Here is a 57,671-nt window from a genome sequence, read left to right as displayed (position 1 = left end):
TACTGACTGCTGACTGCTGACTAATGACTAATGACTAATGACTATTGACTAAGGCAATTGCCGTTTAAGTGCTTCCAGAGAGGCCCAGCGACTGTCTGATACTGTTTCGGTGCTTTCTGTATTTGCATCATCAGTTAAAGAAATTCCCGGACATTCAGTATCGCAGATCTGTTTGTGCGGCAGTTCCAAACACATTTGCTCGTACACCCAATCCCCCGGAGAGAAATAGCCACCGGGGGACAAATTTTCCACCAAGTCTTCTAAAGCAACTTCTATTTCTGCTGAACTTGAATCTGTTTGATTTGCTGTTTCTTCGAGCCAGATTAGTTCAGATGAGTTGAGTGCCAAACGATGATTGTATTGTTTCAAGCATCTGTGGCAGGTGAGAGTAACTATTGTTTCTGCTTTCGCCTTCACCTCAAGATAATTCCCTTGGTGAGTGACTTGCAGTCGTCCTCGCACCGGAGTAAGAGTTTCTAAATCGGGGATAAATTCTTCAAAATCAATGACCTCTTTCCGCTCAGTTTTTGTGAGGAGATGAGGGATATAAATGGTCTCCATAATCTTTTGCCTTCCTACTTCTTGAATTCAAAGGTCAAAAGGAATAGTTATTTTTTAACTTCTTCCTTCTTCCTTCTTCCTTCTTCCTTCTTTAGCGTCAGCGCACTCGCACTACCAAACGCCGATCGGGTTCTTGTCCTTGACTGTAAGTTTCTATATCCTCACATTCGCTCAAAAAGCTGTGGACTTGACGGCGTTCTGCCGAAGACAGCGATTTTATTTCACATTCAACTCCCGTTGATCGGGCTTGATCTGCTGCGTACTCTGCCATCGATCGCAATTCCTCTTGGCGGCGGATGCGATAGCCATTTAGTTCAACTGTATAAGGAATTGACTCCTCTACTTCCTGACCTATATTCTGAACCGTGTTACAAAGGTACTGAATGGCATCTATTACATTACCGTTTGGCCCGACTAAGATTGCAACTTGTTCTGGAGTCAGATTGCTTTCATCTATTGTCATCCAATAGCAATCTTTTTGTTGTTCGCATACCACTTTTGAAGGAATTGCGGACAGTTGTAGCAATTCTTCTAACCATGCCTGTCCGCGCTGCATTTGAGAGTCTTTCATTGTTGTTAAAATCAAGCCTTTTTCTTAGAACGCTTGGGCTCAAAGGGAAGTGCATCTAATCCTTGTTCTTTTTGGGTTTTCGCCTCTGCTTCGTCCACTATTTTTTGGAGGTTTTCGGGCAGCGGTTCTCGCGACAAAATAAACGATTGAACTGTTTGGAAGATGTTAGCAATCAGCATATACATCAACACGCCGGCGGGCAGCGGGAAGAACAAAAACATCCCTGAAAATATGACTGGCGTCAGTTTGTTAACTGTAGCCTGTTGGGGGTTGTCGTTTGGCCCTTGTGCTTGTCCTGAAAGGGTTTGGTTGATGTACAAACTGATGCCGAAGCCCAGAATCATCACCAAAATATCCCAGTGGATTGTACCGTCTGAGTCGATCGCGCCAACGCGGCCTAGAGCCTCAATAAACAGGAATCCTTTGTTACTAGCCAATCCGGGGATTGTGCCTTGAACTGTGGCTTCACCAGGCGCTAATGCCGTGATGTTTCCCTGTTCATCTACCTTGATCAGATCTTCGCCTTTGATGACTTTCCAGCCGGGTTCAAAGTCGATTTCGCTCTTATTTTCTGCAGCTAAAACTTTGAGAGGTTTGCCCTCTGGGGTTTGAAAATTTATCTTGGTTGTGTCGCCGACTGCGAGTTTGTCGCCGCCTGGAATTACGCCCACAACAGGAGCATGAAAAGTACCTGTGACGTAAATATTTTGTGGCGGTGTAGCAAAAGCTTGCGGTTGAACAGTTTCGATTTGTTCTTTCGGCAAAACTTGAACGTTGACGCTGTAATTTATGTCAGAAAACGGCGAACCCCTGAGCGTTGCAAACAGTGCAAACAGCACTGGCATTTGCAGCACCAAGGGGAAGCATCCTGCTAGAGGATTACCAAATTCTTTGTATACTTTGCTCATTTCCTCCTGCTGTTTGGCAGGATTGTCTTTATAGAGTTTTTGAATTTGATCTACTCGCTCTTTCATCAACGGCTGCGCTACTTTCATGCGCCGCATATTGCGAAGAGAGCCTGCGTTGAGAGGATAAAGAGCAAAGCGAATCACGAGCGTCAGAGCTACGATCGCTAAACCGTAGCTTGGCACGATCCCGTAGAAAAAATCTAGGATCGGGAGCATGAGGTTGTTGGAGAGAAACGAGATACCGAAATCCATTCGCTTTGAGTTAATTTAGGTGCTCTATGTTTGCTGTTGAGAACTATTTTTACCCGCTGAAGGCGAGCCGCCTCAATTTTTAGGGTTTTGTCTCTATCTTAGGACATTGCCCGTCGATCGACCGCCCGGTCTGCGGGTTTGTTTTAATGAGTTTGCCAATACTCGCACTGAATTGGGCCTCTAATCAGGGTGAAAGCGGTTCGGTTATTTAGCTTGGGCCGCGTTTGCTTTTTGAGCGGCTATGGGCAGTTTTTCGTTAATGTAGTCATACATTGCTCGAAATTTCGGCATAGCTCTGAGTTCCAAGCGGCTGCCATTTTTCATGGTGAGCACCATGTCTCCGTAAGTCCCGAAACCGCGAGGTACTGTGACGATTTTGACTATATCTGAGTAGATAACGTCTGTCTGATCGCCCCCCATCCAACCGCTAGTTACCGACACTCGGCGACTCGTGATCCGGTAGCGCAGCCACAGAGCCCGGACAATTGCTCCTACTGCGAGGGGGATTCCCACCACAGTCAGCCCCAGGAGTAAATTCAGGATCAAGTCTCCCGGCGCGGGGCCGCCTTCATAATATACTTCCTCTCGAATTCCCATCTAGTACCTCGGCTTCTACCAACAACTGCTCTAATTCTTGCAGAATTTCGGCATAATTGCACTCTTGTGCGATCGGACGCACGACAATTACTAAATCCCACCCGAATTTTAATCGGGGCAATAGCTGTCGCAAAGCTGCCCGAATCTGACGCTTAATCCGGTTGCGGACTACAGCGCGTTTGCTGACTTTCAGGCTGATAGAAATGCCTGTGCGAGTCGGCTGCAAGGATTTCTCGGCTGTCGGTTTGCTTAATTCGACGCTTTTGGGTTTACGCAGAGCTCTTAAGCTGAAATGGGCCGAGTTACGGCGCATTCCCTTGCGGTATACGGCGCTGAAGTCTTTTCGGTGCTTAAGTCGGTTTGTATCGGGCAACATGGCGTAGGGCGATCGTTGAGGCCTCTCAACCTTGATGCAGTGCTAGACTGCGAGGCGGTGGCGACCTTTGCTGCGGCGAGCTTTGATTACCAATCGACCGGTTGCGGTACGCATTCTGGCGCGAAAACCGGATGTTCTTTTTCTTTTGCGGCTGGTTCCGTGCAGGGTTTGCTGTGTCATTTTGATTTCTCCCGGCTTGTTACTTTACTTTTGATTAATATTCACAATCTTCTAGTATACCATAGAGTTGTTTTGTGGGCAATAAAATTTTTCGGATTTGAATCGATCGCCACTCATCACAAAGCAACAACCCGTGTTCTAGCTGGCGAACGAGATTTCGGCTTCGTGTTCACTACCCGATACCTAACTTTTTAAGATGATATTGCAAGGGCGATCGCCCTTAACCGAAAAAATCAAATCCCAGACTTTTCAAACTTCTCAAACTCCCAGAAGTCTGGGATTTCCTCTTCTATTCACAAAAAATCAAATCCCAGACTTCTAAATTAATCCGTGTTCTTCCCTCATTTCAGCTCCACATTTACCGTAGCAGACATCCCCGGTGCAATCCGCGATTCATAGCCTTTAATGCTTTCAGCATCAAACACAACTTTGACAGGAATCCGCTGCACTACTTTGGTGAAATTTCCCGTAGCATTATCGGGAGGCAATAAGGAGAATTGAGCGCCAGAAGCAGGGGAGAAACTATCGAGATGACCTTCAAATTTCCTGCCGCCAAAAGCATCTAATTTGATTTCTACTTTTTGACCTGGTTTCATGTTTGCCAGTTGGGTTTCTTTGAAGTTAGCAACTACCCACAAATCGTTACTTACTATAGCCATTAACGGAGTTCCAGCCTGCACCCGCTGCCCGACTTCAACCGATTTGCGGCCGATTTGTCCGGCGGCTGGTGCGGTGATATTCGTGTAGGAAAGTTGCAGTTGAGCGTCTTTAACCGCGGCTTCCGATTGCCCGATCGCAGCTTTAGCAGCATCATACTGCGATCGACTGACTTTAGTTTGTTCGCCCGTAGCTTGCGCCTGTTGCAATCCGCCCTTTGATGCAGCCAGTTTGGCTTCGGCGGTGCTGATACCTTCTTCGGCTAGGGCGACTTTAGCTTGAGCGCTGGCGACACCGACTTGGGCGCGCGCTACTTGGGCTTCGGCTTGTTTTACCCCTTCTTGAGCTTGGGCTACTGCTGCTTGGGCGGCGGTTACGCCTTCCTTAGCTTGGGCTAACCGCGCTCTAGCTTGGGCAATTCCTTGTTGGGCTGCGGTGGTTTGGCCTTGGGCTACTTCGTAGGCGGCTTTGGCGGAGTCTAGTTGCTGGCGGGCGATCGCACCTTCAGACTGCAAGCTTTCGTACCGTTTATAATCAGCTTGCGTCTTGATGAGATTAGCTTGCGCTTGTGCTAGCTGAGCTTGCGCTGCGGCAATCCCGGCTTCGGCTTCCGTCACTTTGGCTTGAGCTTGGGGAATTCCGGCTTGAGCTTGGGCGACTTTAGCTTGCGCTGCGGGTACGCCGGCTTCGGCTTCTGCGACTGCGGCAACGGCTGCGGGTACGCCTTGTTGGGCTTCTCTAATTGCTGCTTGGGCTGTGGAAATGGCTGCGTTGGCGCTGCCGATGTCTCCTTGGGCTTGGGCTGTTTTGCCTTGGCTCGTTTGAGAGGCTAGGGAAATATTTGCTTCGGCTGCTTCGGCTTGGCGGCGGGCGTTTTCTAAGGCTGCTTGGGCTTGTTGGACTTTAACTTGGTAGTCGCGGGGGTCGAGTTTGATCAGCAGTTGTCCGGGTTTTACTGGTTGGTTGTCTTGTACCAAGACTTCGCCGACAGTACCGTTGACGCGGCTGCTGATTTGGTGGATGTGTCCGGCAACTGTGGCGTTTTCGGTTTCTTGGTGGATGGAGGCGTATTGCCAGTAGCGGTAGCCGAAGCTGCCTGCTGCGATCGCCCCTAGGCCCAGCGCTGCTAATATCAACGCTTTCGGGGCTTTTTTCTTCGGCGTTTCAGCAGGCGGTAGGGGTGCTTGCAGTTCTGTTTCTGCGCCTGTTTTGACCTCGGCGGGGGCGCTGATTTCTGTTTCTGGGGCTGGTATGACCGGCACCATTTTAGCTTGGGTGTTGTCGTCGATCGGCTTTTCTAATAGGGCGACTGCTTTGCCGTTGCCGTTGAATTCTGGGTTGATTTCGTTTGTGCCTTTCATGGTATTTGACTCCTGATACTTTAGTAAGATGTCGTTTGTTTAGGGTACGTAGTTTTTATTTAGTAAGACAGCTTTTTTTAAGAGTGCGTAGTATTTTGCGGTTATTTGTAATGTAGTGGAGGTAGATGCTGCTGCACTTCACTCAAAAGATTGATTTGTCGGTTTAGGAAAGATTCAGGATCGCGATATCTATCAGTTGGGAAAAGAGTTCTCGATCTGCCTCTGAAATTCCCTCGACAGCTCGATCTCTGATTTTAGCTACCAGCGGGGGCAATACCTTTTGCAGTTCCCTGCCGGAGTCTGTCAGCCAAATGCGCCAAATGCGGCGATCGCGCGTGTCTCTCTCGCGGCGGACTAGACCTCTTTCTTCCATGCGATCGATCACGCCTGTCAGTGTCCCGCCTACCTGTTGCAGTTTGTCGCCAATGCTGGAAGTCGGCAAACCGTCTTCTTGCCACAAGCAGCACAGTACCAGCCAGTGAAAAGGTGTTAAGCCAAAGGGTTCGAGTCCCTCTTGCAGCCTGCGACTGCCTAGCTGTGCCAGAAGTTTGAGACGGTAGCCCAGGCTGTGGGGGGCGAGAACGTCGTGCCACTGAGCTAGATTTGTGCGATCGACAGTGGATGTAGTAACCATCGGTTTATTACTTAGCGTTCGTATTATTAGAGTATGATGTTTTTTGAGGTTTTGTCAAGGGGACGCAAGCAGATTTTTTGAGGCCGACAGCTATGCTAAAACCGGGAATCCGCCTGGGACTTAAGTCCCAGGCTAAAAGCTGAATTCGGTTGAAACCTACTAAAAAATTCAAGCTTAACTGATGGGATGCTCGATCGTTCGATCGAGACTGCCACTGCTTTTTAGTCCACTTAAAGTGGACTTTAGCTGTAAGCCTGGGACTTAAGTCCCAGGCGGAATCGCGGTTAAACTCGCAGACTGTGGCGCTGCGGAGGATGTGTAGCTTTCCATACGATTATCGATCGCACTCTGACCATCACCCTGCAAGCCGGATGTCCGCCCTGGGAAGTGTGTTTACAATTCTTAATTTTTCTTAAACTAGAAAGGGTAAATCTACTTTCCCATCAGAATTTATGTTGCTTCCAGCCGACAAACGCACCAAGTTAGACGACACCGACGACAATTTGTTCTACTCCTATCCCCGGTTTGTGACTCACGTAGACGATGGATTTATTCAGCAACTAACCGATTTGTATCGGGAACGGCTGAAACCGAATACTCGGATTTTTGATATGATGAGCAGTTGGGTTTCTCACTTGCCCGACGAGATGCAATTTGCCCATGTTGAAGGGCACGGCATGAATGAAGAAGAGTTGGCAAAGAATCGCAGACTGAATCATTATTTCGTGCAGAATTTGAACGCAAATCCCAAATTGCCGCTGCCGGATGCAGAGTTTGACGCGGTTGTCAACTGTGTTTCGGTACAGTATTTGCAGCACCCGGATGCGATTTTTGCCGAGATTCACCGGATTTTGAAGCCGGGGGGCGTAGCAATTATGAGCTTTTCCAACCGGATGTTTTATCAAAAGGCGATCGCGGCTTGGCGGGAAGGTTCGGAGGGCGATCGGGTAGAATTAGTCAAGGGTTACTTTGATTCTGTCAAAGGAGCGAATATACCCGGATTTAGCAAGCCGGAAGTAATTGTTCGCAAGCCTAACTTGCCGAGTTTTATGCAAATGCTGCGAATACCAAGCGGCGATCCCTTTTATGCGGTAGTTGCTTACCGCCAAAGTTAGGATTTTTTGGCAGTAAGGACTTTAGGACTTTAGGTGGAGATTAAAAGCACTAAAGTCCTTACTACCAACTGATCGAAAGCTACGCTCTTTAGGTTAGGATATATTTAATATTTGCTCCTAAAATATGGAAAACCAACTTTTGCAGCGCATCACACTCGATCCCAATATCTGTCACGGAAAACCCTGTATTCGCGGTCTCCGATATCCAGTCGAGTTAATTCTTGAATTACTCAGTTCTGGTATGAATGCTAAAGAAATTATAGATGACTATGACGATTTAGAAAATGAGGATATTCTAGCTGCTTTGCTATTTGCCGCGCGGCTGACTCAAGTGAAAAGCATATACCGAGTATTAGTGTAATGAAGTTTTTGGTAGATGCACAATTACCACTACGTCTTGCGCGCGTGCTGCAATCTGCTGGTTGCGATACTATTCATACTAAGGATTTACCTCGACGAAATGCAACTCGCGATTCAGAAATTAACTTGCTTTCCATCCAAGAAAGCAGAATTGTTATCACCAAAGATAGAGATTTTCTCGATTCATTTATGATCGAGCAGCAACCTTACAAGCTGTTGATATTGACGACAGGCAACATAAATAATAACCAACTTATAGACTTATTTGTGAATAACTTGCCGCAGTTGGCTGAACTCTTTCAGGAACATTCCTTGATAGAAATGAATCGCGATACAATTGTAGTTCATCAGTAATAAATTAGGGTGACACCTGGATATGAAACCATATCACCAAATATCTATTAACGAATGCGGCGAACCTTTAGTCCCGATTCCATCAGAACATTTTGCCTTTGAAATTCCGCACCCCTATCAAAAGTTGGGTGCACCCTATGACAACAGCAAAGCAGATTCGCCTTACTATTTGCGGCAAGGAGTTGTAGATAGTTTAATCGCCGCTCAAACCCAGCTACAGCAAAATCATCAAAATTGGAAAATTCTGATATTTGACGCTTATCGGCCGGTGGAAGTGCAGCAATTTATGGTAGATTATACTTTTAATCAAATTGCCATAGCTCAAGGCTGCGAATTTCCGGTTTCCGAAGACAAACGCCAAGTAATTATAGAACACGTATATCAATTTTGGGCAGTACCGAGCCTCGATCGCGCGACGCCTCCCCCTCACAGTACAGGTGCAGCTTTAGATATAACTTTAGTGGATGAAAATAATCGGCAAATTGATATGGGTTCTCCGATTGATGAAATATCAGAACGTTCTTATCCCGATTATTTTTGTAATAGCAAGGAGCAGCCAAAACAGGAATATCACCGTCGCAGGCAAATATTAAAAAATGCGATGATAGCTGCGGGTTTTCAGCAACATCCTAACGAATGGTGGCATTTTTGTCTGGGCGATCAGATGTGGGCTTGGTTGACAAATCAAAACAATAGTGGTAGTCAATTGATTGCCCGATATGGCCGCTATTAAAAGGGTACGCAATTAAATCGGGACTGGCGCACTCGCAACCTTAAGAAAGGGGTCTTTTGACAAAAAACTCAGCTTTTAACTGCTTCCTGTGGCAATAAACCTGGTTTCTGACACTCTGTGTGTCCAGCACTCTAAAAGTTTGAACAAAATAAATAATTTGTATCAGGATACACGGCAACTATTGCCAGCGGGGTAGTGGTAGTTTAAAATCAACGAGAGCAACAAGTGCAGGCAATAGTTGCCAGCACCGCAAACCCTAAAGGATAACTCAGAGTTCACCCAATGAAAGCACTCATCCTCTCTGGCGGTAAAGGAACACGCTTGCGTCCCCTCACCTATACGGGTGCTAAGCAGTTGGTTCCTGTAGCAAATAAGCCGATACTGTGGTACGGAATTGAAGGAATTGTGGCGGCTGGGATTACGGATATTGGGATTATTATTAGTCCCGAAACCGGGGAAGAGGTGAAGACGAAAACAGGAGATGGATCTCGCTTCGGTGCGAAAATTACTTATATCTTGCAAGCAGAGCCGGCAGGGCTCGCTCATGCGGTAAAAGTGGCCAGACCATTTTTGGGCGATTCTCCGTTTATTATGTATTTAGGAGATAACTTAATTGAAAATCAGTTAGATCCATTTTTAGAGATTTTTAACAAGCAGAAACTAGACGCTCTGATTATGCTGCGTCCCGTTTCCAATCCCTCTGCTTTCGGTGTGGCGAAAGTTGATGAGAAAGGCAGAGTTTTACAGTTAGTAGAAAAACCAACAGTTCCGCCGTCAAATTTAGCACTGGTGGGGATTTACTTTTTTGCTCCTACTATCCACGAGGCGATCGATCAAATTCAACCTTCGCCCCGCGGCGAACTGGAAATCACCGATGCCATTCAACAACTCATCAATAAGGAAAAACAGGTAGAAGCCTGCAATTTAGAGGGTTGGTGGCTGGATACGGGGAAAAAAGACGATTTGCTGAGTGCAAACCAAATCATTTTAGATAGCTGTATCGTAGCTTCAAATGAATTAAAAGTAGACGCGAAAAGTCAAATTATCGGGCGAGTGCAAATAGGAGAAGGAACGGAAATTATTAATTCTACAGTTCGCGGGCCGGTGGTTATTGGGGAAAATTGCCGCATTGAAAATTGCTTTATCGGGCCTTACAGCAGTATTGCCGATCGCGTGACGATGATTGATGCTGATATCGAACACAGTGTAATATTGCAAGGGGCGAAAATAGTTGGCATTCACCAGCGAATTGTTGACAGCGTGATCGGGCAGCGAGCTCAACTCACAAATGCACCGGCTCGTCCAAAAGCTCTGCGGTTTATGATTGGTGATGACAGTCAAATTGAGTTATAGCAATCCTTGCAGGAGTCGTAAACTTTTTACCCCACCCCAACCCTCCCCTTGGTAAGGGGAGGGAGTAAGAAATTCACAAGTGATTTAGGATTGCTATAGCTTAAATTGAGATATTGCCAATATCGCAAGCAATAATCCTGATTTAACAACAGATAAATTTTCTTGTGGGGAGTAGGGGTTGGGCATCCTGCCCGCCCTTGAACAGGCAAGATGCCTGTTCCACAATTAATTACAATTATTCACACAGCAAAGCTGCCGGTTCACAATTAGTTACAAGGATTGCAACAGCAAAGATGCCTGTTCCATAATTAAGTCATAGTAAGTTATCTCAAGGAGAGGAAAGTTTGGAGTACGAAGAAATACCAACTCAACAGATAATACATAAATTGCGGCAAACTTTGGAGCCGCGAATTGGTATTGCTGAGCTGTCGCTGTTGGGAACAGAAAATAGTGCGATCGCCCAAAATGAAGATGACGAAGATATCGCCCTTTTAAAGGCGGGTTTCGACATTTATAACATCCCCATTACCTCTTACCAAAGGCGCCTCGGTTCCGCAGTCATCGTCGTTAGGAAAATAGTCCGAAAATTGCTCAGACCGGTACTCGAACGACAAGTAATTTACAATTTTGCTAATACCCGGGTCGTGCATACCTTAAGCACACAGTTGCAAAAATTGCAAGAAAATCAACAAACTCTCTTTGAAAAAATTGAATCGGAATTCAGCAGCGAATATCCCGAAGTTACAGCACAGCTTGAGACTCAACAAAGAGCGATCGCAACTTTTCAGTCTGAAATAGAGCAAATTAAAGCAGTGCAGCAGCAACATACTGCTATTTTAGAGAAGATTACCGCTCAATTGCTCGATCGACAAAAATAAAGCATCAAAGATGACCACACTGCCCATATGCTCGTTAATTATCGTCAACTATAACGGTCTGCGCCACACGAAAGATTGCTTAAAATCTCTACAAAAACTTGCGTATCCCGAATCGCAACTCGATTTAATTGTAATTGATAATTGTTCTCAAGACGATTCCGTTACTTCCCTGCGCGAACTATTTCCCAAAGTTCGGATTTTTGTCAACTCCGCCAACAACTTTGCTAAAGCCCTCAACCTCGGCATCAGCGAAGCAAAAGGGCAATATATCGGCTTTCTTAATAACGATGCTACCCCTGACAGTCGCTGGTTAGAGATTCTTGTAAAACGGCTAGAAACTAATAAAGAAGTAGGTGCGACTAGCGGCAAATTGCTGTTTAAAGACGGGCGAATTAACAGCGCTGGTATTCAGCAATTACCTAATTTTTATTGGCAAGATGTCGGTTTTGGTGAAAAAGATGCGGGACAGTACGATATAGAACGGGAAGTAGAAGGGCTTTGTTGGGCAGCGGTGCTTTTCCGCAGGGAATGTCTCGAAGATGTGGGGCCGATAGATGAAGATTTTGTGATGTATTTTGAGGATGTAGAGTTTGCCAAACGCTGTCACAAACGCGGTTGGAAAATGCTTTATACTCCCGCAGCTATCGCCCATCACGAATATCGGGGTTCGAGTAAAGGCAGTAAACTTACCGAGTATTTCTGCAACCGCAATCGGTTTTTGTATTTGGCAAAACATGAACCGTTGCAATTAGTCAAAGGAATTCATACTTCGGATTTTTTTACTAACAAGCAGTACGATTTGCTGTTCGAGAGTTTATTTGTAGCGATTAAAAAACTTCTAGATTATCAGAAACCAGAAATCATCGAAACTGTATTGCCGCAGTTGTCGGAAAAGTTGGCGGTGATTTACAGTCGGATGAAGATCGATCGCATTTTGTCTCGCTTACAGGTGGTTCGGGGCGATCGCAAAATGTCGATCGCCATTTACGATCACGGGCTGCATTTTATTGGTGGCGGTCAAAAATACGTCGCTACCATCGCCTCGCTGCTACAAAATGAATTTGACATTACTTTTATCGCCAACAAACCAGTTGCTGTTTCCGACTTAGAATCGTGGTACGGACTCAACCTTTCAGGATGCAAAATTAAAATTATGCCCTTGGCCTTTTACGAGAAACGCGGAATGCAGTGCATCGATTCCAGCATCATCGTGGAGGATATGGAAAATCCCTTTGATGAAATTGCCAGAGAAAGCAAAAACTACGATATTTTCATCAACGCAAACCAACTGGAAAAAGTTAAACCACTGTCGCCGATATCAGTATTTTTCTGCCACTTTCCCAATACCTTCCGCAACCGTCATTTTGCTGTCGATGACTACACTTTCATTATTGCCAACAGTCAATTTACCGTCAAGTGGTTGGAGAAACGCTGGAACCTACAGCCAACTTTTCTGCTTTATCCGCCCGTGGAAATGGCAACAGTTAAAGTGCCGAAAGAAAAAATAATTTTGGCTGTGGGACAGTTTGAAGCTGGGGGAACAAAAAAGCAAATTGAACTAATTAAAGCTTTCCGCAGTTTGCGAGGAGATTATCCCGAAGAATTTCAAGGATGGCGACTCATTTTAGCCGGAAGTAGCATTCCGAAAAATCCTTATTTAAAGACTGTTCAGAATTTATTGAAGCAAGATTCAAGGGCGATCGAACTCAAAGTCAATGCTGACTTTGATGAGGTAAAATCACTTTATGCTAAAGCGAGCATATTTTGGCATGGCTGCGGTTTGGGTGAAGTCAATCCTCAAAGATTTGAGCATTTCGGGATGGCGACTGTAGAAGCAATGCAAAATAGTTGTGCTCCGATTGTTTTCAACGGTGGCGGCCAACCGGAAATTGTCGAACATGGGCGATCGGGCTTTGTGTTCAATACCGTTGAGGAACTGTGCCAGCATTCACATCAACTAATTGTTAATCCTGATTTGCTAGCAGAACTTCAAGCTGGTGCACAGCAACGCAGTCAGAACTTTAGACTTGCACATTTTGAGAAAAAAGTCAATAGTTTTTTTGATATTATTCACCAAGAGTATGCTACAATTCGGCTGCCAAATCCTGCCGATATAGCTCAAATGCTCGATCGAACTTAAAGGCTAATTAAGTAGTCCACCAGGGGTTAAAATCCCTAACCAAAAGCTAAAGTCCTCTTGCATAGGACTAATATCAAAGTCGATTTTATTACCGTTTTCTTCAGTCCGCGCAGGCGGACTTTGTATGTGTAGTCGCGACTTCCAGTCGCCGGATATCTAAAATCATGTCTAATTCACTGTTAATCAATTTGTCCTTCTTAACACCCGAACCCACGGGAATCGGGACTTACGCCGCTAATCTTTTCCCGCAACTGCAACAGCTAGAACCAACATTACTCGCTTCCCAGCAAATTGAAAATTATACTTGCTATCAAATCCCAGAAACTCTGACACCGAATCGCGGCCCAAAAGGACAAGTTAATAGGCTGCTGTGGACTCAGTTTGAGTTACCTAAAATTTACAAAAAATTGCAGTCAAGCCTGATATTTTCCCCTATTCCCGAAGCACCTTTGTATTCCGGCTGCCGCTACATCGTCACAGTTCACGATTTAATTCCTTTGCGATTTCCCAAACGGTTTTCTCGATTAACAGCTTATTTTCGCTACTACATACCGCAGGTTTTGCGGCAAGCAGAACACATTATTTGCGATTCTCAAGCAACGGTGGCAGATGTTGCTAAATTTTTCCAAATTCCGTCTAAAAAGATGACCGCAATTCCGCTAGCTTGCGATAATATTAATTTTAGATATCTCGACTTGCCAGCCAAAAATTATTTTCTTTATACCGGCAGACACGATCCTTACAAAAACTTGGAAAGATTAATTGCTGCATTTGCGAGTTTGCCCGATCGCGCAAATTACGAATTGTGGCTAGCAGGACCTCCCAATGCCTACACACCGCAGTTGACAGCACAAGTTGAAGAATTAGGTTTACAATCTTTGGTAAAGTTTCTCGGTTACGTTCCCTATTCTCAATTGCCCGTACTGATGAATCAGGCGATCGCCCTAGTTTTTCCTACACTTTGGGAAGGATTCGGCTTACCAATTTTAGAAGCAATGGCTTGCGGCACACCCGTCATCACATCCAACCTGTCATCGATGCCAGAAGTAGCCGGAGATGCCGCATTATTAGTCAATCCTTACAGCGTCGGAGAAATAGCCGAAGCCATGCAAACACTAGCCACAGATTCAAAAGTGCGATCGAACTTAAAAACTGCTAGTTTAGCCAGATCATCTCAATTTAGCTGGCACAAAACCGGAAAAGCAACCGCCAACATCTTACAACAATACCTTTAAATCTTCCCTCTCTTCCTTTCTGCGCCATCTGCGGTTAAACTCACATCTTACACCATTGTCAGCAACAGGCAAGATGCCTGTTCCACAAGAAAATTTATCTTTTGTGGAACAGGCATCTTGCCTGTTCCTAAAAAGCTAATTGAGAATGGTGCAATATCTCAGGTTAAAGAAAAAAAAGCCCACCAAAAAACCGCAATCTACATATTATCCCATGCCCAATCCCCAATCCAACCTGCTCATTAACCTCTCCTTCCTAATTTCCAAACCAACCGGCTTAGCCATCTACGCCAAAAACCTATTTCCCCACCTAAAATCTCTCAACCCAACATTACTAACAGCCGAAAAATTTCCCAATAGCAACTGCTACCAAATCCCCGCCAACCTAACACCAGAACAAGGAACCAAAGGACACATCAACCGATTGGTGTGGACACAAACCCAACTCCCCAAAATTTACAAACAGCTAAAATCTAACTTGTTATTTTCCCCAATTCCTGAAGCTCCTTTATTTGCAGGTTGCCGCTATATAATTACAGTACATGACTTAATAGCGCTGCGATTTCCCCGCCGCTTCGATCCTCTGACACCTTACCACCGCTATTACATTCCCCAAGTGCTGCGGCAGGCTCAACACGTAATTTGCGACTCGGAAGCAACTGCTAAAGATATCAATAATTTTTGCAATATTCCTACTAATTTAATTACGCCAATTTTCCCCGGATACGATACCAGTTTTTTCCGTTTTTTAGACTTGCCAACAAGCAATTATTTTCTTTATATCGGCCGCCACAATCCTTATAAAAACGTGCAGCGAGTTGTAGCAGCTTTTGCGGCTTTGGCTGATAATTCCGAGTACGAATTGTGGATAGCAGGTTCGGAAGATAAGCGCTATACGCCGCTGCTGAAAGCGCAGGTTCAAGAATTGGGATTGGTCGATCGAGTAAAATTCCTAGATTACCTCCCCGCGGCCGACTTGCCCAAAGTCATCAACCAAGCGATCGCCCTGGTTTTCCCCAGTCTTTGGGAAGGATTCGGCCTCCCCGTACTCGAAGCAATGGCCTGCGGCACTCCTGTCATCACATCTAACCTGTCTTCAATGCCCGAAGTGGCGGGGGACGGCGCATTGTTAGTCAACCCCTACAGCGTCGAGGAAATTGCCTCTGCTATGCACCAGCTTGCAGTGGATGCAAAAGTTCGATCGCACTTGCGGGAGCTCGGTTTAGCCAGAGCAAAACTATTTAGCTGGGAAAAAACAGGCTTGGAAACTGCTGCTATTCTCGATCGATATATTTAACGAACAAAGGCGAACAGCACAACACGGATTTGGACACGGATACACGGATGAGTCGGGGGGCACTCAAGGCAGGGCGGGCACTCAAGGCACCGCCCCTACAAGCCTTTTACTTATTGATACCCAACTGATCGCCACGCTTGTACTGCTGATAAGCAGCAAAAAACAGCCCCGCCAGAGTAACAAAGATTAGACCCAGAACAATACCTGAAAGCAGCGGTTCTACCATGAGATCTCCTTAACGTTAAGATTTAACAACCTATTTTTAATATTACCAGCACTTACACAGATGAATTTGCCAAAAAACGCCCTTCCGGGAGTATCAGACCTTGCTCTCCCCGCTGCGAACGATTAAGCTATGTTATGAGAAATAAATTTTCTTGTAGATACTATTTTTAATTGAACTCCTTTGAATAACCAACTTGCCAGGAATGAAATTAAAAACCCGATCGAGCGACTGACCATATTTGCGCTAGCGGTGTTGCTTGCCATCATCTTGGCGACGATCGCAATTCGTCAATTTCAAGTCGCCGATCCTTACGTAAAAAGCGTACTATCCCTCACGGGCAACCCGTTTCAGGGTTCTGCCATCTTTCAAATGAACTGTGCGGGTTGTCACATATCCGTTTCAGACAGTCAAGTCGGGCCCAACTTGCACGGAGTGTCCGAGCGCAAATCCGAATTCGATCTGATCCGGCAAGTCACCAGCGGACAAACCCCACCAATGCCACAGTTTCAACCGAGTCCGCAAGAAATGGCCGACTTGCTGAAATATCTCGAACAGATTTAACAACAGAAGGGGAACGGAATTCGTTCCCCTTCTCCGGATTGTCCAGGTAAGAGTAAGGTGCGCGCTGCGCGCACCTTAATGCGGAGTGCGGACTAAACCACCAAAAAACTCTGAGCCGATAACTGGCTAGGCTGCACGCCCGCCACTATAGCCAAAATCTGGTCGCTGTTGGCAATCCCGATCGCAGTTGAGCCATTAGCTTCGATAAACGACAGTTGAGTGAAGTTCAAGCCTCCAAGCAACACGATCCCATCAACTCCTTCCGTGAAGTTGATAATGGTGTCAATTCCTCCGTCCGCTGACAAGACAAAGCCATTGCTGGCAATGCCGCCGACGAGGGTATCGCTGCCTAAGCCGCCAAAGAGCAACTCATCACCGGTGCCACCAAAGAGCAAATCGTCGCCGCTGCCGCCAATTAAGGTATTGTTACCGTCGCCGCCGCAGAGAGTGTCATTACCTTGATCGCCAATTAGCACGTCGTTGCCAGCGCCTCCCAACATTACGTCATCGGCTTTGCCCCCGTACAATAAGTCATTGCCTTCGTCACCAGAGATCGAGTCGTTGCCGCGATTGCCATAAATCGAGTCGTTACCGAGATCGCCAAAAATCAGGTCAAACCCTTTGCCACCAAAGAGAGTATCGTTATCGATCCCTCCGTAGACAGTATCGTTGGCTATATTGCCATTGATATAGTCACCGCCCCCTCGACCAAAGATCAAATCGTTGCCGCCCAACCCGAAGATAGAGTCACTGCCGGCACTACCCACGATCGTATCGTCGCCGTTAGGGCCATTGATCACATTACCCGCTGAAGGAGTGCCGGGTTCATTAGGAGTAGCGATCCTGGGGAAGTTCTCAGGGCAAACCAAATCTGTCGGTACAGGTGCAGGCGTCGGCGTCGGTACAGGTGCAGGCGTCGGCGTCGGTACAGGTGCAGGCGTCGGCGTCGGTGCAGGTGCAGGCGTCGGCGTCGGTGCAGGTGTCGGCGTCGGCGATGTCGGCGGTGTCGGTGCAGGTGTCGGTGTGGGTGCAGGTGTCGGCGTCGGCGTCGGGAAGTTCCCGAAGTTGATGCCGCTGACAATAGCGCCTGAAGTTAGGGTGATGTCGGCGGGGTCGGCGGTGCTTTGGGTGAACCCAGTTTGGTTGACTTCCCGGACACGGTAGGTTCCCGGCGTTAGGTTCGCGAACAGGTAGTTGCCGCTGTTGTCTGTGGTAGTAGTAACAGGAGCAGGAGCAGTTCCAGCTACGACATTGGTTAACTGAATTTGGAAATTGGGTAAACCCGGTTCTCCAGCATCCTGAGTGCCATTGTTGTTGCTGTCTCGGAACTTCAGACCTCGGATCGCCCCGGGTTGCGGCAGGAAGTTGCCGAAGTCAATGCCTGTGATGTTATCGGAGGGATTAACCGTAACGGGGGCGGGGTTGGGGGTCGTCTGTGTCCAACCGTTTTGCTGGACTTCCCTTACCTGGTAAGTACCTGCGGGTATATCTCGGAGAGTGTAGTTGCCCGCTGCATCAGTGATGGTAGTCGGTTCGCCCTGCTCAAAGATGCCATCGGGATTGATACTGTCGAGGAAGATTTGCCAGTTACCTAGCCCCAATTCTCCGGCATCCTTAACGCCGTTGTTGTTGAGGTCATTGAATTTTTGACCGCTGATAGTGCTCGACTGGAAGTTGCCGAAGTTGATATTAGCTATGTCTTGACCGCTGGTGACAGTGATGTCATCCGGGTCGGGGGTAGTTTGCGTCCAAGTAGGCTGCAAGACTTCCCGCACCTTGTAGGTTCCTGCTGCCAAATCGAGGAATTTGTAGGTGCCGGCGGCATCGGTGAGGGTGTTCGGTTCCCCGGTGTCGAGAATGTTGTCGTCGTTGGTATCGAGGAAGAATTGCCAGTTGGCAAGCCCTAGTTCCCCGGTATCTTGTACCCCGTTGTTGTTGAGGTCATTGAACTTCAGACCGCTGATGCTATTGGGCTTGAAGTTGCCAAAGTTGTTGTTTTGGGAGTCGGTGCCGCTGGTGACGGCGATCGTAAACGAGCCCGGGGCGGGGGGGAGCGTTTGCGTCCAGCCTGTTTGGGGTACTTCCCGGACGTTGTAGGTGCCGGCTAGCAGGTTGGTGAACTCGTACTTGCCCTCGACATTGGTGACGGCGCTGACTTCGGTTGGGTCTTGGGTGCCACTGTTGTCGGCATCCAGGTAGATTGTCCAGCCTGCTACCGGTGGTTCGCCCATCTCTTGGGTGCCACTTCTGTTGAGGTCGTTAAATTTGATCCCGCTAATCTTGCCAAACTGGAAGTTTCCGAAGTTGGTGGGAGTGGCGGCGGTGTTGGTAACGGGAGTATCGCTGGTGGGAGTGATGCTACCAGTGGGGGCAAGAGTTGCTTGCCAACCAGTCTTTGGCACTTCCTTTAGGGTGTATGTGCCGGGCCCAACATCGGTAAAGGTGTAGTTGCCAGTGGTAGTTGTACTTTGGGTTTGTACCAATGCACCGGCGGCGTTGAGCAACTGAATATCAAACAGAGTTGCTGGTGCTCCGTCTGTCCCATCTAGGACTCCGTTGCCGTTTTTGTCCTCGAATTTGGTGCCGCTAATGGTGATGTTTTTGAAGTTGCCAAAGTTGAGGCCCGGAACGTTAGCATTGGTTATCGTTGCGCCGCTTTGGAGAGGGATGTCGGCAGGATCGGTTGAAGTTTTTGTGGAACCTCCGGGCACGACTTCTCGGACGCGATAGGCTGCACCCGCAGGCAGAGGTGGCAAGGCTGCGAAACTGTAAATACCAGTTGTTGGATCAGTGGTGGTACTACTTATCGTTGCCCCGGTGATGGCGTTGAGCAAATTAATCGTAACGGGAGTAGTTACTGGCAGATCCCCTGGATCTTGAGTGCCGTTGGCGTTTTTATCATCAAATTTCAAACCACTGATGGTCATTAACTGGAAGTTGCCGAAGTCGGCGTTAGACACATCAGCAGTACCAGTGGTCACTGTTGGCGCTAAAGTCTGTACCCAACCTGGTTGTAACGTTTCGGCGATTGCAGTGTTTGCCTTAGTATCGGTGAGGGTGTATTGACCCAAAGTTGCAGCAACCGCAGAGCTAACAGCAGTCTTAGTTCCTGCGGTAATAGTCCATCCACCTAAACCTGGATCTGTCGCAGCTTTAACGCCGTCGCCGTTGAGATCGTTGAATTTCTGACCCTGAACAACGGGCCCGTACTCGTAAGCACCGATGTCAACATTGGGTTTGGCAACGAGAGTATTGTCAATTTTGCGAGGGAAACCAGTGCCGCGTTGGTCGAAAGTAGTAAGACCCACTGCCGTTATGGTTGGGTCGCCTCCACCAATGGCAGGGTTGCTGCTGGTAGTTACAGGGCTATTATCAACTAGCGCAAGGGTCAAAGGCCCTGCTGTTGCGCCGTTGAGTCCGGCAGCGGCGGCTGGTGCTAATACATTTGCGATAGGAACTGCTAATTGCTCAGTAGCCGCAAAACCTGTACTCCCGGTGATAACTCCAATCAGGTTGTTGTTCCCTGTGAATGCTCCTGTAACATCGGTGTTGGTAGCAGCAGTGTTGCCAGCGACGATCGTATTCTTGACCGTGACAGTACCACCGTTGTCAATTCCTCCGGATCTAGCAATCAGACTAGCCGGCGCGCCAACAGTAGCGGCTGTAGCAGAGTTATAGGCGATCGTGTTGTTAGTGAGGGTAGCTGTACCACCTAAGTTGACGAAAATTGCACCGCCTGCCGCTGTACCCGCACCTGCGGTAGCATCACCAGCATTTCCACCCCTGACTGTATTGCTATACAAGGTGCTGTTGGTCAAGGTCAAGCTGCCACCACCGACAAAAATCGCACCACCCAAACCAGCACCGCCACCACCTGCGGTAGTGCTACCAGCACCGCCACCAGCACCGCCAGCACCGCCAGTGCTACCAGCACCACCGCCACCACCCAAGCCACCAGCACCGCCAGCACCGCCAGCACCGCCAGCACCGCCAGCACCGCCACCGCCGCCAACACCGCCAGCACCACCAGCACCGCCCAGGCCAGCAGCACCGCCCAGGCCAGGAGGACCAGCAGCAGCACCGCCAGCACCGCCAGCACCACCGCCACCACCACCGCCGCCGAAGATTCCGGCACCGCCAATCCCACCAGGACTGCCAGGCCCACCACTACCGGCGGTGGCTCCACCAGTACCACCAATGCCACCAACGCCACCAGTGCCACCAGGGAAGCCAGGGCTACCATTTCCAGCGGTGCCACCAGTGCCGCCAACGCCATTAGGAACACCACCAACACCACCGATCCCGGCCGCACCAGGAGTGCCACCAGCAACACCAGTGTTTAAGTCGCTGTTGCCACCAGCGCCACCGCTGCCAAGAGTACCGTTACCGCCGATCGCCTGGTTGTTCGAGAAAGTCACTCTGTCAACAATTACACTGCCAGTATTGATAAAAAGTGCGCCGCCTAAACCGCCAGCGCCGCCACCACCACCAACTGGTGCGTTGCCACCTAATGCTCTTGCAGAATCAATGGTGAGGTTGGAGATGTTGACTGGGTTTGCACCGCTATCAACTACGAAGGCGCGGAAATTACTACCGCCCCTGATGGCAAAACCTCCGCCAATGATATTGGTGTTGTCACTAATTTTTGGCAGCAGCCCCGTGAGGGTGATATCCGCAGTCAGGGTAATTGTGTCAATCCCAGCATTGATGTTGGCAACATTGATGGCATTTACCAGTCCGTTAAAGTCGCCAGTCGTTTGGTTCAAGTCAGCCAGTACGCCATTGTAAGCTTCCCTCGCCTCAGCAGAAAATGCCAAAGGTGTTTCTATGTTGCCCGTAGTTACTTCCAGTTCCCAGTCTCCACCCAGTGCCGCACTGCCGGTCAAGTTATCGGAAGCTGCAATATTTGCCCCGGTGAGCTGGCTCAGCCTTTCCACAAAAGCAACACCTGCTTCTGTGGCGGCGACGTTGCAACCGTAAAGCAGAATTTCTGGTTTAGCTGTAATTGAAGAGTTCGAGTTTGCTTCGGCTGCTGGCAAAGCAAACCATGTTTCTAAATAATTGCGGTAGCTTTCAATGTTGCTGAGATTTAGTTCTGTGCCTCCCAGTTGTAAGCTGGCTGCTGCGCCGTGAGACAAAATGTGGACGGCTGCAATGTTTTGCCGCTGTTTAAGTGTTTCGGCGATTTGCTCGATGCCGTCGCGATCGGCATTCAGAATAACAATTTCTGTATCGGGATTGACCGTTTCTGTTAAACTTTCGCAATCTTTAACTTGTGAATCTGCAAAAACTATCTGGTGTTTCCGTTCTTTATAGAGTTCCACGTTTAAATTCTCCTGGTACACGCACACATCAAATTCATATCACAAACCAACCGCAGCAGCGATCGATCTTTTTCCAGCGCGGATGAGAGTCGTTGGCGAAGCCCTCGAAGAGGATCGCCCCTAACTTTCACCTAAATTGAATATTGACAAAAACTTTTTTTTATGCTTCCCTGCCCTAACTGAGTTAGTTTGATTGCTTAGAAGTTTTAAAGGGGGATATTGTTCCGGCTGTTACAAAAATGTTGGAGAAGACTTGCGCGCCGTTTATTGATATACCAGAGATAGAAAAAATACCAAATTTTATCAAAAATGTCAACCGAATAGTTAACTGATGACGATCGATATTTGTTAATCAAGAGTCATCAGTCACGGTTATTAGCTGTAAGCTGATATTATTGGATAATTGTTGGCTGCTGAATGATCTGTATGTGCGATCCTCTTCGAGGGCTTCGCTAACGAATAACCGCAATCAAATTGCTTGGCAGTAAGGAATACAAGTCCTCTGAGTTTTATGATCACTTGCATTCCTCACTAGAAGCGTGATAACGGTAATTTTACAGGAATAGATAGGCTGACTCATGACTAACATTCCTGGAGACTATTAGACTCAATAAACCGGCTCGAAAAAAGAAAATTAGGCGTGGCAGTCCAGAATATTAACTCCTCTTCCAGTTTGGTGCGTCAAAGACTCACTAATTACCAAGTTTCTTCATCGGGATTATTGGAATTACTCCAGATTTCCACATCTAAATCATTGAGATAAATCAGAGCCGTTTCAATCTGTTTACTTGTACCGTTAAGTTCCAAGTCAAACCAACCGTCATCTAAAGTTTTAACACCCAACAAAGCAGCATTAAAATTCACCGTCAAACCGTATTCAGAAATCAGGTGAGAAATGACAGGTTCCTGATGGTATTCTTTAGGAATACGAATGCGAATGCGCGTTTGAGTTGGTCTGTTGTCACCACTATCAGAGTGGGGAATATCTGATTCTTGGGTTCTGTGAAAATTGTCGATCGCCTCAAATTGAGATTCGCTAGTGTTGTGAGCTAACATTTGGGACTCCTAATTTTTGTTTCAGTTTACACTTTGCACCAATATCTTGTAGGGTGCGTCGCTGCGAGATTTTCGATCTTCCAACCATATTGTCGATAGCGCCGCACCTTACTAATGACTGGTTTGAGGGATGAGGTTCACAGCGCGCACCCTAATGACTAATGACTAATGACTAATGACTAATGACTAATGACTACTGACTAATGACTACTGACTACTGACTACTGACTAATGACTACTGACTAATGACTACTGACTATTCTTCAACTTCTTTGATCCTAGTTTTTCGTTCTAAAATCTCCTTAAGCACGAGGGTAACAACTGCTAAAAGACCGAGAACTACCGCAGCCGAAAATGCGGCTTGCGTCGCGTACTGCTTGTAAGCATCCTCTACAAACAAAGGCAAAGTTTGCGTTTTTTTAGCAATATTTCCCGACACCACAGAGACGGCTCCAAATTCTCCCATTGCTCTAGCATTGGTCAAAATTACTCCGTAAAGTAATCCCCACCGAATACTCGGAAGCGTAACATTCCAGAAAATTTGCCAGTCATTTGCTCCCAAAGTTTTCGCCGCCTCTTCTTGATCAGTTCCCACTTCTTCCAAAACAGGAATCACTTCGCGGGCTACAAAAGGCAAGGTAACAAAGGCAGTAGCGAGCACCATTCCAGGGAAGGCAAAAATAACCCTGATATTTGCCGCCTCCAGCCACGGCCCGAACCATCCCACCCGACCGTAAAGCAGTACAATCATTAAACCTGCAACTACGGGAGAGATGGCAAAAGGCACGTCTAAAAGGCTGATTAATAGCGTGCGGCCCCGAAATTTATTGCGACCAATTACCCAGGCTGCACACAAACCGAATACTGTATTTATAGGCACAACTATCAGAGAAATTACCAGGGTAAGTTGCGCTGCGTGCAGAAAATCGGGTGAGGTTAAGTTAGACAAAAATGGCTCAAATCCCTTTCTGAAAGCTTGATAAAAAACGTTGAGAGTAGGGATAAATAAGACAAGAGCGAGATAGCCGATCGCAATTCCGATTAAAGTTGGTTTTACCCAAGCTTTTTCCTGACTCCGGCTAGAACCACTGGGCGGAAATTTGTAATCAGCGGGTGAATTGATATTAGCCGTCATAGCGTCTTCTCCATGCTTGTAAGAGATTAATGGCGAACAGCATTGCCAGGGAAATAGCTAACATGACAGTGCCGATAACTGTTGCTCCTGCATAGTCGTACTGTTCCAATCTTTGAAAAATTAATACGGGCGCGATTAAATCTTTGAACGGTATGTTAGAAGCTACAATTACAGTAGAGCCGTACTCGCCTACCGCTCGCGAAAATCCGAGTGCTACTCCGGTTAAAATAGACGGAAATAACGGCGGTAAAACTACTCGCCAGAAGGTTTGAAATTGAGATGCACCTAAGCACCAAGCTGCTTCTTCGATGTCTTTTTCCATCTCGTTTAAAACGGGCTGTACGGTTCTAACGATAAATGGCAAGGAAATAAATATCATCGCTATACCTACGCCCAATCGAGTAAACGATATCTTGATTCCCAAAGGTGCAAAAAGCGAACCAATCCAGCCGTTATCGCTGTAAACTGTGGCAAGAGTTAAACCGGCAACGGAGGTGGGCAGTGCAAAAGGCAAATCGACGATTGCATCGACAATCCGTTTTAATGGAAAGTCGTAGCGGACTAAAACCCAGGCAATTAATGTGCCGAATACTCCGTTAATTAATGCCGCAATTAATGCCGTAAAGAAGGTGACATCGTAGGCGGAAAGGGCGATCGGACTGGTGGCAATTGCCAAAAATTCAGCGGGGTTTGCTGTGCTGGCTTTCAGCAGCATTGCTGCAACTGGGAGCAATAGCATTAAGCTGAGGTAGCCTAGGGTGATGCCCCAAGGTAATGTGATTTTGCCGATCGCCCTTTTGATATGCTGAATTGGAGATTGAGGGTTAATGATGGGAGAGGAGACAGTCATAAGTGAATAGTTTTGATTGGGGAATAATTGCGCTCCGGGGCTGCTTTTACCAATAATAATTGCCTAAAACCAATCATCTCGTAAACCCGCCCCGTCCGATTAGATAGATGTAGGGTGCGTCGCCATCCTATAATCTGCAAGGCGCGATCGAATATCTAGGAGCGACGCACCATACCAGATACGGGTTTTACCAATAATAATTGCCTAAAACCAATCATCTCGTAAACCCGCCCCGGCCACTACTGTCTAATTGAACCTTGAATTTTGTCAAAAACAGCTCCGTCATCGAAGAATTTCTTCTGAATATCTCCCCAACCTCCTAAGTCTTGAGCTGTAAATAGGGTTTTGATTGGGGCATATTTTTTGACAAATTCTGGTTCCGCCGCTACTGTCGCATCTACTGGGCGGAAGCCTGCTTTGGCAAATTCTCGTTGAGCTTCTGGGGTGTACAGAAATTTGACAAATGCTTCGGCGACTTCGCGAGTGCCGTGTTTATCAACGTTTTTATCGACAATGGCAATGGGATTGTCGATCGAAACATTGACTTCGGGAATAGTATAAGTTGGTTTTTCGCCTTTCTCACCTGCCAGAAGAATCTCGTTTTCGTAGTTAATTAAGGCGTCGCCTTGGCCTTGTTTGAAAAATACGTCGGTGGCTTCGCGGGCGTCTTTAGTCAGGATGGGGACGTTTTTGTAGACTTTAGTAGTCAAGTCTAATGCTTTGGTTTCGTCTCCTCCGGTTTTAACAACCGAACCCCAAAGTGCGAGGAAATTCCAGCGGGCAACGCCTGATGTTTTGGGATCGGCAGTAATCACTTTTACTCCGTCTTTGCTTAAATCTTCCCAGGTGTTGATGCCTTTGGGATTGCCATCGCGGGTGACTATTGCTCCTACGGATTTGCTGACTATGCCTTCGTTGGGGACTTCTTTTTCCCACCCAGGCTCAATGAGTCCGGCTTTTTCGATTTTTGCAGTGTCGAGGGCGAGGGCTAGGTGTACGATGTCTGCTTCTAAACCGTCAATTACGGCCCGAGTTTGGGAACCGGAACCGCCGTAGCTTTGGTTGAAGGTGACGGTTTGGCCTTTTTCTTTTTGCCATTGTTCTATGAATTTGGGAATTATGGCTTCGTGGGCGGCTTTGGTGACGGCGAAGGATACTAGGGTTAATTCTACGTTGCCTTTGTTGGCTGCTGGGCTAGCACCGCCTGGACTGCTGCCGGGACTGGCTGCGGGGTTGTTGCTGCTGCTGGGGCCGCAGGATGCAACGGCGAGACTTAAAGTTATTCCCACTAAAAATAGGGACACAAATCTTTTCAGCCCCGTCAATGATTGATTTGTGCTGGCTGATGGCTGTTGCGGCCAGTCAAGGTGTTGAGTTAGGCGTTGCCACGGGCTCATTATATTTGTTCCTCTAGAAAAAGTACGGTTATTAGGTCGGAATACCGTAATTATGGTTGTGAAGTACGATTATAGACAAGAGCGAGTCAAAAGGCAACAAAAAAAACAAATTGGGGGAACTCAGGGTCGATCGCATATCCTGAAGTCTTTTCCGTCGGTGCTTTGGATTCAGATTCGGGGTAAAATGTAAAGTGTATAAATACTCTTATTGAGTTAAGGTGCTAAACTTGCGCGGCTGCACGATACGCCTTACAGATACGTTGACCGATCGCCCAAATGTAGGGCTCATGTCAAGATCCCCCGCCCCATCGAGATATGCCTGAGCGAAAGCATCCAGGATACAAGCCGCCGGATTCATCCGTCCAGAAATAAAAAACCTGTATCCGATAAACTTGCCCCCGAATTTATACGTGGGGTCAATGCTTCAATCTAAAATCTAAAATCTAAAATCTAAAATCGATTGACTCGCGCGATCGCCCTTAACTAAGAAAAAGTTTTAACTGGTATGTCCCTACCCCGCCCCGTCTCAGACACCCTAATTGAACTGTTGAAGCCTGTAGCCTCTGAATTGGGAGAAAGATTGGGAGCAAGCGCTGTCAACGAACGCTATGCAGAAATTGAGCCCTCTGGTTCTTCAGCTTTGAACCAGCAAATCAAAAAAGACCCGCGCTGGATTAAAGCACAAGTAAGATATTTGCAGCGGCAGCAGGCCAGAGAACAAGAATTAATCGCGATCGCTGGCGCAGAAGAAAGGGTAAAGGAAGAACGGGCTAATCGAATTAAGGCACAAGAAGTAAGAGATAAGCGGGCAATTAGTCGGCTTTGCCGCGACTTAATGCGGGAGTTTCAATCAGAAGCAATTCGAGTTAAGCTGAGCGAAATTCAAACTATTTGGGACAAGGACAACTGGTTTTCTAATTTGAGCAGGCAGGAAACTGAACAGATTTTGCAGCAGCAGCAGCACCGATTGCTGCTGTTAGTTGCTCCCGCAAAAATTAGCCAAGATTGCCCCGATTCGTTTCGCCACAATCTGAATATCGAGCTGCCGGCTAAGTTAAGAGCTTTTTTGAACCAGCACTACCCCCCGCACGGAGATTTGTGCCCGGTTCAGTTTTACGGAGATTATTTCAAAAAATCGATTTCTGATATAGATGTGGAGCGGTTGCAGACTGTGTTGTCTCCCGTACCGACAGCTATACTGTACAGCGATATCAGCGATTATGAAGTTAATTTTCATGTTGGTTTTTGGGGAGTCATCAATCAGAGCGTTTCTCTAGTGGCGATGCAGCCTTGGAATTGGGAAGAGGTTTATAACCAGTTGGAGGCGGAGGGGAAAGATAAAAAGCTGAGCCTGCGGATTATTCGGCAAATAATTGTGACTATTCACAAGTTATTGGCGGCTTTTTTAGCTGATTTGTATTATTTAAATATCGATTTTACTCACGAACCTCAGTTATTTCAATTAGAGGCGGAATTTGCTCATGAATGGTTTTCTAAAGATTGGGCCCAACCGTATATTGAAACTCTTAAAGAAATTCAGGATCAGCAGCGAATAGTCTATAAGGGAGAGATGCGGCGGCTGGCGCTGCGAGAAGCGAAAGCTAGGGCGGAACGCCAGCGTTTGGAGGAGGCTGAACTCAAACGCAGAGATGAAGCTGAGGCTGCAGCTAAGCGGGTGAAGGAATTAGCTCACAAATTAAAACATCAGAAATGGCGGTGTGTATATACCCTGCCAGGACATTCATCGTTTGTGAATTCTCTGGCGATTAGCCCTGACGGTAAAATCTTGGCTAGCGGTAGTTGGGATAAAACTATTAAGATTTGGAATTTAGAAAGCACGGAATTAATTGGCACTCTGACGGGACATTCCGATCGCGTAAATTCGGTTGCTATTAGCTATGACGGAAAAATGTTGGTCAGCGGCAGTTCCGACGAAACAATTAAGTTTTGGAATTTGCACAGCGGCGATTTGCTGTGTACTTTTCCGGGACATTCTATGGAGGTGAATTCGGTGGCGATTAACCCGAAGCGCCTGGTAATTGCTAGCTGCGGCGGGGCTGATAATACGATTAAGCTGTGGAATTTGCGGAGTGGTGAGTTGCTGCGGACTTTGAGGGGTCATTCTGACAATGTGAATGCGGTAGTTTTTAGCCCGGACGGTAAAATATTGGCGAGTGGCAGTTCGGATGCGACGAGTAAGGTTTGGGATGTGGAAAGTGGCAAGTTGCTGCGGACTCTTTCGGGGTTGAATGTTGGGGTGAATTCTGTGGCGATCGCGCCCGATGGTCAGATTCTTGCTAGCGTGAGCAATGATTATACGATTAAGCTGCGGAATTTGCAGACGGGCAGTTTGTTGCGGATTTTAAATACTCATTATGCGAAGGGAAAGGGTGTAACGAATTTAGGAACGAATGAGGCGCTGCATATTTTGCAGAATTATGTGAGTCGGGGCGATTCGGTTGCTATCAGTGGGGACGGTTTGACTTTGGTTAGTGGCTGCGATGATAATACGATTAATATTTGGAATTTGCAGACGGGGGAGTTGTTGAGCAGTCTTAAGGGACATTCGGGTACGGTGTACTCGGTGGCGATCGCACCTTCGGGCAATTTGCTCGCCAGCGGCAGTGCGGATCAGACGATTAAGATTTGGCGCTGCGATTAGTTAATTGGCAGTGGGCAGTGGGAAGTGGGCAGACAATTTCGGTTTTGCCCTTACGGGGAGGGGTTTTGAGCGAATTTAAAAAAAAAATGGCTGGGGGGGTTGCGCTAATGACTATAAGTTTGCTATATTAAGTTTCACTGCTGGTGTAACTCAGTTGGTAGAGTAGCTGATTTGTAATCAGCCTGTCGCAGGTTCAAATCCTGTCACCAGCTTTATTAGTATAATTTTGATAGCTATAACTAGCTACAAATCACAAGCTCTATGTTGACGATCGAGCAAATTGAAGCCGCTATCCTGGATCTACCACCAGATAAGTTTCATCAACTTTTGGAATGGTTTTTTGAGTTGGATTATCGGCGTTGGGACGTGCAGTTAGAACAAGATATTGCTGGCGGTAAGTTGGAAGATTTAGCCCAGGAGGCGATCGCAGATTTTGAGGCGGGGCGCTATCGGGAAATTTGAGGCACTACACGACTCGTCGATTTTGGGAATGCTACAACGCTTTACCTGAAACCGTAAAGCTTTCAGCAGATCGATGTTACGAATTACTCAAAGCCGATCCAACTCATCCATCGCTGCATTTCAAAAAAGTCGGCAAGTATTGGTCAGTCAAGCCGGACAAGACTACCGAGTTTTGGGTATAGGGATTGAGCAGGGTATTTTGTAGTTTTGGATCGGCGCGCACGCAGAGTACGATCGGCTTATTGGCTAACAGTAACATCAATTTTACCTAACGCAGCGCAGGCTTTTTTCAACCATTCAATTGTGGCTGCATCAAGTACGGGTTCCAGTTTCTCGACTACCGAAGCGTGATAATTATTCAACCATGCGAGTTGAGTCTTTGACAGTCGATCGACATTTATCAATTTTTTGTCAAACGGAATATACGTCAGCGATTCAAATCCGTACCAAACTGTACCGTTTTTTGATGGCATTTCCCTGACAACATAGAGATTTTCGATGCGAATTCCGCCCCATCCCGGTTCGTAATATCCCGGTTCAATGCTAGTTACCATTCCGGCTTCCAGAGGATACTGCACAGATTTGCTGATGCCATTGGGCCCTTCGTGACCGGCTAAAAACGCGCCGACTCCGTGCCCGGTGCCATGTCCGTAGTCTAGCTGTTCTTGCCATAATACCGCACGGGCGATCGCATCTAATTGCGCTCCCGTTGTTCCTTTGGGAAATTGCTGCATTGCACAGTTGATGTGCGCGATTAAGACTGTTGTGTAGTGTTCTATTTGTAGCGCCGTCGGTTCTCCGATACTTATTGTTCTCGTATCGTCGGTTGTACCTGCTAAATATTGCGCGCCTGAGTCCAATAACAGCAGTTCCCCCGGTTTTAAGGTGATTTCTGGGCTGGGGGTTCCGTAATGTACGATCGAGCTATTGGCTCCCGCACCGGCGATCGTTCTAAAAGTTAAAGTCTGAAAATCTGTTTCTTGCTGGTAAAAATTTTCGATGCTTTCTTTGACATCAAACTCGGTCACTACATTACCATTTTCTAGTTGTTGTGTCAACCATTTTAAAGTCAAAGTTTTCGCTCGACTTGCTTTGAAATTGGCTGATTTCATCTGCTCGATTTCAACCGGATTTTTGCGAGCTTTCATCCCTTCTACCGGATGTGTCTTAAAAACTATTTCGATGTTGTAAAACTGTGCTTGTTGATGGTTTAATATTAACTGGTACGTGCCTGCTGTGCTGTGTTTTGGGTCTAAAAGTACCCGAATTTTATGTGGCAAATTTACGCAAGTTTCTAATGTATGCGGATAGTCTGCGTAGGGAAGCAAAGTTACATCCGCCCGCAATTCTTGCTTGATTTCTAGCGAAATTCTTTCGGGATTTGTAAACAAAAACGCTGAATCTGTGGTGACAATGGCATAGGATATGAAAATGGGAATGTGGGGAATATCCGAGCCTCGGAGATTGAACAGCCACGCTATTTGATTCAGGTTGGTAATGGGAAGCACATCGATATTGGCTTTTTGCATCGCTTCCCTGACTCTGGCTAATTTTTCGGCTGCGGTTTCTCCTGTCAGGGATACAGGTAAGCTAAATATGGGTTCTGCATCAATCGCGGGTAAAGTCTCTGCTGTTTGCCAAGGAGTTTGTGATCGCACTTTGTCTGTCAAATTCTCCCGGATTGGTATGAGTTCAATCTCTGCATTCGCGAATTTTTTCACCCAATTTTGATATTGATCTGTCGCTACAGTAAACGGGTCAAAACCCAGGCGAATTTTCGTGGATTTTTGGGTCGATTCTACAGCCAGTTTTTCTAAAGTTTCAATTAAGGTTAAATTTCCTTCTAAGCCGAGTTTCGATATTTGAATAATTCCAGTATCGACTTGCAATTCGGCTTGTTCGTAATAGCGGGAATCCACAAACAACCAAGCGGAATCTTGGCCAACCAACAAATCGCCGGCGGAACCCGTAAAACCGCACATCCAAGCTCGCCGCTGCTTGGCTGCTGGAACTGATAAATTTAAGTGTTCGTCAACCGCTGGGATGTAATAGCAATCTAATTCATAATCTGCCATCAAATCGCGCAAGTCTGCCAGTTTTGCAGCGGAGGTATCTTGAATATTTGTCTTGGCTTTCAAGTTCGTGGCAACCATTTTTAAATTTCCTATTTTACTTGTTTAAAATTGTCTTCAAACCTTTAACTAATCTCCTAATACCTGCGGTGGCGGTTGCTTTCTCCAAAGCACCGTAAGCAACCCGCAAATAGCAGCCGTTATCCATGCCGAAGGTTGTACCGGGAAGCACTGCTACGCGATATTCGCGAATTAATTGTTCCACTAATTCCATTGTATCGAGTTCAGTATCAACTTTCAAGAAAAAGTAGAATGCTCCGGCGGCTGGGGAAATTGTACACAAGTTTTGGATGGTATTGAGTTCGTCTAATACGAGTTGTCGCACAGATGCGATCGCCCTTACATAATTATCGCAGTAACCTCTACCAACTTGCAAGGCTCCCAGCGCTGCATACTGAGAAATTACGGGCGGACAAATTAAGATAGTATCTTGAATCTTTCTCACAGAAACGAGCAAGTGTTCTGGGATTACCATATACCCGATCCGCCAACTCGCAAAACCATAGGCTTTGGAGAGGCTAAACAGAGAAATTGTATGTTCGCTGCTGTTAAGAAAAGCGGCGGGCGAACAGTGTTTTACGCCGTTATAAGTAAAATATTCGTATGCTTCATCGCTGATGTGATATATGTTGTGCTGGCGACAAATTTCGTTAACTTCCCGGAGTGCTTCGATCGAATAAACAACACCAGTGGGATTATTTGGTGAAATGGTAACTATGGCTCGCGTTTGGTCGGTAATTGCTTTTTTTATAGCGTCGATATTAAGTTGATATTTGGCATCGGTTTCTACTATCACTGGTCGGCAATTTGCCATAATTGCCGCCATTTCGTGGTTGAAGTAATAAGGTGATTGGATAATAACTTCGTCCCCCGCCGAAGTGATAGCGAGAATGGCGTTGGTAAATCCCATGTTGCTGCCGGCGGTAACAACAATGCAGTTTTTGCTGTTAATTTCTATGTCGTTATCTGTTTTGAGTTTGGCTGCGATAGCATTCTGTAGTTGTGGAATTCCTTCGACAGCTTTGTATTTGTGATTGTCAGGATTTGCGAAGAATTCGGGGATTTTGTCAAATGATTCTTGTGGCGGATTGTAGTAAACTACGCCTTGTCCTAAAGATATCGTTCCCGGATTTTGGCGAATCAGTTCGCCAACTACTGGAATTATTGGCGACTGTACCGATTGCATTCGAGTCGGGTGAATTTTCATATAATATTTGTTGGGACTTGTTGTAATAATTTACGCGATCGCAAATCCAGTAAATTGCCGTACATAAGGCGCTCGAAATCCCAACACAATATCTGTTTTAGGGACTCCAAATTCTAGAAGTTGATTGGCAATTCCTACTTCCGTAAAATCGCGCTGAATCCAAATCTTTCCATCTTTGATATCAACATGAATCGGACATCCATGAATTCGTTCTTCATCCCGCCATCCCACATACAACAATAAATAGCGGTCGCGTTCCGTATCGAAAACAATTTCAGTGGTTTCTACATCTTGCTCAGACTGCTCTGTCGCGTGTTGATGTATGACTTTCTGAACTAACTGGCGATAATCTAATCTTTCCATAATGTTATCTCCTGTCCCTTCACATGAAAAACCAGCATCTTTATTTGATATCGTTCTAACACAGTTTGAACAAACGAGTCTGTAAAAAAATCTTGATAGATATCTGTAGGCACTGCCAAATACAGCACTCGTTCTGATTCCAATTTTTCCAATGCTACTCGATAATTAAGAAATTGACCAACAGCCGTATGGAATTCTGACAGCGCCGACAAGCCCACAAAACTTTTTACTTCTACTGCTATTTTTTGCATCCCCTTTTCGGCAGAAAGTAATTTTTCTCCTCCCAAATCTATCTGCATTTTTACTTGAGAAGTTACTTTGAGAAACAGAGGATCGTGAGTAATTGTCCATCCATCTTTCTCCAAAGCCGATCGTACTGTGTTGTGAAAGATATCTTTGGCTGACATGATTTAACAAACTGTTTTAATAGATCCAAAAAGAGTTTAGTTAACTGATGCGACACACACTACGTATATAGTTTCTAGGATGCAGACGGCGCACCGAGAGCGCTATAAATAGCGAGAAAACTACTTTTGACACAAGTCTTATTATATTATAATTAGACTCTTTCAACTTCTATTCTAGAACCTTGCGGGGATTTGGAAACTTTAACTTGTGCGGGCAATCTTTCGCCCAATTCTCGAACGTGGGTAATCACTCCAATCATCCTGTCTCGCTGCCGCAAAGATTCTAAAATTTGAGTAACGCTTTCGAGAGTTTCGTTATCTAAAGTACCAAATCCTTCATCAAGAAACAAGCTACCCAAGTGAGATCCTTGAGACAGTTTTTCTGACAAAGCTAAAGCCATTGATAAGGAAGTGGCAAAGGTTTCGCCACCGGAAAGGGTTCGCACTCGTCTAGCTTCGCCGCCGTTCCAATTATCTGCTACCCAATATTCGCCGTCTTGGTTTCTTAGTTTGTAGCGATTTTCGGTTAATTCTTGCAAAATTAATGTGGCGCTGCCGACTAATTCTGCTTCTAAATGTTCTAAAATGTAGGATTGAAATTCGTTGGATTTGAGATTCTGCGCTAAGGTGTGATAAGTTTGCTCTTGTTCTGTGAAATTTGTGATTTGCTGTGACAGTCTTTCGGCTTGTTCGAGATTTTGGGCTGCTACTTGAATCCAAGCTAAAAGTTCGGCGCGGTTGTTGTTGGCTTGTTTGAGGTTTTCTTGGGCGGTATGTTTTGCCGATCGCACTTGTGCTAAAGTATTCTCATCGGTAGTTCGGCCTGCGATCGCCTCGCTCAAATCTTTTGCCCGCGTCTCTAACTGAATTTTTGATTCGCGGTGAGAGCGAATAGCGTTTTCCCAGTCTGATTGTTCCTTAACTGTCGCAACCGCTGCTAAAAATGTCTCTTCTGTGAAATCAGTCGCTGTTAATTTTGCTGACCAATCCAGGTTTAACTGCTGTTTCTGGGCTTGGGCTTGTCCAAAAGCTTCTCCAGCTTGTTGCTCTCTCTCTGCGGCTTGAATAACCTTATTTTGAGCAGTTTGATATGATTTTTCGGCAACTTTCAGCAGATTTGCCAAGTCTTGCTTGTCTTGTTCTAAGGCTTTTGCTAAATTAGCATAAGGTTGATATTCGGTAATTTGATAAAGCGCATTTACACAACTTTGCAACTGCTGCTGGCGGCGGTCTGATTCGGCGATCGCATCTTGATATTCTTGCTGTTTAGCTGCTTGAGTCGCCACAGCAAAATTTAATCTTTGCTGAAAATTATCATATTCCAATGATGCCAGTTGGAACTGCTGCTCGGTTTCGCGGTATTGGCGATCGCTCTCTTTAAGGATTGCTAACTCCTGCTGCAACCCCAAGCTTTCCCAATGAGGATTTTCCAGAACTTGAGTGATTTGCTGCTGCAATTCGGCAACTCTATGCCCCGTTAATTCCAGCATTTGAGCAATTTCCGACTCTTTTTGCAGGCAGGCTGAAACTGTACTTTTTGCCTCAGCAGCCAACCTTTGAGCATCTTGAAAAACCTGATTTGCCGCCGCCAATTTCTGCCGCAAATCAGCGACATCGACAATATTAGAATTCGGCAAAGGAGGGAGGCTCTCGCTCTCAGGATGCACCCCCCCGCACACCGGGCAAGTATCCCCAGAATTCAGTGACATTCTGATAGCAGCCACACTCTCTAAACGTGCCGCTTCAGCATTAGCGGTTTCCGCCACTTCTAACTCGCGGGCGCACTCTTTTAGCCGCAGTTCAACGGCTTCTAAATTAGTGGTAGCCTTCACATAATTTTGTTGAAATTTTTCCCGATCTGCGATAGAGTTCTCCAACTGTTCTTGCTGAGTCTTTTGCTGCTTGGTAATTAGCTGAAGTTCCATCAATAAGGGTGAAATTTGCTGCAATTGCTCTAAACGCTTTCCTCCCCGCGCATACTGTTCGAGCTGTGCCGCTGCTTGAGTAACTCGAAAACCCGCGCCTTGAATTTTAGTGTTAGCAGCTTGCAGGTCTTTATCTGCTGCCATAAAAAAGCGGAGTTTTTCCTGTTGAATTTTTTGGGCAAGCGCAACTTCTTTTTCTAATTGAGCGCGCTGTTCTTCATATACTTTAGCAGCAGCTAGAGCATCTTCGCGAGCTTTAATTTGTGGCGCTAGTGCCTGTTCTTTGGATTTTGCCGCGTCAAATTGCTGCTGCTCTACTGCTAGCTCAGATCGAGCTTTAATTAACTGTTTTCGCGCGGCCACCGAGGCACTTTCGGCAGTTTCGTACTGGCTGCGAGCCGATCGCACTAAAGCCCAATCTCCCTGTAAATGATTGGCAGCTTGCGCTCTTTCTAAACGCTGTGCTAAAATTGTCACCTCGGCAGAATTAGCATTTAATTTAGCGAGTTCTTGTTGCAGCTCTTGCCAGCGAGCGATTTGCGAAAATAGCTGTTCCTCTTCATCTAGATCCTTTTGAGCTTTCATCACAGCGCGATCGAACTCAGGCAACTGCTGCTCTAAAATCAAAAGTTGCGATCGTCTTTGATCCACCTCATCCGCCGTCGGCGCACTCAAATCCGCTAGCTGCCTTTCCACCATTTCCCGTTCCTGTTTCAGCAACTTTGCCAGCTCATTTGTTTCCTTCCGCATCTGCTCAAAAATCTCAAATCCTGCTAGCTGCCGCAAAATTTCCCGGCGTTTTGAAGTATCCCCTTTAATAAACTCATCAAACTTGCCTTGAGGCAGAACAATTGCTCGCGTAAAAGTATCAAAATCCATTCCTAAAATCTGTTCAATGGTATTTTGAACAGCAACGATACTCGTTCCCAAAGTTTCCCATTGGCCATTTTGCCAGTTATCCAAAATCACCTTATTTTCCGGAGATTTGGGACGGAAACGCCACCTTCGCGTCACCCGATACTGTGCCGAACCCACAGCAAAACGCAACTGCACTTTTAAATTTTCGCTACCTTGACTTGCCAAATCACTTACTTGTTTGCCGCTGCGAGTAGTAGTGCCAAAAAGAGCGTATGTCATGGCATCTAACAGTGAAGATTTGCCCGCACCTGTAGCACCAGTAATTGCAAACAAATCGAGTTGAGAAAAATCTAAACGCTGTTCGCGGTGGAAGCTGGTAAATCCTTCGAGAATAAGTTCGAGTGGACGCATACTGATTTTAGATTTTGGGTTTTGGATTTCTATTACTCTTTACCAGGCAGAGCCTGGTAAAGCAGATCCGGAGGCTCTGCCTCCAATTTTCCTATTTAAGCGCGAGGCAGAGCCTCTGGATATTGGTTCCCAGACGGAGCCTGGGAACCAGTTAATTTTGGATTTTGGATTGTATCTTTTTACGCATTTAATTGTTAACTGTTTCCTTAAACTTCTTGTACAAATTTTTAAATTCCTCCAATACTGCCGGTTTCGGTGTCGTTCCCAATCGGTTTTGATAATAGTTGCAAAACTCTGCTGCCGGATCGAAATTGTTGGGATCGATATTAGTTATTTCGGTTGCTTCTAGCGCTGCATCTGGATAGCGCGGTTCAATTAACAGCGCTTGAGAACAGATTTGGCGGACTCGATCGGCAAGTCCGATTTGCGGACTGTCAAGTTCGACAATTACTTTCAAGAAACCCGGATGGTACTGATGAGCTTGTAAAGTTTCATCGAGATTGTCGTTATGACATTTAAGCACTTTTAACGGCTTGTGGCAAGCCACAGGCTTAAATTCTACCTTTGCCTGACTTCCCGGCTCAACTTCTATCAAGCAAAATCCTTTTTCCTGTTCCGCTTCTCCAAAATCTAACTGAATCAAAGAACCGGAATAATAAGCGGGAGAAGTCTCAGAAATTCGCTGGTGAATGTGGATGTGTCCGAGTGCAACATACTGAGCTTCCGGCGGCAGAGTTTGCGCTGACAGTAGATATTTTTCTCGCGTGTAATAAGCGACTTCGGATTTTGCCAATCGAGCGCCGTCAATGCTCATGTGTCCCATGAGAAAATTGACAGTATTGTCTCTAAACTCTCTGGTTAAATCTTCGAGTAAATATGCTACGATTTCGCGGTAGTCTTTTCGGCGATCGGCATCGCCAGACTCCCAGAGAGAATTAGCATCTAACAGTCTTTGTTCGGAAGCAAAAGGCATCGCTCCCACACAAAGTTTACCGCTTTTTGTATTAAGAGTAATCGTGCCGCCGTCGGCGGAAAGCCTGGGTTTGCCTAAAGCGCGAACACCGGCGAGGGAAAGCAATTGCGCGATGCTGTCGATGCGGGATGCCGAATCGTGATTACCGGCGATCGCAATTGCGGGAATTCCTGCAGCTTGGAGTTCGCAGAAAAAGTTATAAGCAATCCGTTCAGCGTAAGCGGGTGGGTTGGGCACGTCGAAAATGTCGCCGGCAACAAGCACAGCATCGACATCTAAGGCTTTTGCTTGCTTCAAAATCTGTTCGAGGGCGAGGGAAATTTCAAAAGTGCGATCGATCCCTCGAAAACGCCGCCCTAAATGCCAGTCAGCAGTATGAATTATTCGCATAGTACGAGGAGTATTTTGTTTATTTTAATACTTTGTGCGATAGCTGCTATATGAATTGATTCATTCTGGGGCTGTTATACTCACTCCGACGGCCGATTAACTCGAATCAGTAGACTTCTCAGTGTTTCTAGATTAGAAATAGCTTCATTAATGCGTACAGCCAGCCGTTCCCAGTTTTGGTCGTTTGTGCAGACAATTATGCCCGTATGGTCAGAGTTAAACCTATGCAGTCGAATAAAATCCGGTCTATTTAATGTCAATACTGCACGATTATTGCTAATAGCAAAATCGAGAACTTCTTCATCCGGAATCTTTTGGTTAGCCTTCCCCGCTTCTTGAACAGTCAGGACATCATGGCCCAAATTTCGCAGTAATTTTACAACAGGAAACGGGTATTGTTCATCTGCATAAAGACGCGCCACAGTTTATGCCTCTTCCTGTTCTCGAATTGCTCTTTCAATCTCATCAGGATATGCCTCAGCATAACTAAAAGCATTCACCAAATCTACGGCACTCAGATCGGGATGACCTTCTAAAATATGAGCATCTGTGGCACTTTGACGGCGATAACTTACCAACAGCCAAACAGGAATCCGAGTTTTTCGGATACAGGCTTCTCCGCCCATGACACCCGGAGTCTTTTGAATTCCCGGCCAAAAGTTGCTTAAACTTTGGGCGAGGAATTGTATAGCTTGAGCCTTTTCTTCGGGAGTTAAAGCCAAGAGTTGCGGTTGCAATTCTTTGAGTGTCATCTTCGTAGTAACTGAAGTCATAAATATCAAGTTTTGTCGTCCTAGAGGTATTCTAGCACTATTATACTCACAACTTTCATTCAACAGGCTGCACATCATGAAACCGAGTATAATCAACCACCCGCCCTCTCGTCGCCGATTTCAAAAGAATATCTACAAACCGCATATTCCACATAATTTCAGACGCCACAAAAGAATGTCGTGCATGAATAGTTTGCGAAACAGTTTCGTCAATTCCTGTTAACGTAATTACAATTTCCGCTTGCTGATCCATCAAGTCTTGGGCAGTAAGTTGGTACAAAGGACTGCTCTCATCAATTGCGTGCATAACCGTCCAAGTTAATGCAAAAACCGGAGAGTGACTTCGCATCAATTGCAAATCGTAAAAACGCCGCATAAATTCTCCTTCCGGTGTTACCTCGTCGCGGATCAAAGTAGCTCGCTGCTGCGCTTCTAAAATTTGGTTAAAACGCTGATTTGCCGTGCGGTACATCAGAGTCGGAACGCCGTTGAAAGGAGCGATCACAGCTACGCGGCTGAAGATAACTCTAGCGGTTGGTCTGGAAAATCTCGAAAAAGCCAGTCCCGTCACCATCGCCACTCCCCACAAACCAAAAAGCGCTTGGATCGCGACTATAGTATTAGCGTAATCCGTGCGTGGATACATAGAGCCGTAGCCGATCGTCGCCATTGTTTGCACGCTGAAATAAAAGGCATCTGGGAAAGAACCCGGCCGCGCGTTAGCAATGCAATCTCCTCCCGCCAAGTAAGCTAAGGCAAATAAAGAATTCGTGACTGTATAGGAGAGACAAATCAGCATGAAAAATTGTGGCCAAGAAAGAGTTAGCAGCCTGTGGTAGAGGTCGGCAAAATGCAGGCGAGGTACTCCCAACTTGACAATATTTAAGGGAAATTGTCCTTGGCGGCTGACTAAACGCGCCTGTTGCGGGCGGTTGCGGTGAATTTTCATTGCGATTTGTAACTCCGGCTGTTTCAATTTGTAACTATTGCTTTGAGCGGGAAAACTTATCCTTTAGACTGATGTTTGATTCCAAAAATTCGGATAAAAGCGGAGTTTAGAAATGGTTGAGCTTAACTGGCATGACTATCTCGTTATGGTTTCTTTTGTGGCTTCTATTGCGGGTCTAGTCCTGCTGGGTGATCGCAAATCGCAGCCAACGGACGATCGCACTTTAAGCGAAGAAATCCTCATTAAGATGAGTTTTGTTTACTCAATAGTCTACTCCATGTCTGCTTTAGGGCTAAAACTTCATCTGCCGGAGGATAGCTGGCTGTTGCTGAGTCTGAAGTTGAGCACTGTTCTTTCTTACTTGTTGACAGTTTCCAGCATACTCAGTCTGCCACTGCAACGCATGGCTGTTCGGCAAGTCGAAGATTAAAAACGTGAAGCTAAGGTTTCCCGCATCTAAATTGTATTTTTGGGGCGGGCTAAGAGTGCCCACCCCACAAGACTTGGGTTTCAGGTTGTTTGTAAATTTTTAATTCCCGCAGGAAGCTTGACATAACGCGCCCAAAATGGTTCTACTCGATCTCTGCGGGATTGCAACCAGCCCATATTTTCCTCCCTTCCGTTTGCTTCTGAAATCTGAGAAACTATCTGGATACTGCCAGAAGTCAAGCCCTCAGCATCTCGCATCGGTGCAGTCCAAATACAGACATCAATTGATGAACCGTCTTTCCGCCGCCGCCGACATTCCCTAGCAACTTGCGCTTCCCCTGCCAATTCTGACTGAAACATCGCATAAAAATCTACGTTTTCATCGCTAGGGACGATCGGCAAAAGCTCCCCCACAACCTCAGACTCCTTCCAGCCAAAAACTCGCTCCGCGGCAGAATTCCACACCGTCACCAAAGCATTACTATCAACCCCGACAACTGCCAGCGGCAAAGCTTTAATTAAGCCTTGTAAAACTTGATTAGTTTCGCACAATTTAGCCTCTACCAGCTTGTGTTCTGTTATGTCCTGACAAGCACCATAAATGCCGACTGCGCGGTTCTCGACTTCATCCCACACAACTTGCCGACAATCCCACAGCCACCGGATTTCACCGGATTTGGTGACAATTCGATACTCGCTTACTTCCTTGCGGCTAGATGAACGAAGCTGCATTTGTTCCAGCAGCATTTCTAGGTCGTCGGGATGAATGCAGTCGAATTGTAAACCGCCGGAAGTTGCGATTTCTTTGGGAGTATAACCCGTAATTTTAGTAAAAGCTTCAGTCATCCATTCGCACACCCAGGTATTGTTAGGCAATACTTTAAAAGAATAGGCAAAATCTGAAGTAATTTGCGAGAGAATACGGTAGCGCGATTCTGATGCTCGCAGTGCGTTTTCTGCATTTTTGCGATCGGTTATATTTTGAAAAAACACCGACACACCTTCTTCCGAGGGATAAGCCTCGACTTCAAACCAAATACTTAGCTGCGCGTAATATGCTTCAAATTTAACATTAACCTTCTCAGATACCGCTCTGTAACACTGCTTGAAAAAAATCGTGTCGGCTGTATCAGGAAACTCATCCCAAATATTTTTACCTATAAGTTCTTGACGCCCTCTTTGCCAGCACTGCTCTGCTTTCGCGTTGAGGTAGGTAAACTGCCAATTGCTGTTTAGGGTGAAAAAACCATCTGTAATCTTTTCTAAGATATTAACGATTTGCTTTTGCGATTTTTCCAAAGCTGCTGCTGAGAACTTGCGCTCTGTGATATCGCGGGAATTGATGACTATGCCGTTGATGCTGGAATCGTGGAGTAAATTATTACCAATGACTTCTAAATACACCCAAGAACCGTTAGCGTGGCGTTTCCGATATTCTACAGGCGGTGCAATCCCTGGCTGTTTGAGTAATTTGGCAAAATATGCTTGCCAAACAGGTAGATCGTCTGGGTGGATCAAATCGTCTGGGAATTCGCCAATTCTTTGTTCGAGATTGTAGCCTAACATCCGCTCTGCTGCGATCGAATTTTGGTCTCGGATGCGTCCGTCTGCTTCGAGAATTGTCATCAAATCGGAAGAATTTCGCAGGAGACTTTGCAGTCGGGCTTCCCCTTTTGTCAGTGCCTGAGTCACCTTTCTGTACATCATCTGGCTTTGCTCTAACTGCTGCTCTAAATGTCTGATGCTAGCAGCTTGCTGGGAAACTTTAATGTCTAAATTGCTGTTAATTCTTTGTAACTTGGCTTGGGCTTGTTTAGACAACAAAAGCGACTGAAACTCCGCAGCCAATTCTTGTAAAGATGCGGACAACTGCTCGACATTGCTGGTTAAAATCGCCTGTTTATCTACAGGTAGTTGCTCGATATGTCCCTGCAATTCCCGCACGTGTTTCAATACATTTTGCATCATTGTAGTCAGCGCTCAAACTTATGAAGAATATTTTTTTATATTTCCAATCATAACACCTTATCTGAGTCAAGTGTCAAAAGAAATAAATCTTGAATTTGAGCGGTAGAGTTTTAATTTCGATGCCAATCCCTCGGCGCTGACACAGATGGATAATTCCACCAAGTTTGAGCGAGCAAAAAAAATATTGAGTTCAGTTATATTACTGAAAATAGTTGTGATTTTTAAAGTGTGAATTAAACAGGACTGATATCGTTTCCGCGCTTCATCGGAATCATAATTTTTCGAGTTGCAGTGCGATCGTCCCCGCTCGCGGCGCGGATCGCGAGCGTCCCGCTCGCACTAATATTCCGGGTTTTTCAACTTCGGTCAATCGATTTTAGAGTTGAAATTTTAGATGGGATAGAGTAAGTAATTTTACTGTGAAGTGCAGAGATTGTGATGCCAGTAGGCAAATTAGGAACAGGCTTTTCGGCCTGTGCCTAAAATCAGGATTTAAAGCCCTTAGAGCTTTTCTTTTTCTCCTGTGGCTTGGATTTTGACTTGTTCACTTCGCCTAAAGCTTCCTGAAATAAGTTGTGCAGGTGCAGGGGAACGCTTGCAATTTCGGGGAGTTCGGGTTCTAAGGGTTTTTTAAACTCTTGCAGCAAGGCATCTAAATCGCGATCGAGCTGAAAGTCTGTACGTTCCAATACAGTTTGCAAAATTTGGTCTAATTTCGCTGGATTAACTTTAGCTAACCGCTGCCAAATCCAGGCATTAATTGCAGGATCTTCTAGATAGTTACGCACCAGCTTTTCGTAACCGGGAACGGTTGAAAAGTCTTCTGCTGCTAGCAGTGCAGTAAATTGAGCGTAAGTAGACAAAAAGGTTTGTCCCCAGCGAGGATGAGAAAGTGCTGTCACCTGTTCGGCTTTCTTGAAGCGATCGGGCAATTCAACTTTCGGCATTACCATTTTTGAGTGAGGATCGCTATCGAGCCCTACCTCCACTGAAGACGGATCTGCACCGGCTGCTGCTATAGCTGCTGCTTTAATTTCTTCTGCATCGACTCCGGCATCTTCAACGATATCCGCCAGAGATTTATGTTCATCAATGCCGATATCCGCTAGGCGTTTTTTAGTGATAAATTCCTGAAATTCAGTCAACTGTTTATTCAGGTGATATCCCGATAGCGTAACTTCCTCACTGCCAAAAAATTCGGTAAAATCTACGTGGTACTGTTCTACCGAATGCCAAGCTTGCTCTAACAATTCCGGCGCATCGCTGTACAGGTTCTTTTTGTGATTTTGCTTGAAATTGCCGATCGCCACCGCCAACTTCGGCTTACCCAATTTCCCCTTCATAATGGGAGAACTTGAAAGTATCCACCAGTCATCGGTAAGGGGAGAAATCCGAGCCAGCAAGATTTCTCCTAACTTAAAGCGAGACATTTCTGCAAGAAAATTAGGACTGTTGGGCTTGACAACGTAGTGCTTAGCCGTCAGCCAGTTCATCAGTTCAAACCTGTCGGGGGAAAGTTGAGTGATTTCAAATAAGCCAGTGAAGCTTCTGTGTTCCCAACTTTCGAGCAAGCTACGATCGCTCTCGGTTAAATCCGGCTGACTTTCGACAAATAGGTCGATCGGCGTTTTCTCTCCGACTTTACCTTCGATGGTAAAACTGTCAATCACTTGATTTTGCTGAGAAATATCGTAGCGCTCGCCGGTCGATCGAGCTGCTGCATAAGCTTCCAAAGCTACCGCCAACTCTCCCTCAGCATCCAGCACAAAGTCAATTAAATTTTGCTTGAGTGTCCAAGCTCTTTCCAACATTTCATCCACAAGTAATACCAATTTTGAATGAGAGGATTTAGATTAACAATTATCGGACTTGAAGCCACCGACGCTTTACGATCCGGCTGCGATTGAAGAAAGCGCATCGCGAACAATGACACAAATATGCGATCGATGCCTCAGTCCTGAATAAGTTTAATTTTAAGGCTAATAGTCAAAAAAAAATGTTAATCTCAAACGGAAGCATCCCGATTTTGTAAAAAGCGTTTATTAGGAGTGCGATGTCCCGCACAGCAAAGCCTCTACGTCTCTAGGGAGTTCTCACAGCGAACAGTCCTGTGAAAGAAAAATCGTGCTGAAAAATGCGATTTCAAGGGAGCATAAAAATACCCTCTCCGATGTAGAGAGGGGCTGAAAATCCCCAAAAACTTCGCTAAACTCGCGTTAAAAACGGTGCCACCTATCAACAACAGTCCAAAACGCAGCAGCCGGGTTTTTTTTATCAAACACTTCCCTCCATTCCGATACCCGGCTAAAAATAACCGGAACGCTTGAGTTTGTGTGTCTCCAAGACTGAAAAATACTTGGCGTAAGCCCTTAGCGGCCGTCTTTGTCAATGTCACCAGGAACAGCGCGTTCCACCCGATCCCAAGCGTCGCGCGTGGCGTGCTTCGCTTTTTCCCAAGTCACATTAGACTTACCGCGATTTGTTTCGTAGTCGCGCTGCAAATCGTTTTCGATCTCGTTGAAGCTCTTACCAGTATTGCCGTAGCGGCTGTATCCCTCATAACCGGTGCGGTATGCAGGCTGATAGTCGTCGTAAGTCGCGCTCGTGTCCACATAAGGACGGGAACTGTAGTTGCTTTGCCAGTAAGCATCTTCTACCGTGGGGTCGATCGCCTCGCCCACACCTTTGCCGGCCAAACCGCCGCTAAACGCGCCCACAACCGCTCCCACAACTGCTCCCACAGGCCCGCCGATCGCGCCGCCTATTGCAGCACCCGCAGCACCGGCACTCGCAGCACCGATACCGGTTGCCACTGGATGAGCCCCTGTTTCGCCGGACAGCGGGTCGATGTTAGCATCAGGTTCATGTACCGTTTTTTTCTCATCGCTCATGATATTTTTTCCTTTTATCTAACTGTAACTATTATTAAATCTACCTTTTAAATTCATATCTATTCATCTGCCTTAAGGATGAAACTGCTACCTTAAAAACAAGGGGAAGGACAAAACGGTTTTGAACGCAAAAAGTGGTTTTATACCCTAACTCTAACGCGGTAAGGTGCGTAATGCACACCTTACCGCGTTAGGTTCAAGTGAGTCCTGAGCTATGGTCAATGGTGTATTCAGGGAAGCTCAGTATTGACCAGAAATTTGGGTTAGATATAAATTTGTAGATTTAGTCCTTGCCCGTGACCTTTTCGATCAGACCTTCAGCTTTTTGAACTATGCTTTCTTGCGGGTGTTCTTCCTTGTACTCTTTTAAGCTTTCGTCGTAAACTTTCTCGACCTTTGCAGGATTTTGAGCAGTTTTGACTATATCTTCGTAAGCTGCTTGGGGATTGAGATCCTCGAAACTTTCTGCGGGGTCAGTAATTCTAGCTTCTTGCGGGGCCTGACTCCTGTCTTGACCTGCATAAGCAGCCTGACTGGGTACTACCGCTAGACCTAGCAGACCAATGAAAGCCAGAGTACAGACCAGCAAAATGCTTTGGCTTAATGTTTTTCCGAGAGCTTTTAAAACCCGCTTCATATCAACTTCTCCTCGTATTTTTCCGCAAAAATTATGGTGTTTGTCGCTCCTTAACTGCGATCGCACATTGACAACCTTGGTTCAAGCGCAATCTTTGTCGCAGCTACCGCATCTAGAGCGAGCCAAAAGGGATGTTTCCCGCGATATCCCACATCTTAAGCGCCTGCTTGTTACTATTACTTCTACCAAAAGATAGATTAGTTAGACAAGCGGAACTCATCTCCTATGAGGTGCGATCGCAATTCCTGCGAGGAACCCTATCTAGGGGTTTTCCCATCTATTACGAAGCCCCTGACTCTTCTCTTTCGGCGCGTCTTTCGCGTCTTCGCAGTTCGGGCAAAAATCCCATTCCCCAACATTTTAAAGTGCTATAAATAACCTAAGTAACTACAAAACAACCTGCTCTATGTCTAGGTTTCTGTTCTGCATGGCTCGTTCAAATAGCTCAGTAGAAAGAGCTTGCTCTACCGACCAAACGCCCGGTTTTGCCAGTTCTCCTTCTAACATTAATTGAGCGATGCTGCCAGTACCGATGCCAGTAGCGGCGGCAGCATTGGGGTGTACCGCTGTCGAGCAAACTTTAGCAGGTTTGCCGTTTTTGAGACCGGTCACTTGCGATCGCACTGCCACACCAACCCCACTAAAACTATTAGAAACACTGGTCATCCCGTAACTGACGTAGGAGAGAAATTCAATCACGGAGTTATTTTTGAGCCAGCTAGCGGGCCAATACTTGGCAACAAACCAAGTAAGGTGATTGTAAAGGTCGGGAGACGTACCGAATTTAGTCACAACTGATTTGACGGGGAAAGTTTCGGGCAAAGTGATTGCTTCGGGCATATCGAACCAGTAAACCCCTGTGTTGCCGTAGGGCGCGGGAAATTCAATTGTTTCGCGATCGCTGTAGGGTTTTACTTGCTGCCACTTGCGATCGGCCCAAACCTCAAAAGGAGTTTGCAAACCTAAAAAAGTGGTTCTCATGACGGTAACGCCAGCGCCACCCGAACCTCCGACAACATAACTCAAATGGATGTGTTCGGCTTCATCTAATTGTTCCACATCTCGACGCACCATGCTGTTAGACACACCGGGAAAAATGCCCGTGTTAATAATAGCAGTAATCCCAGCATTTTTAGCTGTTTCGCGCAATTCTAAAGCCCTGCGAGTAAAACTGCGGCTGTCACTGACATCAGTATAATTAACACCTGCTTCGATGCAAGTTTTCAGCACGCCGGCGTCTCGGTAGTGAAAAGGCCCCGCACAGTGAACGACAAGATTAGACTGTGAAACAGCTTTTTGCAGGGCTGCACTGTCCGCTAAATCAAAAGTTTGGTACTGCACCCGATCCGGCGGCAATCCCGGCCCAATAGAGGCTTCAGAGTTGCGTCCGGTAACGGTAATTTCTGCGTCGGTATGGGTAACAAGGTCTTGGGCAACACTGCTGCCAATTCGTCCTCGGCCGCCGACAATCAAAACTCGGTTTGCCATCGCTAAAAAAAGGGTAACACCATCTTTCAGTCTCTCAACTTTGGCGAAGCCTTTTCATCCGCATAAAGTATGAATTTGCGGTAATATTAGGGATAGAGGGCGAGATCCGGCAATCCGCAGGCGATCCCGGAGCGAGCAATTCTCCCAAACAACCATGCCCTACAGTCAGTTCACCAGCATTGCAAAAGTAATATATTTATTTATGATTAAAAAAATAAAGATAGGTTATGACATCAGAAGGCAACATTGGGGATACAGGCATCGTAGAAAAAGCTAACCAACTGATCCAAGGAGGTTTAGCTCCAGATATGGCTACAGCACTGAAAATTCTCGAATATCAAGCTATAGAAGAGCAGAATCAAAAAGAGAGGAGGAAAATTAGAAGGACTCAGAAAGCTTCTAAAACCCGACACAGCCGTCACAGCGGTAAACAAAAGAAAAAGAAGAAGCAAAGATTTTAGTTCACTAAAACCGCCAGAAACTAAATGGACAGGAAGGAATAAAAATGATGAATAATATCATAACTAAAACACTGCTAGATGATTGCGATTCGGATAACTACTCCCTGCAAACAAAAGCACTTCTTAAGCTTGTTGATGCAGAAGCTTATGAAGCTGTACCGAAGATAGTACAATTAATAAAGTCACCCAATTCATCGGTTCGAGCTGATGCAGCAGCGGCCTTGGGTTATCTGGGAAGTGAGGAAGTAGAAACGGTTGGGCCTGCGTTAATCACTTTGCTGGACGATGAAGAAGAACTGGTTAGGTCTGAAGCCGTGGAGGCCCTTGGAGATATTGATTATACTCCTGCGGTTGTACCGATAGAATATATTCTCAGAAATGACCCTTCAGCGCTAGTTCGCGCATCAGCAGCAGAAACTCTCGGGTATTTAGAAGAAGCATCAGCTATAGAAACTCTCGAGCTTTCACTGCTTGATACTAATGAAGATGAAGCAGTTCGATGCTATGCTGCTAACTCGATTGGGCTTTTAGGTACGCCGCAGCTATTGCCAAAACTTGAAAACTATCTAAACTCGGAACTTCCTTTATCAGTAAAAGCTGAATTGCTGGGAGCAAGATATTGGTTGGGTGCGAAAGAAGATATCGCGAAGCTAGTGGATTTGTTGGATAAGGCTGATGAAGATTTTGCTCAGCACATTTTGACTATTTTAACAGATTTGACGGAACGGGAGCCAACGCCAAATATTGCCAAAGATGTCCCTGATTTAGATAAAATATTGAGTGCGATCGCCCTTCGTTTTCCCCTAATGCGGCATCAAGCAGAAGAAATACTGGCACAATGAATAAATTAACACAAACAAACGCAGATGTGATTCATCTGCGTTAATCTGCGGTTGCTAAAAATCTTACTTCTCATTACTCCGAAAGACCGACTTAGCCGTCGCTTTCAGAGAATTAGCCGCATCTGCCAAAGTTTGGGCGAAAGGCTGCTGCGAGTGCATGAAAACGCGAGCGGTATTGCGTCCCGGCATCCCCGAAATCGAGCCGCCCGGATGCGTTCCCGCCCCCGTGAGAAACAAACCGTCGATCGGCGTTTTGTAATTCGCCAACTCCGGCAAAGGACGGAAAAATATCATCTGATCCAGCGTCATATCAACGTGATAATAATTCCCCTTCAAAGCCCCCAAACGCTCTCCCAATTCCGCCGGACTTTCCACGCGGCGGCCGATAATTGAATTCTTGATATTCGGTGCATATTCTGCTAATTTATCAATACAGCGATCGGCAACTTTGTTTTTCAACTCATCCGTCCAACCCGTACCGTGCTGGCCGGTTCCTTCAGCATTTTCGATCTGGTAAGGAGCAAAAAATTCAATCCAAGCTGTATGGTGTCCTGGGGGAGCCATTGACGGGTCTCGTACCGTCGGAAACACCACATACATCGACGGATCGGAGTCGGGAATTCTGCCGATTGAAGGCTCGCTGTGAGCAATTTCAACGTGTTTCACCGAGTCGGCAATCAACACAGAACCCATTAAATACTCGTCTCGATGGTTCCAGCGATCGAACTTGGGTACTTCATTAAGAGCTAAGTCTATTTTGAGAATAGTCTCGTTATTATTAACAATTTTGCGCTCCAATCTTTCCCGCAAATTCGGGTCAGCAGCATCGACATCGCTGTCATCCATTAAATGTAGAAACAAGCGCTTTGCATCAATATTAGAAATCACACCTTTTGTAGCGCGGTATTCTGTGCCACCTGCAACTCGAACTCCCACAGCGCGACCGTCATCAACTAATATTTTCTCGACGTGCTGGTCAGTAAGTACCACACCCGAGTAACTTTTCACTAAATTGAGCAGCGCTTGCACTAATGCACCCGTCCCTCCGCGCGGTCTGGCCATGCCGGGATTGTGCCGCATTGCCAGCATAATTGCGCCTACAGCAAGGGTTTTTTGCGAAGGAGGCGCGCCGAGTTCTGAAGCCAATCTTGCTAGAGGTGCTTTGATAAATTCCTCGTCAAACCACTCGTTGAGAATGTCCTCAGCGCTGTTGAGCATCGTGCGAATAAAGTCCAGCGTTTTGTCGGGAGAACCGATGACTGAAAATAAATCTTTGAGTTTGGCAATATCGTAGTTTCCGGCAATATCTATGATGGATTTTGGTGGCGCATTAAACATCGGAACCATTGCACCTAAAGCCCGCTGCCAAAAGTCTGTATATTCGGCATATTTTTTAGCATCGCGCTCGTTGTAGCGGGCAATTTCAGCACAAGTTTTTTCTACGGATTTGTGCGCTAAGAAATATTTGCCATCGGGATGCGGACAAAAGGCCACTGGATCGCAGAAAAGATATTCTAAACCGTATTTTTCCAGTTCTAATTCTTCTACAACTGGCCCTAAATGGATAAACTCGTGGTCGATCGCGCACAAATTGAATTTAAAATCGGGTAATTCGGGAATGGCAGCTTCGGTAGTTGCCGCGCCGCCGGGAACCGAACGTTTTTCTAACAAAAGGACGGTATATCCAGCTTTGAGGAGATAAGACGCACATACCAGTCCGTTGTGACCGGCGCCGATGATAATCACGTCATACGTTTGCATAGATGAAACTCTGGGGATAGGATATTTTGCTTATTTTACAAATGTTAACAAGTTGGCAGTCTCTATCAAGAGAAATAGATTTATTTTAAGGAAGCTGTTTTAGCATCTTACAAAAGATGGAGCTTTTACCAAATGCTGCTGTGCGATCGCCCTTATTTTATTTTGAATTTACAGAGCGAGCTTTTTTCTCAACTCGTGCCAAAATTATACTGCATTTAGCCACGTTTATCTGCGAAACATTAAAAAATTAAACAAAGGCAGAAGGCAGAAGGCAGAAGGCAGAAGGCAGAAGGAATAGGGAAGAAGGCAGAAGGCAGAAGGCAGAAGGCAGAAGGAATAGGGAAGAAGGCAGAAGGCAGAAGGAATAGGGAAGAAGGAATAGGGAAGAAGGAAGAAGGAATAGGGAATAGAAACAGTTTTGAGATCGCTTCCTTCCTCGCAACACTGCGATTGGAAGGAGTGAAGCCTTAAAAAAATTACTTACTCAACACTCAAAACTGCTAGCAAATTACCAATTGGTAATTGCCAATTACCAATTAGTACATTGAGAAATATTACTTCAGTTCCCGCAATGCTGCCTCAGATTTTTGTACACCCTCATTGTTGCCTTGCTGGCGGTAAGTGTCGAGGGCTTGTTGAAAAGCTTCAATTGCTTCGGATTTGCGATCGCGCGCTTTGAGTGCCGTACCCATATTGTAATAAGCTTCTGCGCGGTTTGGAGCGAGCCTTATCACTCGCTTAAAAGTGGCAATCGCTCCTAAAAAATCTTGTTTTTCCAGTTGAATTTCCCCGATTCCTGCGTGTGCTTCCACTAAATTTGGTCGCACCGCAATAGCCCGCTGATAAGCTATAAGCGCTCCGTCGAAGTCGTTTTGAGCCTGGAGAAGTTCGCCAATTTCTAGCTGCACTTCGGGATTGCGGGGCTCCAATTTGGCAGCTTCTTCAAAAGCTGCTAGCCCTTCGGAAGTATAGCCGGCACGCAGCAAGGCAGTGCCTAATTTTAACTGGACACCGGCTTGTTTGGGAGCGAGTTCGGCTGCTTGTTGGAGTACGGTGACAGCACTGGGAAAACTTCCCTGCTGGATCAATACTAAACCCATTGAAGAATAAGCTTGCCAACTTTTCGGATCGAGGGCGATCGCCTCTTGGTATGCTTTAAAAGAACCGCTGTAATCTTTTTGCTGAAAAAGTACCACTCCGAGACCGATCCGGGCATTGACATTTTTGCGATCGAGCACAGCGGCGCGGCGGTAAGCTGCGGCTGCTGCAGGATAGTTTTGTAAATTCGCCATAGCATATCCTAATGCGTATTGGAAGTCAGCATTATTCGGTTCCAGACCGATCGCTTGTTGGTAAAATTCCACTGAGGCTTGATAGTTGCCTTGACGCGCTTCTAAATAGCCAATACCAGAAAAAATGCGCGGATTTTCTGTATCTAAACGCGCCGCTTCCTGATAAATGGCGATCGCCCTACTGTAGTCTCCTAAATCTACAAACTCGCGCCCTTGTCGCAGCAGAGCATCTAAATTTGAATTATTTTGAGGGTTGACTTGAACCGATGTTTCTGCTGAGAGCGCTATCTGCGGCGCTGCGACAGCGAATCCTGCTACTAGCAACGTACTGAATACCAAGAGACTTTGTTTGTGCACGGCCATGTGTTTCAAAGAGTATGTGGAATGGAAGAGCGAGTTGCTGTCAGCTTGGCAAGCTGACAACTTATGATTTACCAGGAATTTTTGAGTGGCGAGATGTAGTAAATCTACAGAACAAGACCCACTCAAAATTTTCGCGATTGAGGCCAACTGATGATTGTAACAACAACTGATATCATCCAAGGAGCAGAAATTCAATCTTACCTGGGAATAGTAACTGCTGAGGTGGTCTACGGCACTAACGCCCTGCGAGATTTCTTCGCGGGCATTCGCGACATTATCGGCGGGCGCACCGGCAGTTACGAGGAAGTTTTTCTCAAAGGACAGCGAGATGCCCTCGCGGAACTGGAAAAACGGGCCCAGCGACTGGGCGCCAATGCCGTAATCGGGGTGGAAGTTGACACCGGCACGATTAATGTAGACTCAAACGGGGCTTTGCTGCTGATTACTGCCGTTGGAACGGCTGTAAGATTGCGTTAAGCTGTATTTTCTGTATACGTCCGCATTTCCTGTATACATCCGGGAACTTTTCCAACGGGATAAAATAGTTATCACTCATCAGTCATCAGTCATCAGTCATTAGCTAATAGCGGGTGGCTGGGGGCGGATGACTTTTTCGTTTCTTTCTTCAGACATAGATACTGGTTATTTCCCCAGGCAGATATAGTTTCTATCAATCTCAGCCACAATCAATGCTTAAGTGAAAGATTGTTAAAAATTAAAGCAACTCTAAGAGGAAAAAAAAACCTATGTCATACGTAAATAGACCTGTAGATAACGTTGGTACTGAACCCGTGGTCGTAAATTCAGTGATGGAATACCACGATCGAGTACGTTGGGGCCCGATTTTTTCTGGTTTGGTAATTGCGATCGGCACACAACTGGTGTTAAGTGCATTGGGTGCTGCGATCGGGTTGAGCAGCATAGCTGGTTCAGGAGCTCCGCGCACTATTTCAGGGGACGTGGGTACCGGCGTCGGAATTTGGTCAATTATCAGTTTGTTAATTAGCTTAGCCGTTGGCGGTTGGGTAACTGCTCGCGCTTGCGGCCCGATGAACCGCAACACAGCGCTTTTAAATGGAGCAATTTTGTGGGCAACGACCTTAACAATTGGCTCTTGGCTGTTAGCAAATGGCGTGGCCGGTACTTTTGGCGTCATAGCTGCCAATGCGGGAGAAGCAATTAATCAAGCGCAGCAGGGCGGGGTGAATTTGCCGAACCAAGCGCCTAACGTAACTGCTCAGGATACTCGCAATATCGCTGGTAATGCCGCGAAAGCTGGTTGGTCGTTTTTGTTCGGCTCGCTATTGGGTTTAGTTGCTGCGATGGTAGGAGCATCTGCCGGCGCCCGCACTCCCCGCAATTACTCATAAAAGTTTCGTTAGACACGGAAAGTTCATATTCAGGAAAGCACTTTTGTTAAGGTGCTTTTTTGTTGGTTTAATTCGTGAAATCTCGCCTTTAGCTAAGTCTAGATCCCCCTAAATCCCCCTTAAGAAGGGGGACTTTGAGAAGACTCTTGTCCCCCCCTTCTTAAGGGGGGCTAGGGGGGATCTGAGCTTAATACTCAAACAGCAGTCTGTGATTGGGTTTGACGTTAAGTTATCACGAATCGGCAGAGCCTGGCAACGAGTATAACGAGTACAAGAACGAGAAAAACGAGAGAAAAAAGTGTGAGGCGCACCCTATAAATTAAGCGCTGAAGTATTTGGCTGCTGGGTGATAGGTGATAATTGCGGTTGTTGATTGTTCGGGATAAAGTTGTTCGCTTTCATCCATATACAGGTTGATACGATCGCACTTTAACAATTCCAGTTGCTTGTACTGATCCGCCATGTTCGGACAAGCGGGATAGCCGAAACTGTACCGCGAACCGCGATATCTTTGCGCTAGCATATCGCGAATGTTGTCCGGTTCCTCGCTACCAAATCCCAATTCCCGGCGAATTCGCGCGTGAGTCCACTCTGCGATTGCTTCCGCTGTCTGTACCGCTAATCCGTGAAAGTAGAGATAGTCGGTATATTGATTATTAGCAAATAGCTTTTGCGCGTACTCTGTAGCAATTTCTCCCACTGTCGCTACTTGCATCGGAAATACATCGATTTTACCCGATTCTTTGGGCGCGAAGAAGTCGGCAATGCACAGCCGTCGCGCCGATTTTTGCCGGGGAAATGTCAATGTTGCAGCGGGTGTCGATACATCTTGCCCGCCATCCATGATTTCTGGGTGGTACAAATGCAAAGAATTGCCTTCAGCTTGACAAGGAAAATACCCGTAAATTGCTTGCGGATGCAGTAATTTTTCACTGATGATTTTGTGTTTCCACTCTTCCAATATGGGATAAACTTTCTCAGCTAAGAAAGCATCGTATTCTTCCCGCGATTGGTCTTTTGGCTTGCGGAACTGCCACTGACCGGCAACTAAAGCTTGCAAATCTAAGTGCCAGAAAATCTCCTCAAAGGGGATGTCTTCTCCCTGCAACAGTTTCGTACCCCAGAAAGGAGGAATCGGGCGATCGATATCTGCTGAAACTGCCTCGGATCGCCTGGTATCTATCACCACAGGAGTGTCTGCTTTCTTCGCATCTTCTACAGAAGTTTCTGGCGGCGCTTTAGCTTCTTTAACCGCCCCATTCTCATGCCCTATTTCATCTAAAAACCCTTGCAAGTCTTCCCATTTACCAGCAGATTTGGCTGGCATGAGTTTGTCCATAAAGTGCAAGTCGGAAAACGCATCTTTGCCGTAAACAACTTTACCTTTGTAAGTATTTTGGCAGTCTTCATGTACAAACTTAGGAGTCAAAGCCGCACCGCCCAAAATTACCGGAACAGTGATTCCTTTCTGGTTGAACACTTCCAGATTCTCTTTCATGAACGCGGTGGATTTTACCAGCAAGCCACTCATCGCGATACAGTCGGCTTTGTGCTTTTCGTAGGCTTCGATGATATTGTCAACAGGCTGTTTAATACCCAAGTTAATCACTCGGTAGCCGTTGTTTGATAAAATAATATCAACTAAGTTTTTGCCGATATCGTGAACGTCGCCTTTGACTGTAGCAATGATGAATGTTCCTTTGGCGTTGTCCCCCGATTCGGACTTTTCCATGTGCGGTTCTAAATAGGCAACTGCCGCTTTCATTGTTTCTGCTGACTGCAAAACAAATGGCAGTTGCATTTGTCCCGAACCGAACAATTCTCCGACTACTTTCATCCCGTCTAGCAAGAAGGTATTGATAATGTGGAGGGGCGGATAGGTTTCTAAGGCTTTGGCGAGTTGGATGTCGAGTCCAATGCGTTCGCCGTCGATGATGTGCTGCTTGAGGCGTTCTTCGACCGGGAGGCTTGCGTCTTCTGTACGATCGCGCTTTGTGGTTTTGCCCGCAAACACCGTTGTCAGGTCGCCCAAGGGGTCGTAAACGCAAATTTCGCCGTCAAACTCCCGTTCGTCGTAAATCAGTTTACGGCAGATTTCTTGGTGTTTGGGGTCGATTTTGGCCAGGGGCAAAATCTTATTGGCGCTGACAATTGCCGAGTCCATCCCCGCCTGCATTGCTTCGTGCAAAAACATGGAATTCAAAACTTGCCGCGCCGCCGGATTCAAGCCGAAGGAAATGTTAGAAACTCCTAAAATTACGTGACAACCGGGCAATTCTTGGCGAATGCGGCGGATGGATTCAATGGTAGCTTTGCCGTTTTTTCTGTCTTCTTCAATCCCGGTGGAAATGGGCAATGCTAGGGTGTCAAAAAAGATTTCCTGGGCGGGAATTCCGTAGGCTACGGCGGCGTTATAGGCGCGCTGGGCGATCGCAAATTTTTGGTCAGCAGTTCTCGCCATCCCGTCTTCGTCAATTGTACCAATAACTATGCCCGCGCCGTATTTTTTTGCCAACTCCAAAACTTGATAAAAACGCGGTTCTCCGTCTTCATAGTTAGTGGAATTCAGCAAACATTTGCCGCCCGCAACTTTTAAGCCGGCTTCCATTTTTTCCCATTCGGTGGAATCCAGCATTAAAGGGAGAGTGGCATTAGTCACCACGCGGGAAACTAATTCTTTCATGTCTCGCACGCCGTCGCGGCCGACATAATCAACGTTGACATCAAGAATGTGCGCGCCTTCTCGCACTTGTTCCCTAGCCATTGCTACTAAACCGTCCCAGTCTTCGGCGTTTAGTAAATCGCGGCATTTTTTGGAACCGCTGGCGTTGAGTCTTTCGCCGACAATTAAGAAGGAATTCTCTTGTTCGTAGGGTTGGGCGGTGTAAATTGAAGCGGCGGAAGGTTCCCAAGTAATTTCGCGGATTTTGGGTTTAAGAGTTTTGCCAATTTCTGATAGTTCGCGGATGTGATCGTAGCGGGTGCCGCAGCAACCACCGATGACTTGCACGCCTAAGTCTTCGACAAAGCGCATTAAGGCCATTTTTAATTCTATTGGCGTGAGTTTGTAGTGCGCGTGGCCGCCGATGTTTTCGGGTAAACCGGCGTTGGGAACGCAGGAAACGACGAAGGGCGAATGTTCGGAAAGGTATTTGACGTGTTCGGCCATGCGATCGGGCCCGGTGGCACAATTTAATCCTAAGATATCTATGGGATAGGGCTGCAAAATAGCTAGGGCGGCGCTGATGTCGGAACCGACTAACATTGTGCCGGTGGCTTCCATTGTGACTGATACCATTAACGGAATTCGCGCACCTTTTTTCTTAAATACTTCTTCAATGGCATTTAATGCTGATTTAATTTGCAGCACATCTTGACAAGTTTCGACAATAAATAAGTCAACGCCGCCGTCATAAAGTCCTTCTGCTTGTTCGGCAAAAGCGGCGGTGAGAGTGTCGAAATCGATGTGTCCTAATGTGGGCAATTTGGTGCCTGGCCCGATCGATCCTGCGACAAATCTCGGTTTTTCTGGCGTGTCAAATTCGGCGGCGATACCCTTGGCAAGTTCGGCGGCAGTTTTGTTGAGATAATATGCTTTGTCTGCTAAATCGTATTCGGCGAGTACGATGGAAGCGGCGCCGAAGGTGTCTGTTTCGATGACATCGGCCCCTGCTTCGAGGAATCCCCGGTGCACGTTGGCGACGGCTTCGGGTTTGGTGTGGACGAGATATTCGTTGCAACCTTCGTATTCTTTGCCGCCAAAGTCTTCTGCGGTGAGGTTTTGGACTTGCAGGTTGGTTCCCATTGCGCCGTCGAAGACGATGACGGGGCGCGAGGGGTGGTGGAGGCGATCGAGGAATTTGCTATTCATAAGCGGTCAAAAAAACGCCGGTGCTATATATTTACAATTTTATCTATTGTGCAATATTGTCAACAATTATGTGACTCTTGCCAAACGACTAATTACTGAAGGATTTAATGCTGCTGACAATAGTTCGTAGGCGCAAGCCGAGGCGTAGCCATCGTACCTGTAATTTTACCGATCGCCTTGGATTCTTGTCAAAATTCTGTTGTGGGTGAGGCTGCGGCGGGAAAACCGGCGATTTGCGAGGGATTTTTTCGCTTAACTGCTGACGAATTTTGCGAAAAGGCGATCGCCACAATTAAACGAGTGATGTTCAAGGGCGATCGAATTCTCTTACAGCAAGACGGGGAAGATATGGCCGCGATAATTTTGGAAGCAGAGTTTCACAAGCTAGATTATCTGATGGCAGAACTCAAACCGTCACAATTGGTGCCTGAAGAATAATATTTTTATGAATATGAAGGAGGAATTCACTGCATTTAGCTGGACCAACTTTTCGATCACTTTGATAAGATCAAAGCTGATGTACAGGAATTTGATAAATTATTTTGCTTGTTACCCACCGAAGAAATGGGAGAGGATGTTGATATTTTTCTGCCTGTAGCTATCCTCATGTCGGTATATAGATTCTGGATACCGGAATACTTAATGGCTGAGAAAAATTTGGGGGCAAATGCTAGGATA

At 46.3% G+C, this 57,671-nt stretch carries 50 protein-coding genes and 1 tRNA gene; 20 read left to right on the top strand and 31 right to left on the bottom strand.

The genetic code is table 11. From position 1 onward, the window contains the following. Positions 1–48: 48 nt before the first annotated feature. The 8 genes from QUA43_RS08055 to QUA43_RS08020 form a co-directional block, all read right to left on the bottom strand. Complete coding sequence (locus tag QUA43_RS08055; protein ID WP_333372568.1) at positions 49–561, bottom strand: YceD family protein; 513 nt, start codon at positions 559–561, stop codon at positions 49–51. A 97-nt stretch (positions 562–658) separates the two neighbouring features. Then, complete coding sequence (locus QUA43_RS08050; protein WP_333372566.1) at positions 659–1,132, bottom strand: R3H domain-containing nucleic acid-binding protein; 474 nt, start codon at positions 1,130–1,132, stop codon at positions 659–661. Positions 1,133–1,143: 11 nt separating this feature from the next. Beyond that, entirely contained in the window at positions 1,144–2,292 is a 1,149-nt protein-coding gene (yidC, locus tag QUA43_RS08045) for a membrane protein insertase YidC (RefSeq protein ID WP_333039172.1), read from the bottom strand. Between the two features lie 204 nt (positions 2,293–2,496). After that, positions 2,497–2,889 carry a PH domain-containing protein gene (locus QUA43_RS08040; protein ID WP_333039175.1) on the bottom strand — a complete coding sequence of 131 codons (393 nt, stop codon included), beginning with the start codon at positions 2,887–2,889 and terminating at the stop codon, positions 2,497–2,499. Continuing rightward, positions 2,861–3,265: a ribonuclease P protein component gene (rnpA, locus tag QUA43_RS08035; RefSeq protein WP_333039176.1), complete on the bottom strand. Its 405-nt coding sequence runs from the start codon at positions 3,263–3,265 to the stop codon at positions 2,861–2,863. Before rnpA ends, QUA43_RS08040 begins: the two co-directional genes overlap by 29 nt. A 42-nt stretch (positions 3,266–3,307) precedes the next feature. After that, complete coding sequence (gene rpmH, locus QUA43_RS08030; protein ID WP_006632320.1) at positions 3,308–3,445, bottom strand: 50S ribosomal protein L34; 138 nt, start codon at positions 3,443–3,445, stop codon at positions 3,308–3,310. Between the two features lie 341 nt (positions 3,446–3,786). Continuing rightward, positions 3,787–5,463 (bottom strand): HlyD family efflux transporter periplasmic adaptor subunit, encoded by a 1,677-nt coding sequence (locus QUA43_RS08025; RefSeq protein ID WP_333372562.1) that lies wholly within the window; start codon positions 5,461–5,463, stop codon positions 3,787–3,789. Between the two features lie 163 nt (positions 5,464–5,626). Then, a complete protein-coding gene (locus tag QUA43_RS08020; RefSeq protein ID WP_333372560.1) occupies positions 5,627–6,097 on the bottom strand; it encodes a MarR family transcriptional regulator in 471 nt (156 codons plus the stop codon). A 452-nt stretch (positions 6,098–6,549) separates the two neighbouring features. On the opposite strand from QUA43_RS08020, the gene QUA43_RS08015 reads away from it, so the two are divergent. The 9 genes from QUA43_RS08015 (at position 6,550) to QUA43_RS07975 (ending at position 15,559) form a co-directional block, all read left to right on the top strand. Further along, on the top strand, positions 6,550–7,212 hold the full coding sequence (locus QUA43_RS08015; RefSeq protein ID WP_333372558.1) for a class I SAM-dependent methyltransferase: 663 nt from the start codon (positions 6,550–6,552) through the stop codon (positions 7,210–7,212). 124 nt (positions 7,213–7,336) lie between these two features. Beyond that, positions 7,337–7,573 (top strand): DUF433 domain-containing protein, encoded by a 237-nt coding sequence (locus QUA43_RS08010; RefSeq protein WP_333205440.1) that lies wholly within the window; start codon positions 7,337–7,339, stop codon positions 7,571–7,573. Next, complete coding sequence (locus tag QUA43_RS08005) at positions 7,573–7,926, top strand: DUF5615 family PIN-like protein (RefSeq protein WP_333205441.1); 354 nt, start codon at positions 7,573–7,575, stop codon at positions 7,924–7,926. Before QUA43_RS08010 ends, QUA43_RS08005 begins: the two co-directional genes overlap by 1 nt. A gap of 22 nt (positions 7,927–7,948) precedes the next feature. Then, entirely contained in the window at positions 7,949–8,659 is a 711-nt protein-coding gene (locus QUA43_RS08000; RefSeq protein ID WP_333372556.1) for a M15 family metallopeptidase, read from the top strand. A 282-nt stretch (positions 8,660–8,941) separates the two neighbouring features. Beyond that, the gene (locus QUA43_RS07995) at positions 8,942–10,012 is read left to right on the top strand and encodes a glucose-1-phosphate thymidylyltransferase (protein WP_333372554.1); all 1,071 of its coding nucleotides are present in this window, start codon (positions 8,942–8,944) and stop codon (positions 10,010–10,012) included. A 344-nt stretch (positions 10,013–10,356) separates the two neighbouring features. Beyond that, positions 10,357–10,890: a hypothetical protein gene (locus QUA43_RS07990; RefSeq protein ID WP_333229571.1), complete on the top strand. Its 534-nt coding sequence runs from the start codon at positions 10,357–10,359 to the stop codon at positions 10,888–10,890. A gap of 10 nt (positions 10,891–10,900) precedes the next feature. Continuing rightward, positions 10,901–13,030, top strand: coding sequence for a glycosyltransferase (locus QUA43_RS07985; protein WP_333372551.1), 2,130 nt, complete (start codon positions 10,901–10,903; stop codon positions 13,028–13,030). Positions 13,031–13,194: 164 nt separating this feature from the next. Beyond that, on the top strand, positions 13,195–14,265 hold the full coding sequence (locus tag QUA43_RS07980; RefSeq protein ID WP_333372549.1) for a glycosyltransferase family 1 protein: 1,071 nt from the start codon (positions 13,195–13,197) through the stop codon (positions 14,263–14,265). A 211-nt stretch (positions 14,266–14,476) separates the two neighbouring features. Then, the gene (locus tag QUA43_RS07975) at positions 14,477–15,559 is read left to right on the top strand and encodes a glycosyltransferase family 1 protein (RefSeq protein ID WP_333372547.1); all 1,083 of its coding nucleotides are present in this window, start codon (positions 14,477–14,479) and stop codon (positions 15,557–15,559) included. A 106-nt stretch (positions 15,560–15,665) separates the two neighbouring features. On the opposite strand, the gene petG is transcribed toward QUA43_RS07975, so the two are convergent. Then, positions 15,666–15,785: a cytochrome b6-f complex subunit V gene (gene petG / locus QUA43_RS07970; RefSeq protein WP_006632329.1), complete on the bottom strand. Its 120-nt coding sequence runs from the start codon at positions 15,783–15,785 to the stop codon at positions 15,666–15,668. A 180-nt stretch (positions 15,786–15,965) separates the two neighbouring features. Between petG and QUA43_RS07965 the strand changes: the two genes are divergently transcribed. Continuing rightward, the gene (locus QUA43_RS07965; protein WP_333372545.1) at positions 15,966–16,346 is read left to right on the top strand and encodes a c-type cytochrome; all 381 of its coding nucleotides are present in this window, start codon (positions 15,966–15,968) and stop codon (positions 16,344–16,346) included. A gap of 92 nt (positions 16,347–16,438) precedes the next feature. Here QUA43_RS07965 and QUA43_RS07960 read toward each other — a convergent pair whose 3' ends face one another. The 5 genes from QUA43_RS07960 to QUA43_RS07940 all read right to left on the bottom strand — a co-directional run bounded on the left by QUA43_RS07960 (position 16,439) and on the right by QUA43_RS07940 (position 26,108). Then, the gene (locus QUA43_RS07960; protein ID WP_333372543.1) at positions 16,439–21,670 is read right to left on the bottom strand and encodes an SdrD B-like domain-containing protein; all 5,232 of its coding nucleotides are present in this window, start codon (positions 21,668–21,670) and stop codon (positions 16,439–16,441) included. 696 nt (positions 21,671–22,366) lie between these two features. After that, complete coding sequence (locus tag QUA43_RS07955; protein ID WP_333372542.1) at positions 22,367–22,726, bottom strand: NIL domain-containing protein; 360 nt, start codon at positions 22,724–22,726, stop codon at positions 22,367–22,369. Positions 22,727–22,982: 256 nt separating this feature from the next. Next, positions 22,983–23,861, bottom strand: coding sequence for a sulfate ABC transporter permease subunit CysW (gene cysW, locus QUA43_RS07950; protein ID WP_333372540.1), 879 nt, complete (start codon positions 23,859–23,861; stop codon positions 22,983–22,985). Then, positions 23,851–24,711 (bottom strand): sulfate ABC transporter permease subunit CysT, encoded by an 861-nt coding sequence (gene cysT, locus QUA43_RS07945; protein ID WP_333372538.1) that lies wholly within the window; start codon positions 24,709–24,711, stop codon positions 23,851–23,853. Before cysT ends, cysW begins: the two co-directional genes overlap by 11 nt. 239 nt (positions 24,712–24,950) lie before the next feature. After that, positions 24,951–26,108, bottom strand: a complete 1,158-nt coding sequence (locus tag QUA43_RS07940; protein WP_333372536.1) for a sulfate ABC transporter substrate-binding protein — start codon at positions 26,106–26,108, stop codon at positions 24,951–24,953. A gap of 505 nt (positions 26,109–26,613) precedes the next feature. Here QUA43_RS07940 and QUA43_RS07935 point away from each other — a divergent pair. The 3 genes from QUA43_RS07935 (at position 26,614) to QUA43_RS07925 (ending at position 29,232) form a co-directional block, all read left to right on the top strand. Next, the gene (locus QUA43_RS07935; protein ID WP_333372534.1) at positions 26,614–28,770 is read left to right on the top strand and encodes a WD40 domain-containing protein; all 2,157 of its coding nucleotides are present in this window, start codon (positions 26,614–26,616) and stop codon (positions 28,768–28,770) included. 139 nt (positions 28,771–28,909) lie between these two features. Further along, positions 28,910–28,982, top strand: a tRNA-Thr gene (locus tag QUA43_RS07930). A 49-nt stretch (positions 28,983–29,031) separates the two neighbouring features. Beyond that, complete coding sequence (locus QUA43_RS07925; protein ID WP_333372532.1) at positions 29,032–29,232, top strand: hypothetical protein; 201 nt, start codon at positions 29,032–29,034, stop codon at positions 29,230–29,232. Between the two features lie 239 nt (positions 29,233–29,471). On the opposite strand, the gene QUA43_RS07920 is transcribed toward QUA43_RS07925, so the two are convergent. The 9 genes from QUA43_RS07920 to QUA43_RS07880 form a co-directional block, all read right to left on the bottom strand. After that, a complete protein-coding gene (locus QUA43_RS07920) occupies positions 29,472–31,385 on the bottom strand; it encodes an aminopeptidase P family protein (RefSeq protein WP_333372530.1) in 1,914 nt (637 codons plus the stop codon). Between the two features lie 16 nt (positions 31,386–31,401). Continuing rightward, positions 31,402–32,571 carry a pyridoxal phosphate-dependent aminotransferase gene (locus QUA43_RS07915; protein ID WP_333372529.1) on the bottom strand — a complete coding sequence of 390 codons (1,170 nt, stop codon included), beginning with the start codon at positions 32,569–32,571 and terminating at the stop codon, positions 31,402–31,404. Between the two features lie 30 nt (positions 32,572–32,601). Further along, the gene (locus tag QUA43_RS07910; protein WP_333372527.1) at positions 32,602–32,934 is read right to left on the bottom strand and encodes a XisI protein; all 333 of its coding nucleotides are present in this window, start codon (positions 32,932–32,934) and stop codon (positions 32,602–32,604) included. Next, positions 32,922–33,341, bottom strand: a complete 420-nt coding sequence (locus tag QUA43_RS07905) for a XisH family protein (RefSeq protein WP_242724323.1) — start codon at positions 33,339–33,341, stop codon at positions 32,922–32,924. Before QUA43_RS07905 ends, QUA43_RS07910 begins: the two co-directional genes overlap by 13 nt. A 152-nt stretch (positions 33,342–33,493) precedes the next feature. Next, positions 33,494–36,535 carry an SMC family ATPase gene (locus QUA43_RS07900; protein ID WP_333372525.1) on the bottom strand — a complete coding sequence of 1,014 codons (3,042 nt, stop codon included), beginning with the start codon at positions 36,533–36,535 and terminating at the stop codon, positions 33,494–33,496. A gap of 187 nt (positions 36,536–36,722) precedes the next feature. Next, positions 36,723–37,898 (bottom strand): exonuclease SbcCD subunit D, encoded by a 1,176-nt coding sequence (locus tag QUA43_RS07895; RefSeq protein WP_333372523.1) that lies wholly within the window; start codon positions 37,896–37,898, stop codon positions 36,723–36,725. An 80-nt stretch (positions 37,899–37,978) separates the two neighbouring features. Continuing rightward, on the bottom strand, positions 37,979–38,320 hold the full coding sequence (locus QUA43_RS07890) for a DUF5615 family PIN-like protein (protein ID WP_333059996.1): 342 nt from the start codon (positions 38,318–38,320) through the stop codon (positions 37,979–37,981). Positions 38,321–38,323: 3 nt separating this feature from the next. Beyond that, complete coding sequence (locus tag QUA43_RS07885) at positions 38,324–38,650, bottom strand: DUF433 domain-containing protein (RefSeq protein ID WP_333083023.1); 327 nt, start codon at positions 38,648–38,650, stop codon at positions 38,324–38,326. Positions 38,651–38,726: 76 nt separating this feature from the next. Next, the gene (locus tag QUA43_RS07880) at positions 38,727–39,620 is read right to left on the bottom strand and encodes an ion channel (protein WP_333372521.1); all 894 of its coding nucleotides are present in this window, start codon (positions 39,618–39,620) and stop codon (positions 38,727–38,729) included. 112 nt (positions 39,621–39,732) lie between these two features. Here QUA43_RS07880 and QUA43_RS07875 point away from each other — a divergent pair, with 112 nt between their 5' ends. After that, positions 39,733–40,050 (top strand): hypothetical protein, encoded by a 318-nt coding sequence (locus tag QUA43_RS07875; RefSeq protein ID WP_333372519.1) that lies wholly within the window; start codon positions 39,733–39,735, stop codon positions 40,048–40,050. A gap of 80 nt (positions 40,051–40,130) precedes the next feature. Here QUA43_RS07875 and QUA43_RS07870 read toward each other — a convergent pair whose 3' ends face one another. The 4 genes from QUA43_RS07870 to QUA43_RS07855 all read right to left on the bottom strand — a co-directional run bounded on the left by QUA43_RS07870 (position 40,131) and on the right by QUA43_RS07855 (position 45,545). Further along, the gene (locus QUA43_RS07870) at positions 40,131–42,017 is read right to left on the bottom strand and encodes a PAS domain S-box protein (protein ID WP_333372517.1); all 1,887 of its coding nucleotides are present in this window, start codon (positions 42,015–42,017) and stop codon (positions 40,131–40,133) included. Between the two features lie 485 nt (positions 42,018–42,502). After that, entirely contained in the window at positions 42,503–43,837 is a 1,335-nt protein-coding gene (locus tag QUA43_RS07865) for a hypothetical protein (protein WP_333372590.1), read from the bottom strand. A 549-nt stretch (positions 43,838–44,386) separates the two neighbouring features. Continuing rightward, entirely contained in the window at positions 44,387–44,908 is a 522-nt protein-coding gene (locus QUA43_RS07860; protein WP_333372515.1) for a hypothetical protein, read from the bottom strand. A 283-nt stretch (positions 44,909–45,191) separates the two neighbouring features. Continuing rightward, entirely contained in the window at positions 45,192–45,545 is a 354-nt protein-coding gene (locus QUA43_RS07855) for a hypothetical protein (protein WP_333372513.1), read from the bottom strand. Between the two features lie 131 nt (positions 45,546–45,676). Between QUA43_RS07855 and QUA43_RS07850 the strand changes: the two genes are divergently transcribed. Next, complete coding sequence (locus QUA43_RS07850; protein WP_333372511.1) at positions 45,677–45,919, top strand: hypothetical protein; 243 nt, start codon at positions 45,677–45,679, stop codon at positions 45,917–45,919. A 13-nt stretch (positions 45,920–45,932) separates the two neighbouring features. Here QUA43_RS07850 and QUA43_RS07845 read toward each other — a convergent pair whose 3' ends face one another. After that, positions 45,933–47,033 (bottom strand): saccharopine dehydrogenase NADP-binding domain-containing protein, encoded by a 1,101-nt coding sequence (locus tag QUA43_RS07845; protein WP_333372509.1) that lies wholly within the window; start codon positions 47,031–47,033, stop codon positions 45,933–45,935. 227 nt (positions 47,034–47,260) lie between these two features. Between QUA43_RS07845 and QUA43_RS07840 the strand changes: the two genes are divergently transcribed. Beyond that, complete coding sequence (locus QUA43_RS07840) at positions 47,261–47,494, top strand: polymorphic toxin type 34 domain-containing protein (protein ID WP_333154868.1); 234 nt, start codon at positions 47,261–47,263, stop codon at positions 47,492–47,494. 44 nt (positions 47,495–47,538) lie between these two features. Continuing rightward, entirely contained in the window at positions 47,539–48,336 is a 798-nt protein-coding gene (locus QUA43_RS07835) for a HEAT repeat domain-containing protein (protein WP_333372507.1), read from the top strand. Positions 48,337–48,399: 63 nt separating this feature from the next. Here the strand turns inward: QUA43_RS07835 and crtO are convergent, their stop codons facing one another. Further along, positions 48,400–50,097 carry a beta-carotene ketolase CrtO gene (crtO, locus tag QUA43_RS07830; RefSeq protein ID WP_333372505.1) on the bottom strand — a complete coding sequence of 566 codons (1,698 nt, stop codon included), beginning with the start codon at positions 50,095–50,097 and terminating at the stop codon, positions 48,400–48,402. 554 nt (positions 50,098–50,651) lie between these two features. Beyond that, positions 50,652–51,752: a tetratricopeptide repeat protein gene (locus QUA43_RS07825; protein ID WP_333372503.1), complete on the bottom strand. Its 1,101-nt coding sequence runs from the start codon at positions 51,750–51,752 to the stop codon at positions 50,652–50,654. 150 nt (positions 51,753–51,902) lie between these two features. On the opposite strand from QUA43_RS07825, the gene QUA43_RS07820 reads away from it, so the two are divergent. Then, entirely contained in the window at positions 51,903–52,229 is a 327-nt protein-coding gene (locus QUA43_RS07820) for a YbjQ family protein (protein ID WP_006634531.1), read from the top strand. Positions 52,230–52,498: 269 nt separating this feature from the next. After that, positions 52,499–53,122, top strand: coding sequence for a hypothetical protein (locus QUA43_RS07815; RefSeq protein ID WP_333372501.1), 624 nt, complete (start codon positions 52,499–52,501; stop codon positions 53,120–53,122). A gap of 319 nt (positions 53,123–53,441) precedes the next feature. Here the strand turns inward: QUA43_RS07815 and metH are convergent, their stop codons facing one another. Beyond that, complete coding sequence (gene metH / locus QUA43_RS07810) at positions 53,442–56,993, bottom strand: methionine synthase (RefSeq protein ID WP_333372499.1); 3,552 nt, start codon at positions 56,991–56,993, stop codon at positions 53,442–53,444. Positions 56,994–57,170: 177 nt separating this feature from the next. On the opposite strand from metH, the gene QUA43_RS07805 reads away from it, so the two are divergent. Then, on the top strand, positions 57,171–57,431 hold the full coding sequence (locus QUA43_RS07805) for a hypothetical protein (RefSeq protein ID WP_333372497.1): 261 nt from the start codon (positions 57,171–57,173) through the stop codon (positions 57,429–57,431). The last annotated feature ends 240 nt before the right edge of the window (positions 57,432–57,671 follow it).

It is taken from the genome of Microcoleus sp. N9_B4 (genome assembly GCF_036701635.1).
GTDB lineage: Bacteria > Cyanobacteriota > Cyanobacteriia > Cyanobacteriales > Microcoleaceae > Microcoleus.
Note: the sequence above shows the minus strand (reverse complement) of the source record. Positions and strands in the feature narration are given on the sequence as shown.

Coding starts and splice junctions, on each gene's coding strand:
- cysT (WP_333372538.1), bottom strand. CDS start 24,711: ATGACTGTCTCCTCTCCCATCATTAACCCTCAATCTCCAATTCAGCAT.
- QUA43_RS07885 (WP_333083023.1), bottom strand. CDS start 38,650: ATGACACTCAAAGAATTGCAACCGCAACTCTTGGCTTTAACTCCCGAA.
- QUA43_RS07985 (WP_333372551.1), top strand. CDS start 10,901: ATGACCACACTGCCCATATGCTCGTTAATTATCGTCAACTATAACGGT.
- QUA43_RS07975 (WP_333372547.1), top strand. CDS start 14,477: ATGCCCAATCCCCAATCCAACCTGCTCATTAACCTCTCCTTCCTAATT.
- QUA43_RS08020 (WP_333372560.1), bottom strand. CDS start 6,097: ATGGTTACTACATCCACTGTCGATCGCACAAATCTAGCTCAGTGGCAC.
- cysW (WP_333372540.1), bottom strand. CDS start 23,861: ATGACGGCTAATATCAATTCACCCGCTGATTACAAATTTCCGCCCAGT.
- QUA43_RS07855 (WP_333372513.1), bottom strand. CDS start 45,545: ATGAAGCGGGTTTTAAAAGCTCTCGGAAAAACATTAAGCCAAAGCATT.
- QUA43_RS08040 (WP_333039175.1), bottom strand. CDS start 2,889: ATGGGAATTCGAGAGGAAGTATATTATGAAGGCGGCCCCGCGCCGGGA.
- QUA43_RS07915 (WP_333372529.1), bottom strand. CDS start 32,571: ATGAAAATTCACCCGACTCGAATGCAATCGGTACAGTCGCCAATAATT.
- QUA43_RS07900 (WP_333372525.1), bottom strand. CDS start 36,535: ATGCGTCCACTCGAACTTATTCTCGAAGGATTTACCAGCTTCCACCGC.
- QUA43_RS07905 (WP_242724323.1), bottom strand. CDS start 33,341: ATGTCAGCCAAAGATATCTTTCACAACACAGTACGATCGGCTTTGGAG.
- rpmH (WP_006632320.1), bottom strand. CDS start 3,445: ATGACACAGCAAACCCTGCACGGAACCAGCCGCAAAAGAAAAAGAACA.
- QUA43_RS07920 (WP_333372530.1), bottom strand. CDS start 31,385: ATGGTTGCCACGAACTTGAAAGCCAAGACAAATATTCAAGATACCTCC.
- QUA43_RS08050 (WP_333372566.1), bottom strand. CDS start 1,132: ATGAAAGACTCTCAAATGCAGCGCGGACAGGCATGGTTAGAAGAATTG.
- QUA43_RS07840 (WP_333154868.1), top strand. CDS start 47,261: ATGACATCAGAAGGCAACATTGGGGATACAGGCATCGTAGAAAAAGCT.
- QUA43_RS07835 (WP_333372507.1), top strand. CDS start 47,539: ATGATGAATAATATCATAACTAAAACACTGCTAGATGATTGCGATTCG.
- QUA43_RS07850 (WP_333372511.1), top strand. CDS start 45,677: ATGTTTCCCGCGATATCCCACATCTTAAGCGCCTGCTTGTTACTATTA.
- QUA43_RS07860 (WP_333372515.1), bottom strand. CDS start 44,908: ATGAGCGATGAGAAAAAAACGGTACATGAACCTGATGCTAACATCGAC.
- petG (WP_006632329.1), bottom strand. CDS start 15,785: ATGGTAGAACCGCTGCTTTCAGGTATTGTTCTGGGTCTAATCTTTGTT.
- QUA43_RS07875 (WP_333372519.1), top strand. CDS start 39,733: ATGGTTGAGCTTAACTGGCATGACTATCTCGTTATGGTTTCTTTTGTG.
- QUA43_RS07845 (WP_333372509.1), bottom strand. CDS start 47,033: ATGGCAAACCGAGTTTTGATTGTCGGCGGCCGAGGACGAATTGGCAGC.
- QUA43_RS07910 (WP_333372527.1), bottom strand. CDS start 32,934: ATGGAAAGATTAGATTATCGCCAGTTAGTTCAGAAAGTCATACATCAA.
- QUA43_RS08025 (WP_333372562.1), bottom strand. CDS start 5,463: ATGAAAGGCACAAACGAAATCAACCCAGAATTCAACGGCAACGGCAAA.
- QUA43_RS07825 (WP_333372503.1), bottom strand. CDS start 51,752: ATGGCCGTGCACAAACAAAGTCTCTTGGTATTCAGTACGTTGCTAGTA.
- QUA43_RS07940 (WP_333372536.1), bottom strand. CDS start 26,108: ATGAGCCCGTGGCAACGCCTAACTCAACACCTTGACTGGCCGCAACAG.
- QUA43_RS08000 (WP_333372556.1), top strand. CDS start 7,949: ATGAAACCATATCACCAAATATCTATTAACGAATGCGGCGAACCTTTA.
- QUA43_RS08015 (WP_333372558.1), top strand. CDS start 6,550: ATGTTGCTTCCAGCCGACAAACGCACCAAGTTAGACGACACCGACGAC.
- QUA43_RS08055 (WP_333372568.1), bottom strand. CDS start 561: ATGGAGACCATTTATATCCCTCATCTCCTCACAAAAACTGAGCGGAAA.
- QUA43_RS07995 (WP_333372554.1), top strand. CDS start 8,942: ATGAAAGCACTCATCCTCTCTGGCGGTAAAGGAACACGCTTGCGTCCC.
- QUA43_RS07880 (WP_333372521.1), bottom strand. CDS start 39,620: ATGAAAATTCACCGCAACCGCCCGCAACAGGCGCGTTTAGTCAGCCGC.
- crtO (WP_333372505.1), bottom strand. CDS start 50,097: ATGCAAACGTATGACGTGATTATCATCGGCGCCGGTCACAACGGACTG.
- QUA43_RS07895 (WP_333372523.1), bottom strand. CDS start 37,898: ATGCGAATAATTCATACTGCTGACTGGCATTTAGGGCGGCGTTTTCGA.
- metH (WP_333372499.1), bottom strand. CDS start 56,993: ATGAATAGCAAATTCCTCGATCGCCTCCACCACCCCTCGCGCCCCGTC.
- QUA43_RS07820 (WP_006634531.1), top strand. CDS start 51,903: ATGATTGTAACAACAACTGATATCATCCAAGGAGCAGAAATTCAATCT.
- QUA43_RS07955 (WP_333372542.1), bottom strand. CDS start 22,726: ATGTTAGCTCACAACACTAGCGAATCTCAATTTGAGGCGATCGACAAT.
- QUA43_RS07815 (WP_333372501.1), top strand. CDS start 52,499: ATGTCATACGTAAATAGACCTGTAGATAACGTTGGTACTGAACCCGTG.
- QUA43_RS07935 (WP_333372534.1), top strand. CDS start 26,614: ATGTCCCTACCCCGCCCCGTCTCAGACACCCTAATTGAACTGTTGAAG.
- QUA43_RS07870 (WP_333372517.1), bottom strand. CDS start 42,017: ATGATGCAAAATGTATTGAAACACGTGCGGGAATTGCAGGGACATATC.
- QUA43_RS07980 (WP_333372549.1), top strand. CDS start 13,195: ATGTCTAATTCACTGTTAATCAATTTGTCCTTCTTAACACCCGAACCC.
- rnpA (WP_333039176.1), bottom strand. CDS start 3,265: ATGTTGCCCGATACAAACCGACTTAAGCACCGAAAAGACTTCAGCGCC.
- yidC (WP_333039172.1), bottom strand. CDS start 2,292: ATGGATTTCGGTATCTCGTTTCTCTCCAACAACCTCATGCTCCCGATC.
- QUA43_RS08005 (WP_333205441.1), top strand. CDS start 7,573: ATGAAGTTTTTGGTAGATGCACAATTACCACTACGTCTTGCGCGCGTG.
- QUA43_RS08010 (WP_333205440.1), top strand. CDS start 7,337: ATGGAAAACCAACTTTTGCAGCGCATCACACTCGATCCCAATATCTGT.
- QUA43_RS07925 (WP_333372532.1), top strand. CDS start 29,032: ATGTTGACGATCGAGCAAATTGAAGCCGCTATCCTGGATCTACCACCA.